Annotated in this window: 52 protein-coding genes and 2 pseudogenes (2 of these 54 running past the window's edge); 24 read left to right on the top strand and 30 right to left on the bottom strand. The window is 66.6% G+C overall.

The genetic code is table 11. The features are described from left to right. Positions 1-1,063 carry the 5' portion of a phosphotransferase gene (locus AC5RTT_RS01475; protein WP_494143710.1) on the bottom strand. 125 nt of this gene lie to the left of the window's left edge, so only the first 1,063 of its 1,188 coding nucleotides appear in the window; it begins with the start codon at positions 1,061-1,063; its stop codon lies beyond the left edge, outside the window. Positions 1,064-1,189: 126 nt separating this feature from the next. Here AC5RTT_RS01475 and AC5RTT_RS01470 point away from each other — a divergent pair, with 126 nt between their 5' ends. Beyond that, the gene (locus AC5RTT_RS01470) at positions 1,190-1,864 is read left to right on the top strand and encodes a haloacid dehalogenase type II (protein ID WP_494143709.1); all 675 of its coding nucleotides are present in this window, start codon (positions 1,190-1,192) and stop codon (positions 1,862-1,864) included. A gap of 59 nt (positions 1,865-1,923) precedes the next feature. Here AC5RTT_RS01470 and AC5RTT_RS01465 read toward each other — a convergent pair whose 3' ends face one another. After that, the gene (locus AC5RTT_RS01465; protein WP_494143708.1) at positions 1,924-2,598 is read right to left on the bottom strand and encodes a GntR family transcriptional regulator; all 675 of its coding nucleotides are present in this window, start codon (positions 2,596-2,598) and stop codon (positions 1,924-1,926) included. A 170-nt stretch (positions 2,599-2,768) separates the two neighbouring features. After that, on the bottom strand, positions 2,769-3,695 hold the full coding sequence (locus tag AC5RTT_RS01460; protein WP_494143707.1) for an ABC transporter substrate-binding protein: 927 nt from the start codon (positions 3,693-3,695) through the stop codon (positions 2,769-2,771). Between the two features lie 364 nt (positions 3,696-4,059). Here AC5RTT_RS01460 and AC5RTT_RS01455 point away from each other — a divergent pair, with 364 nt between their 5' ends. The 3 genes and pseudogenes from AC5RTT_RS01455 to kilB all read left to right on the top strand — a co-directional run bounded on the left by AC5RTT_RS01455 (position 4,060) and on the right by kilB (position 5,258). Then, entirely contained in the window at positions 4,060-4,284 is a 225-nt protein-coding gene (locus tag AC5RTT_RS01455) for a cupin domain-containing protein (RefSeq protein ID WP_494143706.1), read from the top strand. Positions 4,285-4,362: 78 nt separating this feature from the next. Next, positions 4,363-4,586 (top strand): annotated as a pseudogene (locus AC5RTT_RS01450) (ATP-binding cassette domain-containing protein); the annotation flags it as partial. 216 nt (positions 4,587-4,802) lie between these two features. Continuing rightward, positions 4,803-5,258: a plasmid transfer protein KilB gene (gene kilB, locus AC5RTT_RS01445; RefSeq protein WP_494143705.1), complete on the top strand. Its 456-nt coding sequence runs from the start codon at positions 4,803-4,805 to the stop codon at positions 5,256-5,258. Between the two features lie 93 nt (positions 5,259-5,351). Here kilB and AC5RTT_RS01440 read toward each other — a convergent pair whose 3' ends face one another. Beyond that, positions 5,352-5,933, bottom strand: coding sequence for a hypothetical protein (locus AC5RTT_RS01440; RefSeq protein ID WP_494143704.1), 582 nt, complete (start codon positions 5,931-5,933; stop codon positions 5,352-5,354). A gap of 371 nt (positions 5,934-6,304) precedes the next feature. Here AC5RTT_RS01440 and metH point away from each other — a divergent pair, with 371 nt between their 5' ends. The 3 genes from metH to AC5RTT_RS01425 all read left to right on the top strand — a co-directional run bounded on the left by metH (position 6,305) and on the right by AC5RTT_RS01425 (position 12,511). Further along, positions 6,305-9,955: a methionine synthase gene (gene metH / locus AC5RTT_RS01435; RefSeq protein ID WP_494143703.1), complete on the top strand. Its 3,651-nt coding sequence runs from the start codon at positions 6,305-6,307 to the stop codon at positions 9,953-9,955. An 82-nt stretch (positions 9,956-10,037) separates the two neighbouring features. Then, the gene (locus AC5RTT_RS01430) at positions 10,038-11,270 is read left to right on the top strand and encodes a saccharopine dehydrogenase family protein (protein WP_494143702.1); all 1,233 of its coding nucleotides are present in this window, start codon (positions 10,038-10,040) and stop codon (positions 11,268-11,270) included. A gap of 77 nt (positions 11,271-11,347) precedes the next feature. Next, positions 11,348-12,511, top strand: a complete 1,164-nt coding sequence (locus tag AC5RTT_RS01425; RefSeq protein ID WP_494143701.1) for an alpha/beta fold hydrolase — start codon at positions 11,348-11,350, stop codon at positions 12,509-12,511. A gap of 46 nt (positions 12,512-12,557) precedes the next feature. Here AC5RTT_RS01425 and AC5RTT_RS01420 read toward each other — a convergent pair whose 3' ends face one another. Next, positions 12,558-15,434 (bottom strand): ATP-binding cassette domain-containing protein, encoded by a 2,877-nt coding sequence (locus tag AC5RTT_RS01420; RefSeq protein ID WP_494143700.1) that lies wholly within the window; start codon positions 15,432-15,434, stop codon positions 12,558-12,560. Continuing rightward, positions 15,431-15,988, bottom strand: a complete 558-nt coding sequence (locus AC5RTT_RS01415; RefSeq protein ID WP_494143699.1) for a hypothetical protein — start codon at positions 15,986-15,988, stop codon at positions 15,431-15,433. The genes AC5RTT_RS01420 and AC5RTT_RS01415 overlap by 4 nt, the downstream gene beginning before the upstream one ends. A gap of 174 nt (positions 15,989-16,162) precedes the next feature. On the opposite strand from AC5RTT_RS01415, the gene AC5RTT_RS01410 reads away from it, so the two are divergent. Together AC5RTT_RS01410 and AC5RTT_RS01405 are read left to right on the top strand one after the other, a co-directional pair. After that, positions 16,163-17,458 carry a wax ester/triacylglycerol synthase domain-containing protein gene (locus AC5RTT_RS01410; protein ID WP_494143698.1) on the top strand — a complete coding sequence of 432 codons (1,296 nt, stop codon included), beginning with the start codon at positions 16,163-16,165 and terminating at the stop codon, positions 17,456-17,458. A gap of 203 nt (positions 17,459-17,661) precedes the next feature. Beyond that, complete coding sequence (locus tag AC5RTT_RS01405; protein WP_494051813.1) at positions 17,662-18,135, top strand: SRPBCC family protein; 474 nt, start codon at positions 17,662-17,664, stop codon at positions 18,133-18,135. Between the two features lie 127 nt (positions 18,136-18,262). On the opposite strand, the gene AC5RTT_RS01400 is transcribed toward AC5RTT_RS01405, so the two are convergent. Continuing rightward, the gene (locus AC5RTT_RS01400) at positions 18,263-19,267 is read right to left on the bottom strand and encodes a matrixin family metalloprotease (RefSeq protein WP_494143697.1); all 1,005 of its coding nucleotides are present in this window, start codon (positions 19,265-19,267) and stop codon (positions 18,263-18,265) included. Positions 19,268-19,507: 240 nt separating this feature from the next. Here AC5RTT_RS01400 and AC5RTT_RS01395 point away from each other — a divergent pair, with 240 nt between their 5' ends. Next, the gene (locus tag AC5RTT_RS01395) at positions 19,508-20,632 is read left to right on the top strand and encodes a response regulator (RefSeq protein WP_494143696.1); all 1,125 of its coding nucleotides are present in this window, start codon (positions 19,508-19,510) and stop codon (positions 20,630-20,632) included. A 74-nt stretch (positions 20,633-20,706) separates the two neighbouring features. Here AC5RTT_RS01395 and AC5RTT_RS01390 read toward each other — a convergent pair whose 3' ends face one another. The 4 genes from AC5RTT_RS01390 to AC5RTT_RS01375 all read right to left on the bottom strand — a co-directional run bounded on the left by AC5RTT_RS01390 (position 20,707) and on the right by AC5RTT_RS01375 (position 25,086). Further along, on the bottom strand, positions 20,707-22,587 hold the full coding sequence (locus AC5RTT_RS01390; RefSeq protein WP_494143695.1) for a pectinesterase family protein: 1,881 nt from the start codon (positions 22,585-22,587) through the stop codon (positions 20,707-20,709). Continuing rightward, complete coding sequence (locus AC5RTT_RS01385; protein ID WP_494143694.1) at positions 22,587-23,930, bottom strand: pectate lyase family protein; 1,344 nt, start codon at positions 23,928-23,930, stop codon at positions 22,587-22,589. The genes AC5RTT_RS01390 and AC5RTT_RS01385 overlap by 1 nt, the downstream gene beginning before the upstream one ends. A gap of 290 nt (positions 23,931-24,220) precedes the next feature. Continuing rightward, the gene (locus tag AC5RTT_RS01380) at positions 24,221-24,694 is read right to left on the bottom strand and encodes a GNAT family N-acetyltransferase (RefSeq protein ID WP_494143693.1); all 474 of its coding nucleotides are present in this window, start codon (positions 24,692-24,694) and stop codon (positions 24,221-24,223) included. A gap of 32 nt (positions 24,695-24,726) precedes the next feature. Then, a complete protein-coding gene (locus AC5RTT_RS01375) occupies positions 24,727-25,086 on the bottom strand; it encodes a VOC family protein (protein WP_494143692.1) in 360 nt (119 codons plus the stop codon). 77 nt (positions 25,087-25,163) lie between these two features. Here AC5RTT_RS01375 and AC5RTT_RS01370 point away from each other — a divergent pair, with 77 nt between their 5' ends. Then, positions 25,164-25,907 carry a GOLPH3/VPS74 family protein gene (locus AC5RTT_RS01370; RefSeq protein ID WP_494143691.1) on the top strand — a complete coding sequence of 248 codons (744 nt, stop codon included), beginning with the start codon at positions 25,164-25,166 and terminating at the stop codon, positions 25,905-25,907. A 3-nt stretch (positions 25,908-25,910) separates the two neighbouring features. Here the strand turns inward: AC5RTT_RS01370 and AC5RTT_RS01365 are convergent, their stop codons facing one another. From AC5RTT_RS01365 to AC5RTT_RS01350, 4 genes are all read right to left on the bottom strand, one after another. After that, positions 25,911-27,596 (bottom strand): DUF5671 domain-containing protein, encoded by a 1,686-nt coding sequence (locus tag AC5RTT_RS01365; RefSeq protein ID WP_494143690.1) that lies wholly within the window; start codon positions 27,594-27,596, stop codon positions 25,911-25,913. Continuing rightward, entirely contained in the window at positions 27,593-28,060 is a 468-nt protein-coding gene (locus tag AC5RTT_RS01360; RefSeq protein ID WP_494143689.1) for an LpqB family beta-propeller domain-containing protein, read from the bottom strand. The genes AC5RTT_RS01365 and AC5RTT_RS01360 overlap by 4 nt, the downstream gene beginning before the upstream one ends. A gap of 168 nt (positions 28,061-28,228) precedes the next feature. Beyond that, the gene (surE, locus tag AC5RTT_RS01355; protein WP_494143688.1) at positions 28,229-29,014 is read right to left on the bottom strand and encodes a 5'/3'-nucleotidase SurE; all 786 of its coding nucleotides are present in this window, start codon (positions 29,012-29,014) and stop codon (positions 28,229-28,231) included. Then, a complete protein-coding gene (locus AC5RTT_RS01350) occupies positions 29,011-29,997 on the bottom strand; it encodes a 1-phosphofructokinase family hexose kinase (RefSeq protein WP_494143687.1) in 987 nt (328 codons plus the stop codon). The genes surE and AC5RTT_RS01350 overlap by 4 nt, the downstream gene beginning before the upstream one ends. Positions 29,998-30,390: 393 nt before the next feature. Between AC5RTT_RS01350 and AC5RTT_RS01345 the strand changes: the two genes are divergently transcribed. The 3 genes from AC5RTT_RS01345 to AC5RTT_RS01335 all read left to right on the top strand — a co-directional run bounded on the left by AC5RTT_RS01345 (position 30,391) and on the right by AC5RTT_RS01335 (position 33,960). Continuing rightward, complete coding sequence (locus tag AC5RTT_RS01345) at positions 30,391-31,746, top strand: MFS transporter (RefSeq protein WP_494143686.1); 1,356 nt, start codon at positions 30,391-30,393, stop codon at positions 31,744-31,746. A gap of 51 nt (positions 31,747-31,797) precedes the next feature. Next, positions 31,798-33,051 (top strand): M24 family metallopeptidase, encoded by a 1,254-nt coding sequence (locus AC5RTT_RS01340; protein WP_494143685.1) that lies wholly within the window; start codon positions 31,798-31,800, stop codon positions 33,049-33,051. Between the two features lie 72 nt (positions 33,052-33,123). After that, complete coding sequence (locus tag AC5RTT_RS01335) at positions 33,124-33,960, top strand: IclR family transcriptional regulator (RefSeq protein WP_494143684.1); 837 nt, start codon at positions 33,124-33,126, stop codon at positions 33,958-33,960. 9 nt (positions 33,961-33,969) lie between these two features. Here AC5RTT_RS01335 and AC5RTT_RS01330 read toward each other — a convergent pair whose 3' ends face one another. Next, positions 33,970-34,890: a PucR family transcriptional regulator gene (locus AC5RTT_RS01330; RefSeq protein WP_494143683.1), complete on the bottom strand. Its 921-nt coding sequence runs from the start codon at positions 34,888-34,890 to the stop codon at positions 33,970-33,972. Between the two features lie 77 nt (positions 34,891-34,967). On the opposite strand from AC5RTT_RS01330, the pseudogene AC5RTT_RS01325 reads away from it, so the two are divergent. The 4 genes and pseudogenes from AC5RTT_RS01325 to AC5RTT_RS01310 all read left to right on the top strand — a co-directional run. Beyond that, a pseudogene (locus AC5RTT_RS01325) lies at positions 34,968-35,984 on the top strand (purine-cytosine permease family protein); the annotation flags it as partial. A gap of 56 nt (positions 35,985-36,040) precedes the next feature. Next, positions 36,041-36,988 (top strand): polysaccharide deacetylase family protein, encoded by a 948-nt coding sequence (locus AC5RTT_RS01320; protein ID WP_494143682.1) that lies wholly within the window; start codon positions 36,041-36,043, stop codon positions 36,986-36,988. A gap of 13 nt (positions 36,989-37,001) precedes the next feature. Next, positions 37,002-37,280 (top strand): hypothetical protein, encoded by a 279-nt coding sequence (locus tag AC5RTT_RS01315; RefSeq protein ID WP_494143681.1) that lies wholly within the window; start codon positions 37,002-37,004, stop codon positions 37,278-37,280. Then, a complete protein-coding gene (locus tag AC5RTT_RS01310) occupies positions 37,277-37,486 on the top strand; it encodes a hypothetical protein (protein WP_494143680.1) in 210 nt (69 codons plus the stop codon). Before AC5RTT_RS01315 ends, AC5RTT_RS01310 begins: the two co-directional genes overlap by 4 nt. A gap of 205 nt (positions 37,487-37,691) precedes the next feature. On the opposite strand, the gene AC5RTT_RS01305 is transcribed toward AC5RTT_RS01310, so the two are convergent. Both AC5RTT_RS01305 and AC5RTT_RS01300 read right to left on the bottom strand, forming a co-directional pair. Further along, positions 37,692-38,114 carry a universal stress protein gene (locus tag AC5RTT_RS01305; RefSeq protein ID WP_494143679.1) on the bottom strand — a complete coding sequence of 141 codons (423 nt, stop codon included), beginning with the start codon at positions 38,112-38,114 and terminating at the stop codon, positions 37,692-37,694. Positions 38,115-38,229: 115 nt separating this feature from the next. Further along, positions 38,230-39,552 (bottom strand): HNH endonuclease, encoded by a 1,323-nt coding sequence (locus tag AC5RTT_RS01300; RefSeq protein ID WP_494143752.1) that lies wholly within the window; start codon positions 39,550-39,552, stop codon positions 38,230-38,232. 322 nt (positions 39,553-39,874) lie between these two features. Here AC5RTT_RS01300 and AC5RTT_RS01295 point away from each other — a divergent pair, with 322 nt between their 5' ends. Both AC5RTT_RS01295 and AC5RTT_RS01290 read left to right on the top strand, forming a co-directional pair. After that, a complete protein-coding gene (locus AC5RTT_RS01295; protein WP_494143678.1) occupies positions 39,875-40,693 on the top strand; it encodes an oxygenase MpaB family protein in 819 nt (272 codons plus the stop codon). Beyond that, positions 40,686-41,585 (top strand): DUF817 domain-containing protein, encoded by a 900-nt coding sequence (locus tag AC5RTT_RS01290; RefSeq protein ID WP_494143677.1) that lies wholly within the window; start codon positions 40,686-40,688, stop codon positions 41,583-41,585. Before AC5RTT_RS01295 ends, AC5RTT_RS01290 begins: the two co-directional genes overlap by 8 nt. Positions 41,586-41,753: 168 nt before the next feature. On the opposite strand, the gene AC5RTT_RS01285 is transcribed toward AC5RTT_RS01290, so the two are convergent. Beyond that, complete coding sequence (locus AC5RTT_RS01285; RefSeq protein ID WP_494143676.1) at positions 41,754-43,133, bottom strand: LLM class flavin-dependent oxidoreductase; 1,380 nt, start codon at positions 43,131-43,133, stop codon at positions 41,754-41,756. A 317-nt stretch (positions 43,134-43,450) separates the two neighbouring features. On the opposite strand from AC5RTT_RS01285, the gene AC5RTT_RS01280 reads away from it, so the two are divergent. Next, complete coding sequence (locus AC5RTT_RS01280) at positions 43,451-44,614, top strand: PQQ-dependent sugar dehydrogenase (RefSeq protein ID WP_494143675.1); 1,164 nt, start codon at positions 43,451-43,453, stop codon at positions 44,612-44,614. A gap of 22 nt (positions 44,615-44,636) precedes the next feature. Here the strand turns inward: AC5RTT_RS01280 and AC5RTT_RS01275 are convergent, their stop codons facing one another. Next, entirely contained in the window at positions 44,637-45,515 is an 879-nt protein-coding gene (locus AC5RTT_RS01275) for a helix-turn-helix transcriptional regulator (RefSeq protein WP_494143674.1), read from the bottom strand. Positions 45,516-45,666: 151 nt separating this feature from the next. Between AC5RTT_RS01275 and AC5RTT_RS01270 the strand changes: the two genes are divergently transcribed. The 3 genes from AC5RTT_RS01270 (at position 45,667) to AC5RTT_RS01260 (ending at position 47,888) form a co-directional block, all read left to right on the top strand. Further along, complete coding sequence (locus AC5RTT_RS01270) at positions 45,667-46,707, top strand: NAD(P)-dependent alcohol dehydrogenase (protein ID WP_494143673.1); 1,041 nt, start codon at positions 45,667-45,669, stop codon at positions 46,705-46,707. A gap of 180 nt (positions 46,708-46,887) precedes the next feature. Further along, positions 46,888-47,655 carry a hypothetical protein gene (locus AC5RTT_RS01265; RefSeq protein ID WP_494143672.1) on the top strand — a complete coding sequence of 256 codons (768 nt, stop codon included), beginning with the start codon at positions 46,888-46,890 and terminating at the stop codon, positions 47,653-47,655. 53 nt (positions 47,656-47,708) lie between these two features. Further along, positions 47,709-47,888, top strand: coding sequence for a hypothetical protein (locus AC5RTT_RS01260; RefSeq protein WP_035753009.1), 180 nt, complete (start codon positions 47,709-47,711; stop codon positions 47,886-47,888). A gap of 11 nt (positions 47,889-47,899) precedes the next feature. Here the strand turns inward: AC5RTT_RS01260 and AC5RTT_RS01255 are convergent, their stop codons facing one another. The 10 genes from AC5RTT_RS01255 to AC5RTT_RS01210 all read right to left on the bottom strand — a co-directional run. Further along, on the bottom strand, positions 47,900-48,496 hold the full coding sequence (locus AC5RTT_RS01255) for a GNAT family N-acetyltransferase (protein WP_494143671.1): 597 nt from the start codon (positions 48,494-48,496) through the stop codon (positions 47,900-47,902). Further along, entirely contained in the window at positions 48,493-50,583 is a 2,091-nt protein-coding gene (locus tag AC5RTT_RS01250; RefSeq protein WP_494143670.1) for a penicillin acylase family protein, read from the bottom strand. The genes AC5RTT_RS01255 and AC5RTT_RS01250 overlap by 4 nt, the downstream gene beginning before the upstream one ends. A 125-nt stretch (positions 50,584-50,708) precedes the next feature. Beyond that, a complete protein-coding gene (locus AC5RTT_RS01245) occupies positions 50,709-51,737 on the bottom strand; it encodes a nitronate monooxygenase (protein WP_494143669.1) in 1,029 nt (342 codons plus the stop codon). A gap of 148 nt (positions 51,738-51,885) precedes the next feature. Then, on the bottom strand, positions 51,886-52,146 hold the full coding sequence (locus AC5RTT_RS01240) for a carboxymuconolactone decarboxylase family protein (protein WP_494143668.1): 261 nt from the start codon (positions 52,144-52,146) through the stop codon (positions 51,886-51,888). Positions 52,147-52,257: 111 nt separating this feature from the next. After that, positions 52,258-53,103, bottom strand: coding sequence for a CPBP family intramembrane glutamic endopeptidase (locus AC5RTT_RS01235; protein WP_494143667.1), 846 nt, complete (start codon positions 53,101-53,103; stop codon positions 52,258-52,260). 82 nt (positions 53,104-53,185) lie between these two features. After that, positions 53,186-54,130 (bottom strand): tetratricopeptide repeat protein, encoded by a 945-nt coding sequence (locus tag AC5RTT_RS01230; RefSeq protein ID WP_494143666.1) that lies wholly within the window; start codon positions 54,128-54,130, stop codon positions 53,186-53,188. A gap of 142 nt (positions 54,131-54,272) precedes the next feature. After that, a complete protein-coding gene (locus tag AC5RTT_RS01225) occupies positions 54,273-54,470 on the bottom strand; it encodes a hypothetical protein (RefSeq protein ID WP_494009519.1) in 198 nt (65 codons plus the stop codon). Positions 54,471-54,530: 60 nt separating this feature from the next. After that, positions 54,531-54,710, bottom strand: a complete 180-nt coding sequence (locus AC5RTT_RS01220; protein ID WP_494009518.1) for a hypothetical protein — start codon at positions 54,708-54,710, stop codon at positions 54,531-54,533. A 216-nt stretch (positions 54,711-54,926) separates the two neighbouring features. Beyond that, positions 54,927-55,742: an ABC transporter ATP-binding protein gene (locus AC5RTT_RS01215; protein WP_494143665.1), complete on the bottom strand. Its 816-nt coding sequence runs from the start codon at positions 55,740-55,742 to the stop codon at positions 54,927-54,929. Positions 55,743-55,744: 2 nt separating this feature from the next. After that, a protein-coding gene (locus AC5RTT_RS01210) for a FecCD family ABC transporter permease (protein ID WP_494143664.1) crosses the window boundary here: on the bottom strand, positions 55,745-55,941 show its 3' end. It continues 907 nt past the right edge of the window; 197 of the gene's 1,104 nt are visible here — the last part of the coding sequence; its start codon lies beyond the right edge, outside the window; it ends in the stop codon at positions 55,745-55,747.

Genomic DNA, 55,941 nt, shown 5'->3' with positions numbered 1-55,941 from the left:
TAATCAGTGCCCGCAGCAGGAGGCGGGCCTGGGCCGAGACCACCAGGGCTTCAAACTCCTGTCCCGGCAGCGGGTTGACGCTTTGGTATCCGTCCAGGACGGACAGGGCGCGCTCCCAGGGGCTTTCGGGGTTCGCTCCCAACAAATTGGCCATGGTCACGCTGATGTCGAAGATCACGGGAGTTCGGACCACGTCGCCGAAATCGATAATCCCCGTCACGTAGGCCGGGCTATTGGGGTTGACGAGGACATTAAACGGACTGAAATCCCCATGGACAACCTGCGAGGGAAGGGTATCCAGTAGTGGAACTACTTTTGCATCGAACTGGTCGAAAATGCCCTCGGCCAGGGAGCGCTTTTCCTTGTCATCAACGTAGCCAAGTAGCGACCGCACCCTATGAAAGTGCTTGAGGTCCCAAAGGAGCAGACGGTCCGCCCGCGGATGGTCGAAGTCCTGCAAGGCGAGGCCAACGCTTGCCAGGCTTGAGCCAACCAGCTGAAGATGGCCAGCGGACGCGTCGTGCTTGGCCAGCAACTCTCCCGGCATGAAGCGCATCACCCGAAGCACCCTGTCGAAGGGGCCAGTAGGCGCCGGGATGAGGACTTCCGCGGCTCCGCCAAGGCTCCTGACAAGGCGCTGGACCGGCAACCCGGGAGCGGTCCGCTCCAGGTGAACCATGCACGCCGTCTGCAGTTGGACAATCCCTGGATCCTCTTCAGGTGAGGAAACCTTCACCAGAAAGGCCTCTTCTCCGCCTTGAAGGCGGAACGTCTCGTCCTTTTCCGTGGGAATCCGTACCAGCTTCCCCTGCAGGCCGTAGAAACGCTCAAGGAGTCGCTTCACAGTCGAGTCAGTGAGCTGCGACTGCTCTGTCAGGAGCCCGCTTTCTGCAACCACGGCATTAAAAAAATCGGAGTCGGTTCGGACGTCCATGGCTCTGGGCTCCTGTCGCTTGGTGAATAGATTCGACATGCTCGGTGCTCTGCTGTTCAACAGTTCTACAAAGTATGACACCGCGCGCCCCGCCTGCGCAATGAAATGCCCGGCAGGTCTACTGTTCAACTGTTGACAATTTTGCTTGTGGAGTTTTAAAGTCGTTCTATGAGCGGACTCCCTTGGAGGACCGTATTGATCACCCATTCATCCGCCCTGTGCAGGGCCGCCTACACCTCAACGAACGGACAAACCATGGCTGACAACAACTCCCGGCCGAAGTACATCTCCTTTGATATCTACGGCACGCTGATCAACTGGGACACGGATTCCACTACCCGCCGCCTGCTCGCGGGCAGGCTGCCGGAAGAGCAGTGGCCGGCGTTCAAGAAGGTTTTCCGCGGATACCGCTTCGACGAGGTCCTCGGCGACTACCAGCCCTACGAGGAGATCCTCCAGAATTCCTTTGACCGCGTTTGCAGGTTCTTTGGCATTGGCCCCACTCCCGGCGCCGGCGCGGAGTTCGCCGAGACCGTCCGCGGCTTTGGTGCCCATGATGACGTACCGGCTCCATTGAAGCTCATGGGCGACAACTACAAGCTGGTGGCCCTGTCCAATGCGGACGACAGCTTCCTGGACATCAGCATCCCCAAGCTGGGCGCTAACTTCCACGCGGTGCTGACTGCTGAGCAGGCGCAGGCGTACAAGCCGCGCTACCAGGCCTTCGAATACATGCTGGACACCTTGAACGCAAAGCCGGAGGACTTCCTGCACATCGCCTCGCACACCCGCTACGACATGCATCCGATGCACGACATGGGCTTCCGCAACCTCTGGGTGCTGGACCGTGGCTACGACCCCATTACCGGCGGTTACGACTACAATACGGTCAAGTCCCTGGACGAGATCAACCAGCATCTCGGCCTGTAGTTCCAGTCGACCGGAACATAAAAATAAAGACCGCGGCCTTGAGGCCGCGGTCTTTATTTTTATGTTGTCGAATGCCTCTTGGCGATAACGTCACGGATCGATTCGCGGTACTGGATGATCGTGTCCGAGATGACCTTCTCCGCCAGGGCGGGGTCACGCGAGTCGAGGGCGTCCACGATGTTCTGGTGCTCGGCTTCGAGTGAGTCCGGGTCCTCGTACTCGTGGTGCTCAATCGAAAGCACAAACATGAAGTACCGCAGTTCGGTCACCAGTTGCTGGTAGAACGTCCTCAGCTTCTGGCTTCCGAGGATTCCGACGATGGCGCTGTGGACCGCAAGGTCCTTTTCGACAATTTTGAACGGGTCTCCAGTTTTCAGCACGGCACGGAACTCCTCCATGGCGGCGTGAACCTCATCGAGGTTGGTGCTATCTGAGATGCTGCGCGCGGCGGTGGTCTCCAGATGAAAGCGCGCGTTGTATACGTCCATAATTTCCGCGTCGGTGGGGTCCCAGACGATGGCACCCTGGTTTGCGCGGTGGCGGATAAGACCGCCTGCCTGGACGATGCGGACCGCCTCGCGGACCGTATTCCTGGAGAGGCCGAGGTTCTCCGCCAGGAGGCTCTCGCGGAGGCGTTCACCGGGCTTGAGCCCTCCGCTGAGGATCATGGCTGTGAGCCCGTCCGCAACCTGCTGCACGGTGGACGAGTGCACTATCTTGATCTGCTCAACCATGCGTCTCATCGTACAGGCGTGGTCAACTGTAGGGCAGTGGACCACCTTCCAATAGTTTCTCTGGTCGTTGCCCCGCCAGGGCCTGCCCCGCACGCGCGAACGGGTCCGGAGCCAAAGCCGTGGCTTCAACTCCGGACCCGTCCCGCTCAGGGCGTAACTAGGGCCAGCCCCTAGCGGATCGCGGCTTCAGAGATGGCGGATTCGCCCAGGCCCCAGTACTCGAGGGATTCCTTGTACTCCGGGCTCTCGAGAACCGACTGGATGGCTGCCTGCAGGGCCGGCGTCAACGGCGACCCCTTCTTCAGCCCCATGGCAACGTTGGTATTCGTCCGAGTATCCATCCTGGGCTCCAGGATGGAGAAATGGTCGGGCTGCTGAGCGTCCGCCCAGGCCAGGCCGCTGGCGTCGTAGAAGACGCCGTCGATCCGCTTGGAGTCCAGCTGTGTCAGAGCCTCCTGGACGTTGGGCAGGGTGATTGCGTTGATTGCAGGCTGCCCCTTTTCCTCGCAGGTCCACTTGGAGACGTTGGGCAGGTGCTTGAGTTGCTGTGTGGAACCCTTGGTCACGCCGATGTTCCTGCCGCAGAGGGTGTCGTTGGTCAGATTAAGCGGGTTGCCCTTCGTTACCGCTACGGCCGAGCCGCCCTTGAGGTAGTTGATCATGTCCATGACCTTCAGCCGCTCTTCTGTGGCGGACATGGTGGTCGCCGTGAAGTCGAACCGGCCGCCGTCGATGCCGGGGACGATCGTGTCGAAGGCCGTGTTTTCGAATTTCAGCTTCAGCCCCAACTTTTTTGCCACCAGTCGGGCCAGATCCGGGTTCACGCCTATGGGCGTTGAATTGTCCTCAGCGAGGAACGTCATGGGCGGGGAACTCAGATCCATCGCGACCGTAAGCTCGCCCTTGGCCTTGTAGGACTCGGGCAGCAGGGCAACCGCCTCCGCATCCGGTTGGACACCTTCTGAGATGTCCCGGGTGTTCTGCGTCTTGGGAATGTCCGTTGTCGCCTCGGTGCCGGTGGCAGCGCCGCCACAAGCGCTCAGGGCCAACAGGACCGCGAGTCCGGCGGCCACCGTCTGGATCTTTTTTCTGACCATAATGTGCTTCCCTTCAGTGGGCTCAGCGGCAAGTGCGGCTGAGAATGCAGTTCTATCCATGCCTGCCGCTCGGGGTATCGGTGCGGCACCACGAGGGCTGCTAACCGTCTGCGCTTCAGCGCCGGTGTGATTCAGCTCTCGTTCCAAACACCATAAAACTCCGCTCTCTCGAAATTGTCAACAGTAGAACAGTTGAGCCGTCGAACGTTTCGTCGTCGTATGTCTCTGGTTTTAGCTGCTGCGGGCGTCCGGAAGACCATCCCCAAATTTGATAAGAGCGGTATAAGAGACTTCAACGACTACCCGGCCAGACGGAAGTTTCCCACCAGTTGTGGGCCAGGGAGGATCTCAGGACGGGGATCTGATGGTTACTCCGGGCGAATTCAAGAGCACCCGGCCTGGCTACGACGAGATTTGCCAGATCCTCAGCGGGAGCGGAACCATCACTGAATCGGACGGCAGCAGCTTTGAGATCGGGCCCGGTACCCTCTTCGTGACTTCCGCCGGCTGGGAGGGTCACTGGACCATCCGCGAGACAGTTCGCAAGATGTGGGTTGTCAAGAACGTCCCGGCAGACGCCGAGCAGTAGGCACTAAGGCTGAGAAAGGAGGGCATGGGCAGCCGTTGCTGCCCATGGCCTCCTTTCTGTTTCTCGTTCAACGCGGATTCACCAGACCAGTCGCCGATCTCCGGGCTTTCTTTGGTGGCGGAGCCGGGGCAGACGGTGGCGATCGTGGGTCCCACCGGGCAGGCAAAACCACGCTGGTGAACCTGATGATGCGCTTCTACGAGCTGGACGCGGGGAGGATAACGCTCGACGGCATGGACGTCACCTCGGTCCCGCGGCGCGAGCTGCGCTCACGGATGGGGATGGTGCTGCAGGATAGGTGGCCGCCCACTTCGCGGCGCCTGATGCGAGGGTACGAGCCTCATCCATGCCCTCGTCGGAGACGACGCCCTCTGCAGCCCTCCACAGTCGCTGAAAGACTTGTGCCGCAGTGGTGGCTCCATTCGAATCAGTTGTTTGCACTTACTCAAGGTTGCGCGTCGATCGATTCGATCTCCTCCAGCCTTTTCCACTCGAGATTCTGTTGCTAGTTTGACGGGATGGACCCTGCCACTATCGGCCTCGTTGGGGGCCTAGCCGGTGTGCTACTTGGTGCCTTCCTGACTTATGTTCTTGATCGGAGAAAGGCCGTGTCTGTGCGGCTTCATGAGTCGCGAATTGAGGCTTACAAGCTCTTTGCTGCCAGTGCGATGGAGTATCGTCGGGCCGTCATGGATCAGTGGTTTGAAGACCATCAACTGGAAGAGCGGACAAATGACGATGAAGTCCACCGGACGCGCAGTTCAGCATGGTCTGCCTACTATGGCGTTCGCCTTCTGACGGGAGATAAGCGACTGGGGGAGTCGGGGCGGCAAATTTTGGACAAAATCACCGAGCTGAAGGACGTCGGAAACCGGGAGGAACTGAACCGTCTGGGCGAGGACTGCCGTGATGAGGTGGACGACTTCGTTGAATTGGCCCGCGCAGATGTAGAAGTGGCTTCGAAGACTATGTGACGCACACTTTGCACTGGCCCCTTAGCAAAATTGAAGGTCGGCCTGGAAACCATTTGCTGGTCTTGAGCCTCTTTACGAGGCAGGAAGGGTGCCCTACTTTACGGTTTGCAAATCTCCTGGGAAGAGGAAGACCAGATGGAAGGCCTCGTTTTCGTCCCAATAGGTGCGTACTCGTTCCCGAACGCCCCAATGGCGCGACAAGGTGAAATGTGTTGGTGCGATAGGGCGTTCGAGCCCCTTCCGCACCATGGCCGCCAGCTTCACCACCGAGGAATAGCTGCAGGCATTAGAGTCAATTCGGATGGCAGGAGCGGTCATTCGTTCACTGTTTCCCGTAACAAGAAAGGTGAGTTCCATGCCGGGATGCTTTTCATCGATATGCCTACAAAGGTCCGGAAGCATCGAAAGCGTTTCAATCAGTGTGGAAACGGACGTTCGCTGACGGACGTCGATGGCAGGCCACATTTCTAAGTGAATGCCAATGCTCGGCCTGAACGGGCGCATCTTCTTCTTTTTGTAGTCCGCGATGCGCTTTTTAAGAACTCGAACCGTAGTAGTGGTCGCAAGGATCAGCTTTCCGGCAGCGGGCAGAAATTTAGCTACTTGCGCAATCCATCCGGTCGGGCCGCCGGAGGTCGTGCCGATCCCTGGCCTGAAGCCTGCAGCTGTTGCCACTCCGCGGGCGTGAAAAAACTCTTCGGTACTAGCCCGTATTGAGTCACGGGATTTATCGATGTCATATATTCCTCGCGCTCCTGGTGTATGGACATCTAACACGAGTCCAGAGAAGTCTTCTCCTGAATTCTGTGGGATTAGTACCAAGCGAAGCTCCTTGAATGGCTCGTAATATCCACTCCACCCTATTAGACCCAGCCTCATTCTTTTTGCTGTCTTCGGTATCCATCCTCTAGATGGCAAGCGACTTGTAGATGAGCTGCCCACTTCCGGAGTAAGCACAAGGGGCACCTGATGACGACCGACACCTGCCGTCGTAGTACACGGACATACGAAGCAATGTTCCGGCGTGTCGCCCGTAACCTGTTTAGATGCCTCGTTTTGCGCTCGACATCGAATCCGTGCCCCGCCCTGCCCGCGCGCAGAAACTCCTGGACGCCGTGAACCACAGCGTGGTCATCGCCGACGGCGCCATGGGCACCATGCTGCAGGGCCGGGACCTGTCCCTCGAAACAGACTTCCAGAACCTGGAAGGCTGCAACGAGATCCTCAACGACACGCGCCCGGATGTCATCGCCGACATCCACGACGCCTACTTCGCCACAGGCATCGACGCTGTCGAAACCAACACCTTCGGCGCCAACTGGTCCAACCTCTCCGACTACGGCATCGACGACCGGATCGAGGAACTGGCGCGAAAGGGCGCCAAGATCGCGCGCGAGCGTGCCGAAGCGGCCGAAGCCACAGACGGCCGGATGCGCTGGGTCCTCGGCTCCATGGGCCCGGGCACCAAGCTCCCCAGCCTCGGCCACACCAGCTATGACTACCTCAAGCAGACCTTCGCCCTGCAGGCCGAGGGCCTCATCGACGGCGGCGCGGACGCGTTCCTCATCGAAACCAGCCAGGACCTCCTGCAGACCAAGGCCGCGGTCAACGGCTGCAAGCAGGCCATCGTCTCCAAGGGAGTCCGCCTCCCCATCTTCGTCGAGGTAACTGTCGAGACCACCGGCACCATGCTCATGGGCTCCGAAATCGGCGCCGCGCTCACCGCCCTGGAACCGCTCGGCGTCGACGCCATCGGCCTGAACTGCGCCACCGGCCCGGACGAGATGAGCGAGCACCTCCGCCACCTCTCCAAACAGTCCTCCGTCGCCATCGCCTGCATGCCCAACGCCGGCCTGCCCGTCCTCGGCGCCAACGGTGCGCACTACCCGCTCTCACCCACCGAGCTCGCCACCGCGCACGAGCAGTTCGTCCGCGAATTTGGCCTGGGCCTGGTGGGCGGCTGCTGCGGTACGACGCCGGAGCACATGGCCGCCGTCGTCGAACGTCTTGCCCCCTTCCGCACCAAAGCCGTGCCCGCCACCGCGGACGGCAAGACACAGCCCGCCCGCGTCCCCACCGAGCGCGAAGCGGGCATCGCCTCCCTCTACCAGCACGTGAACTTCGACCAGGAGTCCGCCTACCTGGCCATCGGTGAGCGCACCAATGCCAACGGCTCCAAGGCCTTCCGCCAGGCCATGCTCGAAGAGCGCTGGGACGACTGCGTGGACATCGCCCGCGAGCAGATCCGCGTCGGCGCGCACCTGCTCGATGTGTGCGTGGACTACGTGGGGCGCGACGGCGTCGCCGACGTCAAGGAGATCGTCTCCCGTTTCGCGTCGGCCTCCACCCTGCCGCTGGTCATCGACTCCACCGAACCGCCTGTCCTGCAGGCCGGCCTGGAACTCATCGGCGGCCGTCCGGTGGTCAACTCCGTCAACTACGAGGACGGCGACGGCCCCAACAGCCGCTTCGCCCGCATCATGCCGCTGGTCAAGGAACACGGCACCGCCGTCATCGCGCTGACCATCGACGAGCAGGGCCAGGCCCGCACCACCGAGGGCAAGGTGGCCATCGCCTCCCGCCTCGTCGACGCCCTGGTGGGCGAATGGGGCATGCGAGTCGAGGACATCATCGTTGACGCGCTGACCTTCCCCGTTGCCACCGGCCAGGAAGAAACCCGCCGGGACGGCATCGAAACCATCGAGGCCATCCGCCAGATCACCGCCAAGTACCCCGGCATCAACACCACCCTGGGCGTCTCCAACGTCTCCTTCGGCCTGAACCCGGCCGCGCGCATCGTCCTGAACTCGGTCTTCCTCCACGAGGCCACCGAAGCGGGCCTGACCAGCGGCATCATCGACGCCGCCAAGATCGTTCCGCTCGCGTCGATCCCGGAAGACCAGCGCAAGGTGGCCCTGGACCTGGTCTGGGACCGCCGTGAATACGACGCCGACGGCAACACCACCTACGATCCGCTCGCCATCATGCTGGACATGTTTGCCGGCGTCGACACCGCGGCGCTCAAGGACCAGCGCGCCGCCGAACTCGCGGCGCTGCCCACGGGCGCCCGCTTGGAACGGCGCATCATCGACGGCGAAGGCAAGGGCCTCGAGGAGGACCTGGACCTGGCCCGCAGCGAGGGCCTGACCCCGCTCGGCATCATCAACGACCACCTGCTCGAGGGCATGAAGGTGGTGGGTGAGCGCTTCGGTGCCGGCGAGATGCAGCTGCCGTTCGTGCTGCAGTCCGCCGAGGTGATGAAGAACGCCGTCGCCCTGCTCGAGCCGCACATGGAGAAGTCCGACTCGTCCGGCAAGGGCACCATGGTGATCGCCACCGTGCGCGGCGACGTGCACGATATCGGCAAGAACCTGGTGGACATCATCCTCACCAACAACGGCTACAAGGTTGTCAACATCGGCATCAAGCAGGGCATCGCCGAGATCATCGCCGCGGCCGAGGAACACGACGCCGACGTGATCGGCATGTCCGGGCTGCTGGTGAAGTCCACCGTGGTGATGAAGGAAAACCTCGCCGAGCTGCAGTCCCGCGGCTTGGCCAAGAAGTGGCCGGTGATCCTGGGCGGCGCCGCCCTGACCCGCGCCTACGTGGAGCAGGACCTCGCGGAGCAGTTTGACGGTACCGTCCGGTACGCCAAGGACGCCTTCGAGGGCCTTTCCCTCATGGAGCCGCTGGTGCGCGTGGCCCGCGGCGAGTCCCCGGACGACGTCGGCCTGCCGCCGCTGAAGAAGCGCATCCACAAGGGCGGCGCGAAGTTCACGGTGACCGAGCCGGAGGCCATGCCCGGCCGGTCCGACGTCGCGGACGACAACCCCGTGCCCGCCCCGCCGTTCTGGGGCACCCGCATCGTGCGCGGCGTCGCGCTCCACGACTTCGCCGCGTTCCTGGACGAACGCGCCACCTTCATGGGCCAGTGGGGCCTCAAGCCCGGCCGCGGCGAGGACGGCGCCTCCTACGAGGAACTGGTGGAACGCGAGGGCCGGCCGCGCCTGCGCTACTGGCTGGACCGCATCCTCGCCGAAGGCATGCTGGACGCCTCCGTCGCCTACGGCTACTTCCCCGTCGTTTCCGAAGGGGAACAGGTGGTGGTGCTCCACCACGGTGAGGACCGCGACGGCGTCCTGGGCACCGCGGGCCTGCTCGCCCCCGACGGCGGTTCAGGCGGCCCGATCGGCACCGACCGGCTGCGCTTCGACTTCCCGCGCCAGCGCCGCGACCGGCACCTGTGCCTGGCCGACTTCGTGAAGTCCCGCGAATCCGGGCAGATCGACGTGCTGCCCGTGCAGCTGGTTACGGCCGGCTCGAAGATCGACGAGTTCACCGCCGAGATGTTCGCCGGAAACCACTACCGCGACTACTACGAGCTCAACGGCCTGGTCATGCAGCTCACCGAGGCGCTGGCCGAATTCTGGCACGCCCGTATTCGCAAGGAACTGGGCTTCGCCGCCGAGGAACCGAAGGACACGGCCGGGTATTTCAAGCTTGACTACCGCGGTGCCCGTTTCTCGCTCGGCTACCCCGCGTGCCCGGACATGGAGGACCGCCGCAAGGTGACCGAGCTCCTGAAGCCCGAGCGGATGGGCGTGGTCCTCAGCGACGAGCTGATGCTGCACCCCGAGCAGTCCACCGACGCGTTCGTGTTCCACCACCCGGAGGCGAAGTACTTCAAGGTGTGAGCTGGTGCCGGTCTGCGGTTGGCGTGGCAAGGCGGAGGAGCCGTGTGTCGGCGTGGAGATGCCGCTGTGAGAGGCTGCAGTTATGGACACCTCATCTCGGGAACATGACCTTGTTCTTTACGGAGCGACGGGTTTCGTTGGCCGACTGATCGCCGGCTACCTCGCGGAGCATGCACCGGCCGGTGTGCGAGTCGGACTCGCGGGCCGGTCGAGGTCCAGGCTCGGGGCGGTTCGGTCGGAGTTGCCGGTCGCGGCGCACGGATGGGCCCTTATCGAAGCCGACTCGGAGGACGCGGACTCGATCGCCGCCCTGGCCGCGGGCACACGGGTGCTCTTCACAACCGTCGGTCCATACGCGAAACATGGGCTACCTGTCGTCGGCGCCTGCGCACGGGCCGGTACCCACTACGCCGACCTCGCCGGTGAGGTGTCCTTCATCCGGGAGGCGATCGATCGCTATGACGCTGTGGCCAGGACGAGCGGGGCACGGGTAGTGCACTCCTGCGGCTACGACTCCGTGCCGTCCGACCTCGCCTTGCTGCTGCTTCATCAGGCGGCAGAAGCAGATGACGCTGGCGGCCTGGTCGAGGTCCAACTCGTTGCTACGGCCAAGGCTGGCATCAGCGGAGGCACGCTCGAATCGATGCGCGGGCAGCTCGACGCGATGAGAACGAGCACCGCCCTGAGGTCATTAGCCGCGGACCCCTACGCTCTGAGCCCGGACCGCTCACGGGAGCCGACGACACCACAGCCTCCTGACGCCGGTCCTGTGCGCCGTTCCGCTGACGGCACCTGGACCGCGCCTTTCATCATGGCCCCGGTCAACACCCGGATTGTGCGCCGCAGCAACGCATTGCAGGGCTGGGCCTACGGCCGCTCCCTTCAGTACGGCGAGGTGATGGGGGTGGCCCCCGGACCGGCAGGAGCAGTCATCGCCAGGGCAATCGCCCTCGGGCTCCGGGCATTCACGGGCGCGATGGTGTTCCCGCCCACCCGGCGGGTGCTCGACCGCTGTCTGCCGGCACCAGGTACGGGTCCGAGCACCAGCACGCAGCGCGCGGGCTGGTTCCACTCCCAGGTGACCGCCCGCACCGAGGACGGGCACCGATACCAGGCGATTGCTGCCGGCCCCGGTGATCCCGGCTATGCCGCCACCGCCGTAATGGCAGGTGAGACTGCACTCGCTCTTGCCCTCGACGGTGACCGGCTGCCGACCGCCAAAGGGTCACTGACACCGGCCACCGCACTCGGCAACGTGCTCATACAGCGACTCCGTGCGGCCGGCCACACGTACCAGGTAACCAAACTCGACTGAACCGAGGTCCCTCAAGTCACCCGGTAACGGGGCAATCACACGGCTGCGCCACGCCATCCCAGGAGTACGCTGGCGATATGGGCGCTCCCGAGCTTGTAGCTTTGCCAGTGGGGTTCGAACAGTTCCATCGACGGGACTTCGTCAACTACCAACTCAATCGGGCCCATGCGCTGGGTTTCGCCGACCGCCATGAGCTTGTCGACGCCGCGGCACGCATACGGTCGATGGACGACTGTGTCACAGAGTTCGAAGCCTTATCGAGCCGGGCTGCCGCCGGGGCCCGGCGGCGGCATGCGGCGGGTTATGCGAGGATCGCGGAATTCTTCACGCCGCCGCAGTCGGCGGAGAAAACCAATCGCTACCGCCGCTATCTGAAGCTCTTCGATAGCGCATTCGGGGAGGCCGCGATCGTCCGTTACCAGATCCCCTATGCCAATGCTTCGCTGCCGGCCTATTCGCTTCCGGCGGCCGGGACACCAACTGGTCAGACTGTGCTGTTGCACGGCGGGTTCGACTCCTTGATCGAGGAGTTCTTCCCCATCTGCCAGCGTCTCGCTGCCGCCGGTTTCGACGTGATCGCCTTCGAGGGGCCGGGACAAGGTGGTGCCCGGACGTTGAACGGGCTCACCTTCGACCATGACTGGGAGAAACCGGTAGGGGCCGTGTTGGACCACTTCCGTCTCGACCGGGCCGCACTCGTCGGCATCTCGATGGGCGGGTACTGGGCATTGCGTGCCGCAGGACGTGAGCCTCGCATCCACAGTGTGGTGGCTTGGCCACCGGTATACGACTGGCTGTACCGGGTCCCACCCGTCTTGCGAAGACCGGTCCGTACGATGTTGCGGCACCGGCGCTTCATGCGCTGGAGCGTGCGCACCCGTGCCCGGCTGTTGCCGACCCTTCGCGTGGTGGTGAATCAGGTCCTGTACATGCTCGACAGCGACGATCCGGCCGCCGTTGTCGACTGGTTCATGGGAATGAACGCCGAGCACCTGGACAGCGGACGGGTGAACCAGGATGTACTGCTGATGTGTGGCGAGCATGACGCCTTCCAACCACCGGCGCTGACCCAAGCGCAGGCAAAAGCGCTCACGGGAGCCAGAAGCGTCACGACACGTTTGTTTACCCGGGCGGAGCAGGCCGACCAGCACTGCCAAATGGGAAACCTCGAGCTCGCCTGCGAGGTTCTCACCGCCTGGTTGCGGGCTGCAGGCCACCCTGGCATTGAGGTTCGGGAGTAGCGCCTCGAGTTTCGCGCACCGTGCGGGTGGGTTTCCAGCGGTGTAATCAGGCCCTGAATTGAAGCCTGTCCCTGTCTTGGTTTGACCGAGGCTGCGGGGCTAGGCCTCCCAATCTTGGGCCCGCGCTGGAGACCGGCTTCACCCGCCGGAACGCGGCGAGCACGGCCCGTCCGATCACCGTTATGCCGATGATCGTGGTGACCGCGCGCAGGGTGTCCCAGCCCGCCGTCGACGTGACCAGCGAGTACAGCAGGAAGCTGGACAGGTTGGTGCTGAGCGGCGCCCCCGGCTGGTACGAGATGCCCGTGCCGGCGCCGACGGCGAAGGGCCAGAACCACAGGTTGGTCAGCAGGCCGAACAAGTAGGACGCCACCGCGCCGTAGCCGCACAGCATCCACAGCTCCGCCTTACCGCGCACCCGCCGGGGGAGCAGGCCGGCCCCGGCACCCACCCACGCGCAGGCGAAGATCTGGAACGGCGTCCACGGCCCGATCCCGCCCCACAGCACGCTGGAGACGGCGATGGTGGCGGCGCCCAGCAGGAGGCCGAAGCGGGCACCGAACGCGCGGCCGGCCAGGATCAGCAGGATAAAGACCGCCTCCACGCCCCCGACGCCGGTACTCGCCACCCGTACCGCCGAACCGACGGCTGCCAGGACGCCGAGCAGCGCCACCATGTGTGCCGAGCGGACGGACCCGTCGAGGGACAGGACGACGGCGATGGCGGCCAGGGGTGCGATGGCCAGCGCTGCGTATGGGACGGCTGCGGCGGCATCCTGCGGGAGGGCCGTGGCGAGCAGCGGCCAGCAGAACGCACCAAGCGCCAGCAGGTTCGCGGCCGCGAGGACCGGAAGCTCGACGGCGCGCGGCAGCTGGATGCGGCGCGGTTTCACGGCACCGGGAAGCTCCGTCCGCCGGTCCGTGAACTGCGGTGTCGCGATGCGTGCTGGGGCGGCGCTGGCTGCCGCGGCACTGGACGGGGCTGCTTCGACGGTAGGTGCAGGCGCGACGCCGTCACGCATCGGCAGGATCCGGGCGCCGAGACGCTGCGCGAAATCGAGGTCGTGGGTGGCGATCAGGACGGCCGCGCCCGCGTCCGCCGCAGCCCGCAGTGTTGCGGCTACTGCCGTGCGGGCCGCCGGATCAAGCCCGCGGGTGGGTTCATCGATCAGGAGAACCTGCGGATCGTCCATGGTCTGCAGCGCGATGGCCAGGATCCGGCGCTCGCCAGCTGAAAGATCCCGGGGATGCTCGTGCCCGATTGGGATTGCCACGTCTCCCCGCAGCCGGGCAAGGTGGGACGCCGCAAAGCCGGAGGCGGGCTGGCCGCCGTCCTTTCGGCGTGCAAGGCGGCGCTCAGCAGCGCGGAGCTCGCCGGCAACGGTGTCCCGGGTAAAAAGGTCGTCCGAGGCGTCCGGCACCAGGGCCACCCGGCCGCCGTCGGAGGAGATGTTCCCGCTGATACCGTCACCGGCCTTACCCTCGCGGAGGGCGAGCGCCACCAGAAGGGACGACTTTCCGGCGCCGTTTGGCCCCACCAGGGCCACCACTTCGCCGCGGTGCAGGGTGAGGGACGCGTCGCGCACCAGCGGCTGGCCCTTGCGGTGCACCGCGAGGTTCGCCGCCGCCAAAACAGGTTCGTCCTGCGGCTGCTCGGCCGGGGACGGGCGGACGTCAGCAGGCCGCGGAGAGGCGGACGGCGTGGCACCCTGGACCCCTGCAGTTGGGATCAATGTGCCGTCGTCGATGGTCCACCAGGAGTCGGCGACGGGCACGAGCGGCTCCGCGCGATGCTCCGCGACGATGACGCAGACACCTGCGTCGTGGGCGAGGGCGTGCAGCACGGCGGTGACGCGTGTGCGGGCTGCGGTGTCGAGGTCGGCCAGGGGCTCGTCCACCAGGAGCAGGGCGGGATGTTCGACGACGGCGGCAGCGATGGCCACAAGCGTAGCTTCACCTGCCGAGAGGGTACTGAGGTTGCGGTCCAGCAGCGCGGTCACCCCGACGCTCTCCGCGACCTCCAGCACCCGTGCCTTCGACGCTTCGGACGGCACGCCGCGCAGCTCAAGAGCGAGGGAGATTTCGTCCCGGACCCTGGTGCTGGCAAAGGCGGCGCGGGGGTTCTGCAGGACGACGCCGACCAGGCGTGCGGTATCGCGCGGGGGAGTGGCGGCGCGGTCTGCTCCGGCCACGCGCACCGTGCCGGCGATCTCGCCGCCGTCGGCATGGGAAAGGAGCCCGGCGATGCCGCGGAGGATGGTGGACTTCCCGGAACCCGTGGGCCCGGTGATGACAGTGATGGACCCGGGTGGCGGCGCGAATTCGGAGACATACACCTGCGCCTCACCGATGCGGAAGTGCGCGTCCCGGATCAGGACCGCTTCTGGGGCGCCGCGTGCGGGCTGGTGGGACACCCGGCTGCCAAACCCGCGGAGCTCCAGGGCGGCGGCAACCCGGCCGGCGTGCTCGAGGGTCCGCTCGAGCACGGGAACAAGGGCGCGGGGCCCGAAGCGTTCGCCCCGTAGCCGGAAGGCCAGGCGCACCGAGTGCACGGCGTCCGCAAGGGCCGGCAGCGCAGCCCACGCCACCACCAGCATCCGGGCGATCCCCTGCATGGGGCCGCCGCGGGCCAGGTGGACGAAGCCGCGGGCCACGTCCACGAAGGAGTTGAGGATGCCGAAGCCCAGGATGATGCCGGCAATCGGCAGGGCGGACAGGACCGCCTCCCACAGGCCGGATCCCGTGACCGCGCCGAAGAGCACTACATGCGCGTACGGCGCGGGCAGCCGCACCGGCGGCAGGTCGAGCAGGACCGGGGTGCCCCTGCTGGCGCCGTTGAAGAGGACGCGGTAGATGACCCGCGCCGCGATGAAGATGGCGGCCAGGGCCACCCCAGCACGTAGCGGCGCGGGTCGGAAGGTCATGCCTTGGGTGCGGCCGGTTCGCCGTCCACCGTGTAGAGCAGTTCCAGGCTCTCGCCGGGGCTCACCTTCAGGGTGGCGAGGCCTTCCTGGGCGTAGGCCCACTCACCGTCGGCCGGCTTGACCCAGAGGGACCAGTACGCGAAAGCGGCGGGCATGCCCTTGCATTCTTCGCGGTACGTGCCGGCCTTGTGGGTGATGTCGAGGTCCGCGGCGGGCACGCCGTTCACCCGGCAGACCAGCTCGGTGGGGTACTGCTCGGTGCCCTCGGTTTTGATGTCCGCCTCGGCGAGAATTTCAGATGCCACGGTGGGCTCGGTGGCGGACACGCACGTGGAGGTGTCGGCGGCATCCTGCTTCAGGGCGCCGGAATCCACGATGACCTGCACGCCGTCGCAGTCCCCGGAGGCTGCGGCGGACGACGCCGCGGCGGTGGTGGCCGGTGCGGAGGCGGCGGGCTGGGTGGCGGCCGGTGCTGAACAGGCGGCGAGGGAAAACAGGAGACCTGCGGCGGCGAGGGAGCTCGCGGCGGCGGTGCGGATGTTAGTCAAAGTCACCTGATAAGGGTAGGGCGTGGCAAGTCAGGATCGGGATGCCGCCACGTTGTGTGACGCCGGCTTGAACGAGCCGGAGGTCCCTAATTCCCAGGTGACGGTAGCGACCCGAGGACTGCCGCGGCCGGTCACGGATCCTGGACTGACAAGCCGGTCTGTCACGGCTACTGTCAAAGAATGCGCTCAGCGACGCAAAAACTGGCCCCTGCTGATGAGGCGAACCTGGTGCTCGACCACGCCGGGCAGGTCAACGTGTTCCTCGTCGCCTGCGTACTCGGGCCGGGTGGTTTCCTGGCTCCGGACGGCACAGTGGACAGGGCAGGGCTGCGGGCGGCTCTCCGCGGGCGGATTGCTCAGTTGCCGGCGCTCAACCGAAGGGCAACCCAGATGGGGCGCCAACATTACTGGAGCGAATCAGTGCCCGACCTCGAACATCACATCCGTGTGGTGGAGCCTGTCGATGGTCTTGCGGGATTTCAGGACAAATGTGCCGATCTGATGAGCCAGCCGCTCCCCTGGGACCGTCCATTGTGGGAGATCCTGGTGGTACCTGGCGCGGGCGCGACGGGACTTGGTGTGGTGCTGCGCATCCACCATGCGGTGGCGGACGGGATGACAGCGGCGGTGATTGCGCAGCGGCTCTTTGATCCGGGCGAGCCGGGGCCGGCGAACGAGACGACTCCACACCGGCCAGCAAAGGTACCGCAGTACCATCCCACGAACGATCCACGCCGCGCCCTGGGTCGGCTTACAATCGGGCTGCGCCGCATCCGAAAGACCCTATGGGGCCGTGGTGTGGGCGGCACGGTGCTGCTCGGTGAGCGCAGCGCGCACCGCGGCGTCGCTTTTCTGCAGGCAGAAATCGAAGCCCTGGAGACGGCGGTACGTCCGCGGGCTGCCACGGTAAATGACGCACTGCTTGCAGCGTCCGCATCCGGCTTCCGAGCGGCCTTGATGGCTGCCGGCGAACCGATTCCCGCCTGGCTGCCTGTGTCAGAGCCGGTGGCGCTGCGCCGCCGCGGGTCTGCAGGGAACCAAGTGGGAGTCATGCTTGTGCGGCTTCCGCTCGGCGAGCCCGATCCCGACGAACGCTTGCGGCTTATCGCCGCCCAGACCCGGGAGGAGAAGCTGCGCGCAAGGGACCAAGGAACCCTGGAGTTTATGCGCGGTCCGATCGGCGCGCGCGTCATGGACCGCCTCGCCCGGCGGCAGCATCTGGTTGCCGGGTTCGTCACCAATGTGCCTGGTCCGGAAGGAACTTTCCGCCTCGCGGGAGCCCCGGTTGCCGCTCTCTGGCCCGTTGCAGTTCTCGCCGGCAACGTGCGTCTCGGCGTTGCGGCGGTCTCATATGGCGGCAATCTGTGTTGCGGAATCCACTTCGACGCATCCAACGTGCCGGGCGACGTTTTTGCGTCTGCCATGGGCGAGGAGATGGCGCGTCTTGGCAAGATACCGCCAGCCCCTCGTTGTTGAACCGCCCGTCCTGGGAGAAGGTCCCCTTCAGCTGCTAGGGACCGAAGCTGAGCGGCCGACGGCGGGTGCCCACCCGCCGTCGTTCGGGGTCTGGACACGGGCAGCGGCCGGATTTATGGTGCAAATGTGGCGGCTGCCTGACTGGCAGGAAGGCAAATGCTGCCAGTCCGCTGTTGCTGCCGCCCGTCAGAAGGAGGAAGCAGATGGAACACGTCGAAGAGACCGTGGAAGTCGATGTCCCGGTGCGGACCGCGTACAACCAGTGGACCCAGTTCGAATCCTTTCCGCAGTTCATGTCCGGTGTGGAATCCGTAACCCAGCTGACCGACCGGACGAACCACTGGGTCACCAAGGTGGGTGGTGTCAAACGCGAATTCGATACCGAAATCGTGGACCAGGAACCTGACGACCGGATCGCCTGGCGCAGCACCGACGGCAAGTCCCACGCCGGCATCATCAGGTTCACGCCGGTGGATGCCAACCACACCAAGGTCAGGGTCCACTTCGAATGGGCCCCGGAGACCGTCACCGAAAAAGCCGGCGCGGCACTGAAGATCGACGAGATGCAGGTGAAGGCCGACATGCGCAAGTTCAAGGCCTTCATTGAGTCGCGCGGCACCGAAACCGGTGGCTGGCGCGGCGAAGTCAAGGACACCGGCCCCACCGGGCAGTTCTAGGAGTGCCGGCGGGACCAGTTGGGGAAGCAATGCCCCACAAACAGGAAGCGGACGACGGCGGGTGCCCACCCGCCGTCGTCCGTTTTTCTTTTGTCCTGGTTGCCTTCGAGGCAATTCCAGCCACAGGTTACAGCTGCGGGACGCACTCTCCGGTCCCCAGCAAGGCCAGTCCCGCCCGGTCGCCTGCGCCGAAGTCCAGCTGCCCGGAGTTCTCTGCGTACATCAGCTGGGTGGGGTCGTCCACGTGGTCCAGCCCGATCACGTGCCCCAACTCGTGCATGATGACCGCCCTTACCAGGGCGGGGCCGTCCGGGTATGCCAGTGTTTCTGCCAGGCCGGGCGCGTCGAGATGCACCTGGCCCGTGACGTAGACGTAGGGCTCGCCTTCGACCTGTATGGCTGAGCTGCCGCCGGTTCCCGCAATTTTTCCCGCCAGCCCGGGTGTTTCTTCCGGTGTGGACCACGCGATCAGGATCGGGGCCCACTTCTTGCCGTAGCGGTCGGGCTGGTAGGTATCGCGGGTATCCGAGGGCGCCTCATCGGTGGATCCGTCGAACACGAACTGCAACCCCGTGGCAGCGGACACGGAGGCCACAGACTCATGAATGAGCTGCTCCGATCCCGGCAGCGCGAAGTCCTGCCGGACCACGTAGTGGAGGGGCCGGCACGGGTCGTAGGCGACAAAGGGCTGGCCGGGGTCCGGCGACTCCTGCAGGACATAGGCCGATGAGCCGGTGGTGGCAGCAGGGACACCCAGTGGAGAGGATGCGGCTTCAAACCCCGGCGGAGGGACCTCGGAGCCGGGCAGATGGGGCAGCGCTGCCGAGAGGACGAACCTGTTGAACAGCGTGGGAGTGAAGTAGAGGCCCACCACGAGCGCGAGGCCCAGGACGGTGGCTGTCCTTGAGCTCCACCTGCGGGTGCGCGCCGGTCTTGTTCTACGGAAACCGCGGCGTTTTCCGGTGCCTGCTGCGGGAGGTGTCCGCCAGGGATCAGGCGAATCAAGCTTTCCGAGGGCCTCGTCAATTGCCCACTGGGGGATGCGTCCGCTCGGGGACCGCCGTACCCCAGGGGTTCCGCCCGGGTTGCCGCGCCCCCCGGAAGAATTGCTCCCGCCAAAACCTGCTGCCACCAGCGCCCCCTTGTTCCCCCAAACCATCTCCTTCGATGGTCCGCTCAGCATAGTGGCCCTTCGTCACAGCCGCGAGGAAAGTGTCATGATGCCAAACGCACCGTTGCCGTCCCGGCAGGGCCTTTTCCGTGGGACGATAGCACCAGCGGGCCGCTGGGTGGCCGTGCGTGACGATGAATGGCCGGGGGCATCATGGCACTTGATTCGAACTGGACTGCGACGGGAAGGCCTGCGCTTGACATGGCAGCCGTAAAGGCTCCCGGCGTGCCGGACGATCCCCAGGCATCAATGACGGTGCTGGTGGCCGACGATGACGCGGGATCGCTGCTGGTGGCCAAGGCCGCCGTCGAGAAGTACGGGCACCAATGCATCGTGGCCGCGGATGGCGCGACGGCGTGGCAGCTGTTCCAGGAGTGGCGCCCGCAGGTGGTGGTCAGCGACCTGGTGATGCCGGGGCTCAACGGGTTTGACCTCTGCCGCGCCATCCGGGCCTCGGAAGCAAGTTCCTACACGTACGTGGTGCTGCTGACCTCCCATGGCGCGCAGGAGGACGTGCTGGAAGGAATGCGGGCCGGAGCGGACGACTACATCAGCAAGCCGCTGGACCCCTTCGTCCTTCACACGCGCCTGCTGGCCGCCCGGCGTGTGACAGCAGTCCACCACGCCCTGGCCGACGCGCTGGATGAGGCCAAGGATAGCAATGAACGGCTCGCTGAATTCACCGGGCGGGTCAGCCATGACCTTCGAAATCCGCTCACGTCCATCCTGGGCTATGTCGAGCTGGGTGCCACGGACGCAGAATCCGGCCACACCGAGGAGGCGGCCGAGTACCTGGAAATCGTGGGTGGCAGCGCGCGTCGGATGCTGTCCATGGTCGAGGAGCTGCTGGCATTCGCTTCCATCGGCGGTTCGCTGTCCAGGGCCCGGCTTTCGCTGGCCAACCTCGTGGAGGAAGTCACCCAGGACCTGCGGCTGGGCCTGCGGGAAGCCGATGCCGTGGTGCACTGTGAGGATTTCGCTTTCGACGCTGACGAAAGCCAGCTGCGCGTGGCCCTGCAGAACCTGATCCAGAACGCCGTGGCCTACCGCCGTCCCGAAGTTCCCCCGGTCATCACCGTCACGGGCCACGCCGCTGGAGCGGGCGTCGCAGTGCGGGTACAGGACAACGGCAAGGGCATCGACGCCGGGGATCGGCGCAAGGTGGTTGAACCGCTGGTCCGCCTGCACCGCGACGGCGATCCGGCCGGCACGGGGCTGGGCCTGGCCACCTGCGCCCGGATCGCTGCCGCCCACGGGGGAAGGCTGGAGATTTCTCCCAGCCCCATCGGCGGGACCACCGTCAGCATCTACCTCGGATCGCCGTAGGGCGCACCTTTCCACCCGCCAGCGATAAAGGGGAACGGACGACGGCGGGAGGTCCCGCCGTCGTCCGCCCCGGCTTAGGCGCCTGCGGCCACTGGCACCAAGCTGCTGTCCGCCGCGGTGCCGGCGAGCTGCGGCGCCCAGCCGTCCGTACTTTGCAGATAGCTCCGGACCGTGTAGTTGCCCGCCTCGCCTGCGGGCAACTGCGGGCGGTCGGCGGTCACCTGCGCGCCGGGGCCGTTGTTGTTGTATTCGTGGAACCGCGCCTCCCGCCAGGAGAAGCCGCTCATGTCCGTCCACGGCGTCCCCGAAATGTGGGCGCCGAGCCAGGAGTCCCTGACCAGGACCTGGGCTACCGCGCGGGGATCGCCGCCGGGGTGCCACGGCCTGCCCAGGTGGACGCTGTTGGCTCCAGCATCCGAGACCAGCCGGCACTGGTCAAAGAGGTAGCCGTACTTGATGGACAGGTCCTGGCTTCCCGCCGTGACGTACCCGTTGTTCGTCGCCGAACCGCGGTCCAAAGACTTGATCTCGCAGCCGCTGAAAACGGCAGTGCCGCGCCCGAAGATGAAGTCCACGTCCCCTTCCACATAGCACTTGTCGAAGTAGAAGCGGGCCGGGACCCCCGTGCCCGGCGAATTGACCAGCAGGGTGTCCTGGTTGCCCAGCATCCTGACGTTGGACAGCACGGACCGGTCGGCCGTGATGTGCAGCGCCACCGCTTGCCGGTCCTTCATGCCCATGTTGGCGGCCTCGTCGAAATCGTTGCTGATGGTCAGGTTCCGGGCCTCGAAGTCGGGGCCATCGATCCGGACCGAGGCACTGCCGGAGGTGCCGTAATTTCCCGTGCCGTCCGGCTTGGGTGTGCCGGAGGCGTTGTTGAAGACCAGCACCACGTCCTCCGGTCTGCCGCCCTGCCCGATGAACGAGATCCGCGGCTTGCTGCTGGGCACCCGGATCATCTCCCGGTAGGTGCCGGGATGGATTCGGATCACGGTCCGCTGGGTGCTGTTGGACGGAACGGAGTCGACGGCGGCCTGCACGGTCGCGAAGGTCCGGCCCGGTCCGACGTCGAGTGTCACCGGGAGGTCGACCGGGCGTTCAGCAGGCCAGTACATGCCGAGCAGGGGGTCCGTGCCGGCGTCGATGTTCAGGAAGTAGCCCGGCGGGACGATCTGCTTGGCCTGGAGTTCGCGGGCTACCAGCTTGGCAACGGCCAGGGCGCCGGCGGCCTGGAAGTGCGTGTTGTCCTCCGAGCCTTGCGGATACTGCGGGTGCTTGCCCGGAGCCAGGAAGAGGAAGTGTTCCTTGGTGCCCTCCGGTCCCAGCTGCTGCCACAGCTGCTTGGAGGAAGCCGTCAGGTCCACCAGCGGGGTACCGGTGGAGGCAGCGAGTTCCCGCACGGCTTGCGGGTAGGCGCCGTGCGAATCCTGGGCGGTTCCAAAGGAATCGAAACGGCGGCGTTCCACGCTGGTGACCAGCACGGGCTTGCCCCCGCGGGCCCTGGCACCGTCGATGTACCGGCTCAGATACTCCTTGTAGGAGGTGTCCGGGAGCGTGCCCCGCGCCGGGTCCGCCACCTTTTCGTCGTTGTGGCCGAAGGAGATCAGCAGATAGTCGCCCGGCTGCATCAGCGCCAGCACCCGGTCCAGCAGGCCGGCGTCCGCAAAGCTCTTCGAGGAGGCGCCGGACCAGGCGTAGTCGAAGACGGTGGCCTGCGGCCCCAGCAGGAGCGGCAGCGCCTGCCCCCATCCGGCGCGGGGCCGCTCGGACTGCTGGTACGCCGACGACGTCGAGTCCCCGACCACGAAGATCACCGGCCTGGTGCGGGGTTTGGTTGGATCCGTGTTCGCTTTGGCGATTGCGCCGGCCACGCCCGTGCCGGAGAGGGCCATAACCCCTGCGGTCAGCCCCAGGGAGGTGAGGACAGCCCGCCGGGTGGGCAGAATCGCGGCCATCAGTGTCCCCCTCCTGCGGTGAAGACCGGTCCGGTGTTGTTCTGGAGCAGGGCCGGGACGGCCTGCGCCGGGTGGACCTGCGTACGCAGAGTCGGGGTCCAGGATGTGTCTTCCGCCAGCTGGTCCGCGGGCGCGGCAGCGGCGTTGTAGGCGGCGCGAAGGTCGGTGATCTTCCCGTTGACGGCGTTGCCTACTGTAGTGATCGCGGTTCCCTTGAAGCGGGTGATGAGGTCCGCTGTCTCCACGCCGGCCGGCAACGTGAACGCGTTGGCCTCCGCGTACAGGTGGGAATCGAACCCGGCGCCGAAGGTGTAACCGTAGGGGACGGTGCTGTCCGCGTTCACCTTGAAGTGGTTGTTGTAGACGTCCACCTGGCCGAAGCGGACCCGCGGGGCGCGCTGGCCCACATTTTCGAAGACGTTGTGGTGGATGGTGACCCGCAGCTTGCCCGGGTCGCCGCGTCCGGGTGAATCGGTGGAGCCGATCAGGAGCAGCTTGTCATGGTCCGCGAAACGGTTGTAGGACATGGTCACCAGGTCCGAGCCGTTGGTGACGTCCACCGCGCCGTCATGCACCTGGTAGGGGCGGCCGAAGTAGAGCGGCTGGGAGCTGTCCAGGTTGGGGGCGTCGGTGAATTCGGAGTGGTCGATCCAGACATTGGTGGCTCTGTTGACCACTTGGAGCATGTCGTATTCGCTGTTCCAGTTGCCTTCGGCGCCGTCGGTCGGATCCCAGGACGGGAAGCAGTCGTGGGCATCCCTTACCGTGAGGTTGCGGACGATCACGTTGCTGGCGCCGTTGATCCGCAGTGCTGCGCCGGTGATGGTGCTCTCCGGGGTGGCGCCGACGATGGTGGTGTTGCTGGGAATGTCGATGCGGATGTTCAGGGCCTGCTTAGTGGCGGCTGCCTTCCGGGCGGTTTCCTGCGCGCCGACGGGACCCTGGCTGCGCCCGTAAGTGGCGGGGTCGTAATCCTGAAGGTACTGCTGCAGGCTGTAGCCGGTGCCTTCGGCGTAGTTCTCACAGGTCATGGCGGAACCGTCGGGTGCCGTGTTGGCATCAATAGTTCCGTGGACCCGCACGATTTTCGGGGCGGTTCCGGTGGCCGCGAGTACGGCCTGAAGCTCTGCTTTGGTGGAGACGTCATAGACGTTGGCGTCCGTTGCCGCGGAACCTCCGGTGGTGCCAGTTCCGGCAGATGCCCAGCCGTTCCCCTCGGCGAGAACCTGGCGCTCCAGCGGCGTCTGGGCCGTCTGGGCTGCGGGGTCGGACGCCGGGTTGGGCGACGCTCCTGCCGGAGCCGAGACCATCAGTGCTGCAGCTACTGCCACGGCTGCGGACATGGATAAGGTGCTGCTTTTTCGCATGTTCTCTCTTCCGTCATTGGAATGAACTCGCGCCCCTGCCGGCGGCTGCTATGACGCCGGTCACGTACGGGCCCTGATAGGGAGACTATCGAGAAACCGGTTTCTCAGCAAGCGTTTTCCCGAATGTAGGGACAGTTCAGGGAAGTCACCCGCGGTCATGCCGCCAGTGCACTCCACCGCCTGGCTTGGGCCATCGAGCCGGACACGAACTGCATGTCCTGACCGGACCGCCGTCGAGCAGGACCTCGACCTGTCATCCGGCTCGGTTAGAGCCGGAGCTCCATGAACACGCTGTTGGGATCCAGCGAGTAGTCCGCAAACGGCGGGCATTCGGTGAAGCCGTGCCGCGCATACAGGCGCCGCGCGGGGGCGAAGTAGTCCTCGGTTCCGGTCTCGAGGCAGACGTGTTCAAGGTTCCGCGCGCGGGCGTCGTCGAGGATATGCCGGAGCATCAGGGTGGCAACGCCCCGTCCGCGTGCGCCCGCCGCGGTGCGCATGGACTTGATCTCGCCGTCCCGGGCCGCGCCGGGCGCCCGTCCCAGGAGCTTGAGGGCGCCGCACTCCAGCAGCGCTGCGTTCTCGCGGGCGGTCCAAAACGTGATGGAGGGTGCGGACAACGCGGAGTGGTCCAGTGCGTGGACGCTCTCTGCCGGCGAGGTGGCGAACATGTCCGCCAGGTGCTCGCTCAGGAGCTGGCGGACGTCAGCGCGTGCGGGATCGTCCCGGTCAATCGAAATCATCGCCTCCAATGTACCGGCAGCGGCCCGGGCAGCTACCCCGCGCTCTTGTCGATCACGCAGAAGCGGTTCCCGTCGGGGTCCTCGAGGACAAGGAAGTCCGGGTCCTCCGGGTACAGGTCCCAGTCCACCCGCCGGGCTCCGAGCGAGACCAGCCGCTCCACCTCCGCCGCCTGGTCATCCGCGTACAGGTCCAGGTGGACGCGCGGGCGCTCCTGGACCGGCGTCTCGCTGCGCATCAGCGAGAGCTGGGCTCCCGGGCCCGACGCCGGAACAAGGGTTACCCAGGTGTCATCACCGGGTTCGCGGGGGACATAGCCGAGGGCAGCGTGCCAGAAGTCGGTGGCGCGGGCGACGTCATTGACGCCGAGGACAAGGGTGCCGATGGTCAACATTTGCCCAGCCTAAACCGGCCGGGCAGAACCTGTCTGCGGGCATTGTGGGAGCGGCCGGCCGGGCGCACCATGGTCATATGGACGCCCAAACATCCGGAGCCGTAGAGCTGAACCTGCCCCAGGCCTTCCTCCTGCTGGCCACGAACGATCAAGACGGAAAACTCGAAGTGCCGGTGTTCGCGCTGCGGACCACCCTGGCCGGGGCGATCCTCGCCGAGCTGGACATGATCGGCGCCATCCGCCTGCAGGGGAAGCACGTCCGGGCCACGGGCACCACCCCCGCCACGGATTTCCAGCACGAACTGGACCTCATCCGCCATAAGTCACGGCCGCACACACCCAAGGCCTGGGTTTCCATGTTGGAGGGCCGGGCGGAAGTGCAGCGGGTCTACGAGGGAATGGTGTCCCGGGGCATCGTGGAGCATGTGGGGGAGAAGCACCTTGGGGTCTTCCAGACCGTGCGCTACCCGGAAAAGGACCACGCTCCGGAAGCGGCTTTGTTGAAAAAGCTCGAAGCCGCATTCAGCGATACGTCGGCACCTCCCCAGGTGCCGGACTCCATGGAAGCAGTCAACGCTGCCTCTGCCGCCGGAGTTCCTGACGCTGCCCCTGCCTCTGCGAAGCCTGCAGCCAAGGCACACGAACCCAGGACCCTGGCCCTGATCGCGCTGATCGAGGCGGCCGGGCTGCTTCCCAAGCTCTTCCCGGCGGCGGACAGGGTATGGGCGGACGAGCTTGCCAAGGACTACTGGCCGGCCCGCGCTGTGGAGGACGAGCTGCGCATGATCAGGCTCGCGGAGGAAGAAGCCGCAACCCTGTAGCCGCTACACGCCCCTTCCCTCCAGCGGGATCACCTCCACGCGGGTATCGGTGCCGAGGATCACCAGGACGTGCCGGGCTGTGATGCCCTCGAGGGCTTGTTCCAGTCGGCCCACGCTCCCGCCGGTGACAGGAAAGGTGCCCGGCTCCGGCGGGGCCGTCCCGCTGTCGTCGGCCCGCTGCCACACCGTGACCCTCGCACCTCCGGTGATCTCAATGAGGGCCTTTTCCATTGTCTCGGAACCGGAACCGGCCACCAGGGTGACCTGGTCGATCACCCGCTTGCGGACGGGACCGGCTGCGGCGAGAAGGGCGCGGTCACGCCGCCACAGCGCGAAGTGGTACCCAGCCACCAGCCCGGCGGCCACCAGGAGCCCGAGCGGTCCGCGGATCCGGTCAACCACGCTGCCGCCCAACACCCCGCCCAGCAGGAACTCGAAGATCCGGTACGCAATCACCAGCAGGGCGATCAGTGCCACCACCGCGCTCACGCCGAAGAACGCGATGAGGTAGATCCGCCTCCCCGGCGGAATCGCATCCGCGCTCCGCGGCTGCTTGTCCGGTTTCCACGCCAGCCACCAGGCCGGGCCACCTACCACCAGCGAGCTGATGCCGCCCAGGAGCAGGGTCCGCTCCGTGCCGCCGGCCAGCGGCGATACCGCTGCGGCCAGAAGAGAATTGATGATTACGCCAATCCCGGAGGCTGCCGCGGCCAGGGCAACAGCCGAGGTGACCAGGAGGCTCGCGCGCCGGTTTTCAACGGAACGGTCAACAGCCACCGCGCGGTGGTAGCGCCACACCACCGCCCCGACCAGGCCTGCAGCCAGGGCGATAGCCAGGGGCTCCAGGATGTCACCGGTCGGATCGGTGGGGTCAAAGGCCAGCCTCAGGAGGACAAACAGCACCACAGCGCTTCCACCCAGCGCGGTAATCCCGGCCGCGAAGATTCCGACGGCGATGGTGCTGACGTCAACGAGCCCGGTCCGAAGCCGGCGTCCGTCCTCGTGGATCCAGTGCCACCACCAGACCGCACCTCCACCGGCCGCCCACACAACAGACCGGAGCACGGCATGCCACCACGGAGCCGCTCCCGTCAGCGAAAGACTGCCGCGGATGGCGGCGTCGAAGAGCCCGCCCAGCGCGTAAATCGCTGCGATGATACCAACCACGAGGCCGAAAACCGTTCCGATGGTGGTGCGGATGTCCGCAAGGTGGGCGGCCCCTTTGTCCGGGTGCTGCCACATCCAGCGGTGCCAGACCCAGACGACGGTCCAGACCAGGCCAGTGGCCAACGGGGACGCCCAGTGGGCCCGTGACGTGCCGATCCAGGAGGCCGCAAATTCCAGCAGCGACGTGGTGGCGATGATCAGCGAGACCGCGTACATCCCGGCCAGGTACAGGCCCCAGCCGGTTGCCGTGCGCTCCGCCTCGTCCAGCCTGCGCCACAGAAACCACCACAGGAGCAGGGCCAGCGGCCCGCCGATCAGGGTGAAGGAAAGTCCGCCGGCGAGCCCCTGCGCATCGGTGGTGGCGAGTACGGACGCGGACTCGAACAGGAGTTCCAGCAGCCCGCTGACGCCGGAGGCTGCAATCGCCACCAGGGCAAACAGGAGGGCGTACTGGATCAGCCGGCGCAGTGTCATCTGGGCGTGGGACAGTGACGAGGTTCCCGGCTGCAGCTGGAGGCTCATGGCCTTGCTGCTGTTCCGGTGCAGGAAAGCAGGGTGTACGGGGCCGCGGCGATCTTCCACGCTCCGCCGTCTTTCACGAGCGAAAAGGAGTCCTCTGATTCAAACTCGGACGGGCCGAAGGGGCCACCGCCGGAAGACTCGACGATAGAGACCGTCACCGTGGCCGAATCCGCCCGTTCGTTGGTGTCCACCAGGACCACCCGGTCGGGACGGGGCATGCCGATGTATTTTCCCTCGGCGCACTGGGCCCGGGCTTCTTCTGTCAGATAGGCGCTGCCCGCTGCGGTGTCCCCGTCGATAACTGCCGCGCTGTACCGCTGGACCACGCCGGCGGGGCTGTTCTCGTCCAGCGGCTTCGGGTCACCCCGCAGGAACACCACGGCCAGCGCAACGGCCACCAGCACGCCAATGACACCGAGCAGAACCGCGAGGATCCGGTCGGGTTTTCCCGCTGCACCATCCATGCCGCAAGTATGGGCTATGGAACGCACATCGGCTGCAGGCTTTCGGGAGCGATTTGGTCACCTTTTTAACGCCGGCGGAACGCCTTTGGAAGGCGGGCACGGCAAGCGTACGACGGCGAGAAGCGCCGCCGTCGTACGCCTCCTCCGGGTGCCCGCCCGGTTGGCCGGTTACCTCCCAGCCGCGGCGCGGGGCAGTGCGTCAAGGGACGGCAGCGCCGTCCCGGTAACCGACTGGAGGGCCGTCACCGTGGCGAAGCCTGCTGCCAGCAGTGCCGCATCGCTGTCCGGGTCAGGCGTCTCTGCCGTGTCCGCGATGGCCAGGCGCACGTGCTGCTGGCCGCGTTCGGCAAGCGTGGTCTGCACGATGCCGAACCTCGTCAGCGTGGCCGTGCGGTACTCGGGCAGCTCAGGGCCGGCGCTGTTGGGGACGTTGAGGTTCAGGACGCTGCCCGGGTCCTGGTCCATCAGGAACGGCAGCAGGCCGGTGGCCAGCTGCGCGGCCGTGTCCCAGTGGATCGTGTCGGGGTTGAGGCCGGTGTCCAGGGAGACCGCCAGGCCACGGCCGTCATTGATGCCGGCTGTGAGCGCAGCCCCCACGGTTCCGGAGTGCAGGATGGCCCGCCCCACGTTGGCCCCGCGGTTCACCCCGGACAGGACAATGTCCGGCGGGGGGCCGAAAGCGCCGTGGGTGGCGATCATGGTGATGAACGCCGGGGCGCCGTGGACGGCGAAGGCTTCAACGCCGTCCAGGTCCTCCAGTTGCCGCTCTTCGATGGAAATCTTCCCGTCCTCTTCCGCTGCGGTGATGGAGGAGCTGCTGCCGCTGGCCTCGGCGGCCGGTGCTGCCACCACCACGCTCAGGCCCGCGCGCACTGCCGCGGCAGCCAGGGCGTGCAGGCCGGGGGAGCCGATGCCGTCGTCGTTGGTGATGAGGACGCGCGTGGGCTGGTTCATGATGTCCTGACCTTTCGTGCCAGCTCGTCGGGGCTAACCTGCTGCGCCGGTTCGTCCCCGCCGCTGTCCTCCAAGGGAACGATCCGGACAAGCTTGGCCACTTCGTGGATGGCTCCCGCCTCGCCCGATCCCAAGCCGTGGCGGGTGACGTTCTGGGCGCCCGCTGCGGTTCCGAGCACAACGGCGTCGTGCAGGTTTCCGCCGTCGGCGAGGACGGCGGCCACGCCGGCGGTGAGGGAATCACCGGCACCACTGGTTTCCACGGTCTCGAACTGTGGAGCGTGAATCTCGCTGACTTCGCCGTCATGGAGGAGGAGCGAGGGCTGTTTGGCGCGGGTGATAATGACAGTTTCGGCGCCCTCGTCGGCCAGCGTGTGCATGGCCTTGATGAGCTGGTCTGTCTCGGCTGCCTCGGCGCGGCCGCTGTCCACCACTTCGGAATCGGACATCTTGATGACTGCCGGTTTGCCGGCCAGGACACCCTTGAGCCTTTCACCGGCAAGGTCAGCGATGACCGTGCATCCGGCGGTGCGGAGGTCTGCGGTCAGCCTCCGGTACAGATCCGGTGGAACCGAATCCTCCCGGCCGGTGCCGCTAAGGATCACGGTCCCGGCCTCCATCCCTGCCTGCAGCGCCACCCCGTACAGCTCATCCAGCTCATGGCGCGTCAGGCGGTGTCCGGGCGATTCCGCCACGACATCCCGCTCGCCGCCGCGGCGGTCATGCACGTAGGCGCCACTGTTGCCTTCACCGGATACGGCAAGGACCCGGACCCCTTCGTCGTCGATGAGGTGCCGCAAGATACGTCCGGTTTCCCCGGAAAAGACGGCACACATGGTGACGGTGGCGCCGAGCGCCTTCAGCATGCGGGCCTGCCACACGCCCTGGCCGCCCGCATGGACGTGGATGTCAGCGGTGTCCTCGACTTCCTCCACCGTGACGGTGAGGACCGGGGACGGCGCAAAGATCACTACGGAACCCATGCGTCCCCCTGCCCCCTTGGTGCTGCAACTGGAACCGATGCCATGGTTGCCCCTTTCCCGGAGTCATCCGGTTGTCGTCGGAAAGACACGCCCTTTAATACTAAGCATCCTTAGTAGTTGCCTTGCCAGAGCGTATCGCGGAAGAGGGTACCGGTGCGCCCTCCCGGAACGGGATCTCGGTCCGTCCTTCTGATGCCCAATAGCGAATATTGGGAACGCTGTTGCACTGCTAGCAACAGATGAAACAGTGCGGGATTCAAGCCGGGTTGGCGATATCCCCGGATTAACTGATGAAGGACTTTCCCTTGAGCTCTTGACTGTGCCGCACATCACGATCTAACTTAGAGCAACAAGGTTGCAAACAGTGCAACTCCAAATTTTCTTGGTGGTCACATGAGTAACGAATCAACCCCGGCCGGGGCAGAGGTGCTTGCCAACGATGCCAACACCGCTCCCCTGAACCCTGCACCGACGGCGAACAAGGACGTTCGCCGCCGGGTGGTCACAGCCAGCTTCATTGGCAACTTCGTGGAATGGTTTGACTACGCGGTCTACGGCTACCTCGCCGTCACGATCGCGACGGTCTTTTTTCCCGAATCGGATCCCCAGACCGGGCTCCTGCTGACGTTCGCCCTCTTCGCGATTTCATTCCTGGTCCGCCCGCTGGGCGGGTTCGTGTGGGGACACATCGGAGACAAGGTGGGGCGGCGGACAGCCCTCTCGCTGTCCATCCTGATCATGTCCGGAGCCACTTTCTGCATAGCGCTGATCCCCGGCTACGACACGATTGGTATCTGGGCGCCTGTCCTGCTCCTGATCATCAGGGTTGTCCAAGGCTTTTCCGCGTCCGGTGAATACGCCGGGGCGTCAGCCTTCCTGGTGGAGTACGCCCCTGCGGGCAAACGTGGCCTCTACGCTGCGGTAGTACCGGCCAGCACCGCCGCCGGCCTGCTCCTCGGTTCACTGATCGCCGGCCTGCTCACAACCCTGTTGTCCGCCGAAGCATTGCACAGCTGGGGTTGGCGGCTTCCGTTCCTCTTGGCAGCCCCGATGGGCCTCATAGGCCGGTATATCCGGAACAAGCTCGAAGACACCCCGGTATTCCGCGAACTGGCCGCCGAAGACCATGCTGACAAGGCGCCCGTGTCCAGCCTGTTCCGGAACCACTGGCGGCAGCTGCTGCAGGCCGTCGGTGCGGTGCTGCTCAACGCCGTCGGCTTCTACGTGATCCTCAGCTACATGCCCACGTACCTGTCCTCCGAGCTGGGCCTGGGCGAAACCGAATCATTCCTGGCCACAACCATCGCGCTGGTCACCTACATCGGCTTCATCTTCCTTACGGGCATGCTCTCGGACCGGTACGGGCGCAAGAAGGTGCTCATCAGCGCGTCCATCGCCTTCATCGTCCTGACTGTCCCTGCCTTCGCGCTGCTGGGGACCGGAAACTTCCTGGTCATCGTCCTGGTTCAGGTCCTCCTCGGCGCCATGCTCACCCTCAACGACGGCACCCTGCCCAGCTTCCTGGCGGAAATGTTCCCAACCCGCGTCCGCTACAGCGGCTTCGCCGTGAGCTTCAACTTGTCCAATGCCCTCTTCGGTGGCACGGCTCCGTTCATGGCAACGCTGCTCATTGCGGCCACCGCCAGCGACCTGGCTCCGGCCTGGTACCTCGTAGCTGCCGCCGTCGTCTCCCTGGTGGCCGTGGCTCTCTCCAGGGAAACCGGCAAAGAGCCCCTGCGCCACCAATAGCTTCCTTCCAAACCAACACGCATTAAACGCACGATAGAAAGGCAACACCCCATGACCACCACCGTCGACAACGCTTCCTCCATCGCCGAACTCGAGCGCCTCAAGGTCCTCCACAACGGCACCAAGGGCAAGCTCACGTTCTCTGATGCAGAGTTCGAGCGCCGCCTGGGCGGCCTCCGCCAGATCATGGCCGCCAAGGACCTGGACGCGGTCATCCTCACCAGCTACCACGGCATCAAGTACTACTCCGATTTCCTGTACACCACGTTCGGCCGCAACTACGCCCTGGTGGTCACCGCCAACGACTCGGTCACGGTCACCGCCAACATCGACGCCGGCATGCCGTGGCGCACCTCGTACGGCGAGAACATCGTGTACACGGACTGGCGCCGCGACAACTTCTACTTCGGCCTGCAGGAGGCCCTGCGCCAGCGCGGCGTCAAGGCGAACCGGCTCGGCGTCGAGGACGACTTCCTGCCGGGCCTGACCCGCGAGAAGATCGCCGCCGCCTTCCCGGGCGCTGAACTCCTGGACGTCTCCCAGGACGCCATGCGCCAGCGCATGTTCAAGTCTGCCGAGGAAATCGAAGTCATCAAGCACGGCGCCCGCATCGGCGACCTCGGCGGCGAGGCCATCCGCGCCGCGATCCGCGAGGGCATCACCGAGTACGAGGTGGCCCTGATCGGCACCGAGGCCATGGTGCACGAGATCGCCAGGACCTTCCCGGACCGGGAAGTCCGCGACACCTGGGTGTGGTTCCAGTCCGGCATTAACACCGACGGCGCCCACAACTGGGCCACCACCCGGAAGCTGCAGCAGGGCGACATCCTGTCCCTGAACTGCTTCCCGATGACCTCCGGCTACTACACGGCCCTGGAGCGCACGCTCTTCCTCGGCCAGCCGGACGAGCGCTCCCTGGAGCTGTGGAACATCAACGTTGAGGTCCACAAGCGTGGCCTGGAACTCATCAAGCCCGGCGCCGTGTGCAAGGACATCGCCGCCGAACTGAACGAGATCTACATCAGCCACGGCCTGCTCGCCAACCGCACCTTCGGCTACGGCCACTCCTTCGGCGTCCTCAGCCACTACTACGGCCGCGAAGCCGGACTCGAGCTCCGCGAGGACATCGACACCGTCCTGGAGCCCGGCATGGTCGTTTCCATGGAACCGATGATCACGGTCCAGGACGGCCAGCCCGGCGCCGGCGGCTACCGCGAGCACGACATCCTGGTGGTGGGCGAGGACAGCGTGGAGAACATCACCAAGTTCCCGTTCGGCCCCGAGCACAACATCATCGGCGCGTAAGCGCCCAACACCCAGGCGGCGCCGCGCTCCACGCGGCGCCGCTTTCGGCGTCTCCGACGAAGATAAGGAAAGATGATGCCTACCATGACTCCAGCAGCAACCAAAGAAACCGACGTCAACGGCACCAACGGAAGTGCGGACACGAAAGGCGCCTCCGTCGTCGTCAATGCCATCGCCGTGCTGCGCACCTTCACCGCCGACGAGCCGCTGCTTGGCGTCACCGAAATCGCCAACCGCGTGGGCATGCATAAGAGTTCCGTCTCCCGGATTTTGGCCACCCTCGAGCAGGAAAACCTGGTGGAACGCGACCCGGAAACCCGCCGCTTCCGCCTGGGCCTTGGGTTGATCGCCGTGGCCGGGCCGCTGCTGGCCGAGATGGAGGAACGCCGCGTGGCCTACCCGGTCCTCCGCCGGCTCACCGAGCAGACCGGCGAAACCAGCGCGCTCATGCTCTGGAACGGCGATGAAGCCATCTGCGTGGAACAAATCGCCAGCCACCACCAGATCAAGCACACCACGCCCCTCGGCGCCCGCTACCGGGACGCGATGAGCGCCTCCGTGCAGGTCTTCCTCTCAACCCTGCCCGCCGAACGCGTCCGCGAACTGCTCCGCAGCGGCACCATTACCTTCCCCGGAATGGACGACGCCGGCCTGGCCGCCTACGAGGCCCGGCTAAAGGAAGTTGCGGGCCGTGGTTGGGCGGAAAACTACGGCGAGTCCTCCATGGACGAGGTGGGGGTTGCCGCGCCCGTCTTTGACCACCGCGGGGACGTTGTAGCCGTCGTACTCATACCCGCGCCGCGTTTCCGCGTCTCCCGGGAGCGGCTGGAAAACCTGGCCGAGGCCTGCGTCGCTGCGGCGGCGCAGGTGACCACCCGCCTGGGCGGACGCGCGGTCGCCGCCAGTTAGGCCTGTGCCCTAAGGCAGGCCCGCCATCCGCACCGCCAGGTGCAGCGCCGCCAGCCTGCCCGTGCCGCGGGGATCGCCGCCGCACAGCTCGAAGATCCGCTGCAGCCGGTGGTGCATCGACTGCCGTTCCAGGTGCAGTTCCCGCGCGGACTGCGCTGTGTTGCACCCGGAGTCCAGCCACACCTGAAGGGTCTCCAGCAGCTGCGACTGGCGCTGTGCATCATGGTCCAGGATGGCCCGCAGCTGCCGGTTCACGAACGCGTCCCGGGCCGATGCGTTGATCCCCTTCAACGCAAGGCTCTCCACGGCGGTGTCCTCGGCATCCAGCACCACCAGCCCATGGGACGGGTGCCGCCTCCGCGCTGACGCGTTCCTGCGCCGGATCTGGCGGACATCCAGGGCGCGGCGTGCTTCCGCCAGCGACCAGGCAGCCTCCGCCACCGTGCCTGCCGGCGGCCCCAGGGCGATCGTGGCATCGTGGTCGCCGTCTAGCCCCTGCAGGGACTCCAGGAGCTTCCGCCGTCCGGCGGAGGTATCGGTCCCGGAGAGGGCCATCATCACCACGAGCTCCGCGTCGTCCTGGTACGCGGCACTGGGAATCCGGCTGGAGCTCAGGAACGATTCGATGGCGCGGCGGAGTTTCTGCGGCCCCGCCGCGTGAATGGCGGCCACTACGGCAGGGGATTCCGGCGGGAACCCCGCGGCCGGAGCCAGCTGCTCCAGCCGCCAGGCAGGCGCGGCCGTCAGCACTGCCCGCATGAGTTCCGCGCCGGCCTGGGCATGGAGCCCGGGTGGAGTGTGCTGCAGGAGTGCCAAACCCAGGATGTCGACGGCGCGGTCACCGGCCACGCGGGCCAGGCCGGCGTCCACGCCGGTTGGGATCTCGATCTCCAGCCGGCCCATCAGCACGCCGCGCACGGGGATGTCCACGTTGATTGCCGTCCGGGTGGCCGTGTCCGTAATGTGCTCCGGCCCGCCCGGGCTGCTGCCGTCGTCGTCCTTTTCCTGCCAGCCAGGTGGCCATCGCCTGGTTCGGCTACAAGGCCATCGCCGCCTTCGAAAAGTGGACCGTCCCACCCACCATCGTTATCCTGGCCGTCATGTCCGCCGTGGCCTGGTTCGGCATGGAGATCGACTGGGGCTACGCCGGGCCTGCCGGCAACATCCTTGAAGGCTCGGAACGAATTGCGGCGATGAGCGCCGTGATGACGGCGATCGGCATCGGCTGGGGCATCACCTGGTTCACATACGCCGCGGACTACTCCCGCTTTGTCAGCACCGAAGTTCCCAAGAAAAAGGTCTACCTGGCCTCCGTCCTGGGCCAGTTCATCCCGGTGGTCTGGCTGGGCGTCCTGGGCGCCAGCCTGGCAACGAACAGCGGCGAGGTTGATCCCGGCAAGCTCATTGTGCAGAACTTCGGCGTCCTGGCACTGCCGGTGCTGCTGATGGTGCTCCACGGACCCATCGCCACAAACATCCTGAACATCTACACCTTCTCCGTGGCCACGCAGGCGCTGGACATCTCCATCAGCCGGCGCAAGCTGAACCTGTTCGTCGGCGTCTTCTCGCTCATCGCCGTCGTCTTCTTCATCTTCCAGGAGGACTTCGCAGCGGTCCTGGACGCCTGGCTGATCGGCCTGGTGGCCTGGGTTGCCGCCTGGGGCGGGGTCATGCTGGTGCACTACTTCTGGCTGGACAAGCGCTGGCCGGGTGACCCCGAGCGGCTGTTCGACGGCGTAGGCACCCACCGGCTTCCCGGCGTCAACTGGGCGGGCGTCACCTCCCTCCTGGCCGGCATCTTCGCCACCTGGCTGTTCATGTACGGCCTCATCCCCGTCATGCAGGGCCCGATCGCAGTGGCCCTGGGCGGCTGGGACCTGTCCTGGCTGGCAGGCGGCCTGACCAGCGCCGGCGTCTACGCGGTCCTCGGCCCCCGGGCACACGTCCGCTACATCGGCCTCAAGAGCCCCGCCGCTTCCAAGTCCGAGGGCAGCGGCACCGCCGCGGTCCTTCCCGTCCCCTAACTTCCTCCGCTACTCCCGGGCGGGCGCGCCTTCCGCGCCCGCCGAAAGGATCCATCGTGAACCAGCCCGCCATCGCGGACCTCCTGCATCCCATGACCTGGCCTGAGGGCTTCAAGGCTGCAGCGTCCTTCACCTTCGACGTGGACGCCGAGTCCTGCACCATTGCCCACGACCCCGCCAGCACCCGGCGGATGTCGCTGATGACCCACCAGTCCTACGGGCCCAAGGTAGCGGTGCCGCGGCTCCTGAAGATGCTGGAGCGGCACGACATCCGGGCAACGTTCTTCATCCCCGGCTTCACCGCCGAGTCCTACCCGGATGTGGTCCGCGAGATTGTGGACGGCGGGCACGAGGTGGCACACCACGGTTACCTCCACGAGCCCATGCAGGGGATTGACGCCGCCACCGAGGCCCGCTACCTGGACCGGGGCCTGGAGGCGCTTGCCAAGGTGGCGGGGATCCGTCCGGTGGGGTACCGGGCGCCGTGGTGGGAGCTGAACTGGCACTCGCCCGGGCTGCTGGCGGATCGCGGCTTCCTCTACGATTCCAGCCTGCTGGACGGCGATGCCCCCTACCGCATGGCCGTCGCCGCCGATGATCCCCGGGACATTGTGGAGATCCCCGTGGACTGGGCCCTGGATGACTGGGAGCAGTACGCCTTCTATCCCGGGGTGACCGGCAGCGGCGTGATCGAAAGCCCGGCCAAGGTGCTGGAGATGTGGACGCTCGAGGCCGAGGCGCATCATTCCCAGGGTAGCTGCTTCGTCCTGACCAACCACCCGTTCATCTCCGGCCGGCCGTCCAAGGCCGTGGCCCTGGAGCAGCTGATCGAGCGGGTCAAGGGCATGGAGGGCATGTGGGTTACCACCATGGAGGAGATCGCGCTTCACACCAAGGCAACCGCTGACGCGGTCCACACGCACGGCCGGATCGACGTGCCCACCTACCCGGGCGCCGGCGCCCGCCTGGAACCCGCGACCGTGCGGGAGGGCGCGCTGACGTAGGACCGCAGAGAAGGTGGGCAAACGACGGCGGGCATGCACCGGCGTCGTCCGCCTCCTGCGCCTTCCCGCCGCCCCTGCCCGGTGGGACGATGTCACTATGCAAGAGAAAAAGACTGGCGGCCCGAACGACGCAGGCCCCCACCTGCATGCGCATACGGCACCCACCACGGACCAGATACGTACAGTGGGCCAGCGCCGCCGTGAGGCGGAGGAAAAGCTGGAACAGCACCTCCAGGAGGCGCGCCACAAGAATCAGCAGCACGAGGACGAGTCGGAAGGGGACCCCCAGTGAATGACGACGAAAACCAGCCTGAAAGCTCCCACATCGCCACTCCGGAAACCATCGCGGAGGAGATCAAGGACGAGATCCACCTGGGTCATGTGCAGGACGACGTCAGCCACGTCCTTGAGGAACGTCTCGAGGAGGAGGGCATCGACATGCGCCCCGAAGACGTGGACGAGCTCGCCGAGGAAATCGAACGGGACGCGTCAACCTGAGTACGCCTGCCTAGTATTTAAGGGCGGGCACGAAACGGCAGGGAACAACCTGGACTAGTGCGCTGGCCGTGTTGGGCGCATGGCTCCGCCAGGAGTCATACCGGTGGTCCAGGTGGCCCGCGCCCCGCAATAGAAGGGGATGCGGACGGCGGCGGGAGCCCCGCCGCCGTTCGCATCCCTAAAGCGATGCGCTTGCGGCAGGCGCCTAATCTTCGTAGGTGTTGGCGATGTAGACGTCGCACGGGGCGTTGTGCGCCACGCTGTTGGCCACGCTGCCCAGGAGCCGGCCGATGCCGCGCATCCTCCGGTTGCCCACCACGATCAGCTTCGCGTCCAGGCGCATGGCTTCCTTGATCAGGGCGTCTGCGGGCTTGCCCCGGGCCGCGAAGTGGGTCACCTGCACGCCCGGACGGGACCTGGACAGTTCCTGTGCCACGATTTCGGCGCTGTCTGCCTTCGAGATCCGGACCTGGTCGGACCCGGCGCCGAATGTCTCAGCCTTGTCGACATCGAAGGCGGTCACCACGTGCAGCGAGGCTTTCAGCGATTCGGCCAGATCCAGGGCCATTTCCGCTGCTTTCCTCGCGGACGCGCTGGCATCCACCCCTACAACCACTACTCCACTCATGATGTTGCCCCTTTGCTCGTTGGTGTTCCTGGCGTCCTTCCCCGTGCCCGACCTTACTAGAGGACACACTGCAATCAACGGACCACGGAGGCCTGGCCTGCCCCCTGCAGGTTAGTCAGGGCCCTCCGCTTGGTTCAAATAAGGGCGCAACTTTGCGTTGCCGGCTGGAGGATGCACCTGCAGCGCGCCATGGAGTCCCGGGGAGCGGGGGTGCCGTTGATCGGTAGAGATGCCCGGTGGGTGTTCGGGTCTGGACTGTGTGCCGGAGGCCCGGTGTCAGTAGCGGTTTTGCTGTCCAGCCGGGGGCTTCTTTGGTGTGGTTGCAGGCTTCGCAGAGCCCTTGGCCATTCTTCGCGGTGGTGGTTCCGCCGTTGTGCCAGGCGGTGATGTGGTCGTGGTGGCGGATGGGCGCGTCGCAGTACGGTGTGCGGCAGGTGTCGTCCCGGACCTGGAGGAAGCGTTTGAGCCCTGCCGGGAAGAGCCTGGCCCGGGAGTCCATCGCGACGAGCTCGCCTGTGCCGGGTGTGGTGTAGAGCCGGCGGACCCAGAGGGCCAGGTCTTGCTTGTCATGCGTTTCTGAGCCGGTGCCGGTGCCGGTGCTGGTTTCGGTGTCGGCTGCAGCCGCGTTTGTCCTGCCAGTTTTCCTTGCGCTGAGGAGGAGGGTGCGGGCGGTTTCGGCGGGGATGATGCCGTAGCCGGGGATTTTGGCCGGTTCGCTGTCGCCCTGGAACAGGGCCCGGTCGGTCATCACGACTTGAAGGTCGATGCCGGTGATCCCGCCCCGGGTGCCGGTGACGCGTTCGACCAGGGTGTCGGCCATGACCTGGCCCCGGGACCGCTCATCCCCTGCGGAGCGGGCGGCGTCGGCCTCCTGTGTCAGGGCGGTGTAGGCGGCCACCCCCTCGTGGACGGAGAGCATTGCGGTCAGGTACGTCATGGTGTCCGGCGCCGGGCGCAACGATACTGTCCGCTCGGTCATGGCGTGGGCTGCCCGTCTCGTGACAGAGCGGGGGTCGCGTCGGTAGGCCGCGGTGCGGACGGCGTTGATGATGGCCCGGTCCCCGGCCCCGTCCAGTGTGCCGGTGTCGGCGGCGAGTTCCTCGTCCACCGCTGCCCGGTCCTCGGTGGTCAGGCAGGCGGTTTCCTTCACCACCAGGGTGGTCCGCCACTCGTTCAGCCGCCCGGACCGGAACGCTGTCAGCGTCCGCGGCATCCCCGTCAGCGCTTTCGCCATCCCGAGGAGCCGTCCGCCGCGGGCTGGGGATTCCCGCCGCGCCAGCGCGATCTGGGCGGCAACGCCTGCGCCCTGCTCCTCGGCGGGGACACCGGCCGCGGCCTGCTCCCGCCGCTGGGACAGGTCAAAGGCAACAGCGATATCGGTCTGCCGGGCGGCGGCCAGGGACTTCAGATCCTCCAGCTGCCGCAGCTGGTCAATCATCCCCGCACCATCAGAGGCGACCGGCACAGCAGCCAGGATCGCCAGGGCATCAGCGAACGTGGCGACACCACAATGCCCCGCCACCGTACCGTTCTTCGGCCTTGCCGCTGCCCCAACTGCTTTCATGAATAGAGTCTTCCAGCGACCCCTGACAATCCGGTTCAGGCAAGAACGCTATGTGGAAAACCGCGGTCAACGGGATTAGAGGAGCTCCACGCTACAACCGATACCGTGAAATCAGCAGCCCCAGACGCCAAGGTGGGTTTCCACATGCCGGCCGCCCGGCATCGTCCGTTGAAGCCCCCTCCGGTAGCCTGTTGAAATGGTGCGAGGAATGGCCGACTACGGCGCAGAAACCATCCTGCTCGCGGGGGCGGGACGGGCGCTGCTGCTGCAGCTTGCAGACCCCGCCGTGGGGCGCGGCGTGGACGAGCACAGCACGTTTGTCGGCCGCCCGGTCAACAGGCTCAAGGGCACACTGACCTATGTCTACGCCATCGTCTACGGCACCGACGAGCAGGTGAAAGAGGTCCGGCGCAGGGTGAACCTCGCCCACGTGCCCGTCCACAAAGCCGACTCCGAGGCATCGCCTGGCTACAACGCCTTCGATCCGGAACTCCAGCTCTGGGTGGTTGCCACGCTCTATGACACCGCGGTGACCATCATCGAGAAGATCTACGGCCCGCTCGACGACGAATCAGCCGATGCGATGTACCAGGACTACGCACGGATCGGGACGGCCCTGCAGCTGCCCCGGGAGCTATGGCCGGCAGACCGGGACGCCTTCCGCCGCTACTGGGACGGGCGTATTTCCACGCTGCGGGCGGAGGCCGGCGGCGTGCGGGTGGGCCGCGGACTTCTCTATCCCAAGCACACAGCACTCTGGTACCGCGCCATCATCCCGTCCGCCAGGTTCCTCACCGCCGGGCTCCTGCCGGAGCGGCTCCGGGAAGACTTCGGCCTGCCTTGGAATGAGCGCCGGCAGCGCCGGTTCGAACGCACTATGAAAGTCCTGGCTGTGGTGTATCCCCGGCTTCCGCGGCGAATCAGGCACTGGTTCAAGGACTACTGCCTGGCCGAACTCGATAAAGACCTTCGCAAGAACCGCCAGCCCATACAGCGTCAGGGAGCCAGTGCGTAGTTCCACTTCAGTTGAGCAGCGGATCGATGAACGGGCCCGCCGCTTCCTGGCCACCGCCCCAGCCGGCGGCTATAGAGCGAAACTCACCGAGTTTGCGGTGTTCGGCCTCAAGCAGGGCTGGGCATGCATCTTCGGTGCCACGCTCCTCGCAGTCCTGATGGCCGCACGGCTCTGGTACCCGGACACCGCGGCCCTGGCCCGGAATGATTTCCTGACCCTCGCCGCCGTCGCCATCCAGGTCCTCATGGTGCTGTTCAAGCTGGAGACGCTCCGCGAACTGCGGGTGATCATCCTGTTCCACATCGTGGGCACCGTGATGGAGCTGTTCAAGACCGACGCCGGCTCCTGGTCCTACGAGGCCGAGGGATTCCTGCGCATCGGCGCGGTGCCCCTGTTCAGCGGCTTCATGTACGCCGCTGTGGGTTCCTACATGGTCCGGGTCTACCGGCTGTTCGACCTCCGCTTCGCGGCGTACCCCCGGCGCTGGATCACAGCGGTCCCGGGCGCGGCCATCTACGCGAATTTCTTTACCCACCACTACATCTGGGACCTGCGCTGGCTGTTGCTGGCCGCCGTCGTCATCATTTATGGGCGGTGCGTGATGCACTTCCGGGTGTTCCGCAGGCTGTTCCGCATGCCGCTGGTGGCCGCGTTCCTGCTGGTGGCGCTGTTCATCTGGATCGCCGAGAACATCGCCACCTGGTCCGGTGCCTGGCTGTACCCGAGCCAGCTGGCCGGCTGGCACCCTGTGGGGCTGGAAAAGCTCGTGGCGTGGTTCCTGCTGATGATTATCTCGGTGGTGCTGGTGGCATGGGTCTACAAACCCCAGCCGCCGGAGGACGAAGACGGACGACGGCGGGAAGTCCCGGCGGCAGCAAAGGTGCGGCAGTAAGGGGTTCCGCCATAACCCGTTTCAGCGGGGCCCTCGCTGGAACTTTGGCCCGGGGTTTGATGAAGGCTATGGACCCCACTACATCCGTCATCAGCAGCAAGAAGGCCCCGGCATCGGACCTCCGCGAACATCACCCGGCGCACTGGGGCGGCGTCTTACGGTGGGATTTCAGAATGCCGCGCCGATTGAGGCCAGCTGCGCAGCCGCGGCGTCGGCGTACTGGTTCCCGGGCCGTGCCAGGCCGTAGTGCTCGCGAAGCGTTCGGCCGGTGTAGTCGGTGCGGAACAGCCCGCGCTCCTGGAGGATGGGTACCACCCGGTCCACGAAGGCGTCCAACCCGGAGGGCAGCACCGGCGGCATGATGTTGAAGCCGTCGGCCGCCCCGCCGTCGAACCATTCCTGGATGGCGTCCGCCACCTGCGCCGGGGTGCCCGCGAAGGTGCGGTGCCCGCGCCCGCCCCCCAGCCGGCCGATCAGCTGCCGCACCGTGAGCTGCTCGCGGCGGGCCAGCTGCACAATCAGGGTGTAGCGGCTCTTGGCGCCCTCGATCTCGTCCTCGCTGGGCAAGTCGGCCGGCAGCTGGCGGTCCAGCGGCAGGTCCTCGGGATTGACGCGGAGGGTCTTGGCCAGCTGGATCCGGGCGTACTCGGGCTTGATCAGCCGGTCCAGTTCGCGCTCGATCTCCAGGGCTTCCTTCTCGGTCGCACCGACCACGGGCACGATGCCGGGCAGGATCTTGATGCTTTCAGGGTCCCGGCCGGCTGCCGCGGTGCGGGCCTTAAGGTCCCGGTAGAACTCCTGCGCGTCGGAGAGGGTCTGGTGGGCGGTGAACACCGCATCCGCGTACCGGGCGGCCAGATCCTTGCCGTCTTCGGACGAGCCGGCCTGGACGATCAGCGGGTGCCCCTGCGGGGAGCGGGGGACGTTGAGCGGGCCGCGGACCCTGAAGTGCCGGCCTTCATGGTCAATGGTGCGGATCTTTCCGGCATCGCCCCAGACGCCGTCGGCCTTGTCCGCGAGGATGGCGTCATCCTGCCAGCTGTCCCAGAGCTTCCGGGCCACCTCGATGAACTCGGCCGCCCGCTCGTACCGTACGGCGTGGGCGGGCTGGTCGTCGACGCCGAAGTTCCGGGCCGCGTCGGGCCCGGCCGTGGTCACCACATTCCAGCCGGCGCGGCCACCGCTCACCCAGTCTACGGACGCGAACCGGCGGGCCAGGTTGAACGGCTCGTTGTAGGTGGTGGACGCGGTGGCGATGAGTCCGATCCTCTCGGTGGCGCCGGCGATGGCGGTGAGCAGGACGGTGGGTTCCAGCTTGCCGGCCGGCCGGCGACCCACTTCGCCGAACAGGACGGGGGAGTCGGCGAAGAAGATGGAGTCCAGCTTGCCCCGTTCGGCGGTGCGGGCCAGCTGCAGGTAGTGCTCCACACGGCTGCCGGCGTGGGGGTCGCTCTCCGGGAGCCGCCACGAGGCCTCGTGGTGTCCGGTGCTCATGAGGAAGGCGTTGAGGTGCAGCCGGCGCTGCGGGGACGGGTTCTGGGAAGCCATGCGGGTACTCCTTCGGAAGTGGGAAGAGGGGTCAGTGGGCGGCAGGTACGACGCCGGACGCCGGCCAGGAGGGACGGCGCGGGAAGGCGCGGAAAGGGATGAACGTGAGCGCCGGCGTCGGACGATTGTGCCCGACGCGCCGGGTGTTGAAACACCTAAACACGGCCGCTGCTGCCTTGGCCAGCACCGTGAAACGGGAGGAAATGGCGCTACTTATTGCGCCATTCCGGGGTCAAAGCAGGCAATGCGGCGCCATGATCCGCAACGCGGGTTAATGTGGCTGGAAGGGTTGGGATATGGGTCGATGGGAGAAGCGCATGCGTCATCGGGTCCTTGCTGCGGCAGCCGCCTTTGGCGCAGCAATTTTGCTGGCCGGCTGCACCGCCGCCCCGGCGCCCGCGCCGGTCACCACGTCCCCTGCACCGGTAACCACGCCTGCCCCCGAGACCTCCGCCGCGCCGCCGTCGGCTCCGGCTTCCTCCACTCCCGCCACCGAAGCTCCCACCGCAGCCGCCACCATCGCTGGCACGCCGCAGCAGGTGGCGGCGGACCTCAACACTCCCTGGTCGGTGGTCTTCCGGAACGGGACGCCGCTGGTCAGCGAGCGGAACAGCGGGCAGATCCTTGAACTCCGCCCGGACGGCTCCTCGCGGTCCATCGGAACGGTGGAGGGGGTGGCGGCCCGCGGCGAGTCCGGCCTGCTGGGCCTTGCCGTGGGCAGCCAGGGTGACCTTTACGTGTATTCGACGGCGGCGGACGGCAACCGGGTCCAGCGCTTCCCGGTCAGCGGCGCACCGGGGTCCCTCACGCTGGGCCGGCCGGACACGCTCCTTGACCGCATCCCGTCGGCGAGCATCCACGACGGCGGCCGGATCGCCTTCGGTCCCGACGGCATGCTGTACGTGACGGCGGGCGATGCGAGCCAGCGTGACAGCGCCCAGGACCGCGGCTCCCTGGCCGGCAAGATCCTGCGGATGACGCCCGACGGTGACGTTCCGGCGGACAATCCCTTTCCCGGTTCGCTGGTCTACAGCTACGGTCACCGGAACCCGCAGGGCATGGCCTGGGCGGACGATGGAACCATGTTCGCCACCGAATTCGGCCAGAACACGTGGGACGAACTGAACATCATCACGCCCGGCGCCAACTACGGCTGGCCTACGGTTGAGGGAATCGCTGGCCGGGAAGGCTTCGTGGATCCGGTCCAGCAGTGGCGGCCCGGCGCCGCAAGCCCCAGCGGCATGGCCCACGCCGGCGGCACCTTGTTCCTGGCCAACCTGCGCGGCCAGGTCTTGCGGTCGGTCCCCGTCTTGGATCCCGGCACGTCCACGGAGCATTTCAGCCGCGAATACGGCAGGATCCGGGACGTGACGGTGGCGCCGGACGGCCGGCTGTGGTTCCTGACCAACAACACCGACGGCCGTGGAGACCCCCAACCCGGGGATGACCGGATCCTCGCCGTCGACCTGGCGGACGGGTGAGCCGGCCGGCACCCCGTCAGTTTCACGCGCCGGCCTGCGCCAGTTCCACGATCTTCTCGGTGGCGGCCCAGGAGGCGAGCAGCTTGAGCGCCTCATCGGAGGGGCTGCCGGGGGTGGCCGGGTACACGGTGAGGGAGTGCCCGGGATCCTCCTCAAGGCCCAGCACCTGGTAATTCAGTTCCAGGAGTCCCACCACGGGATGCTGGAAGAACTTGGTTCCGGCGTAATGGCGGCGGACGTTGTGCGCAGCCCACAGCGTCCGGAATTCCTCGCTGCGCATGGACAGCTCACCAACCAATTCCGCGATGCCCTTGTCGTGCGGGTTCCGGCCCGCCTCGCGGCGGAGGATGGCAACGTTGGTGTGGGCGGCCCGCTCCCAGTCCGTGTAGAAATCATGGGACCGTGGGTCCAGGAAGATGAAGCGGGAGTGGTTTCCCGGCCTGGCGGTGCTGCGGTACATGTCGGAGTAGAGGGCATAGCCCAGGGTGTTGGCCGCCACGATGTCCATCCGGTTGTTGCCGATGAAGGCGGGCGCTTCGGTAATGGCATCCAGGAGGTACTGTAGCTCCGGGCGCACCCCGGATGGGACGGGAGCCGCAACCCGTTTCCGGCCCGAAGTGTTCGCAGCCCGGGCAAGATCGTAGAGGTGGTCGTGCTCGGCACGGTCCAGTTCGAGGGCCCGCGCAATCGCATCCAGCACGCTGTCAGAGACGCCCGATAGGTTTCCGCGTTCCAGCCGCGTGTAGTAGTCCACGCTGACCCCGGCCAGCCGGGCCACTTCCTCGCGCCGCAGCCCGGGCACGCGCCGGCGGCCCCCGTGCGGCTCCAGTCCCGCCTGCTCGGGCGTGATGCGTCCACGGCGGGTTGAAAGGAACTGCCGGACTTCGGCTCGGTTATCCATAGAGGACACGTTACGACGGATGCGGAAAGCCAAGGGTGGGTCTGCCAGAACCAGTTACAGCAGGACCCTCGTTACGGACCCCAACTGCCGGTTTGATGGTCCGGTAGCCCTGTAGCATTTCGACAACCCCCAAAGACATCACAGGAGATCCATGACTACCGTCAAGGCCTATGCCTCCCCGTCCTCCTCCGAGGACCTCATCCCCACCACCATCGAACGCCGCACGGTTGGTCCGCACGATGTCCTGATCGAGATCAAGTACGCGGGCATCTGCCACTCGGACATCCACACCGTCCGCGGGGACTGGGGCCCGCAGCAATACCCGCTGGTCCCCGGCCACGAGATTGCCGGCGTCGTCACCGAGGTGGGCTCGGCCGTGACCAGGCACCAGGTGGGCGACCGCGTGGGCGTCGGCTGCATGGTCAACTCGTGCCGTGAATGCGCCAACTGCCTGAACGGTGACGAGCAGTACTGCCTGAAGGGCATGGTGGGCACGTACGGCGCGGAGGACCGCGACGGCACCATCACCCAGGGCGGCTACTCCACCCACGTCGTGGTCACCGAGCACTTTGTGGTGGGCATTCCGGACGGCCTGGAGCTGGACGTCGCTGCCCCGCTGCTGTGCGCCGGCATCACCACCTACTCGCCGCTGCAGCGCTGGGGTGCCGGCCCCGGCAAGAAGGTGGCCGTGGTGGGCCTTGGCGGGCTGGGCCACATGGCCGTCAAGCTCGCCGCAGCCATGGGTGCCGAGGTCACCGTCCTGTCCCAGTCCCTGAAAAAGCAGGAGGACGGCCTGCGCCTGGGTGCAACCAGCTACTTCGCCACCAGCGATCCCGGCACCTTCGAGCAGCTGGCCGGCAGCTTTGACCTGATCATCAACACGGTCAGCGCGTCCATCGACATCAGCGCCTACCTGCAGCTGCTGACGCTCGACGGCGCCCTGGTCAACGTGGGTGCTCCCGCGGAGCCGCTCCCCGTCAACGCCTTCGCGCTGATCGGCGGCCGCCGGTCCTTCGCCGGATCGATGATCGGTGGCATCCCCGAGACCCAGGAGATGCTCAACTTCTGCGCCGAGCATGGCATCGGCGCCGACATCGAGGTCATCCCGGCGGGGAAGATCAATGATGCATACGAACGTGTCCTTGCCTCTGACGTCCGCTACCGCTTCGTGATCGACACCGCCACGCTGTAGCCGGGAACCGCGTAACGGCGGGCCGGCCCCGGAAGGTGCCGGCCCGCCGTCGTGCGTGGGGCGCTACGTCCTTTTGTTATGCCCCGCAACGGTTCTGCGGCAATCAGCCCGCTCGGGGGGCCGGATTCCAGCTCCAGTTCCACAATTGAAGGACCAGTTTTCCAAGCCCCGGAGGGTGTGATGAAAAGGTCCGGCGCGTTGCTTCCCGCGTTGATCCTGGTCGGTGCGGCGGTGGCCGGATGCGGCCCGCAGGCAGGACCCCCGGCGTCGTCGCCCACCACAACGGCAGCGTCCGCCTCCCCAACTCCCTCGGCGGCGACGTCACCGGCGGCCACGGCTCCCGTCACCGAAACCGCAACGGCCGCAAGTCCCGCGCCCGCCACCACCGCCACGAGGGGGTCCCTGAAGACCTTTACGACGGCGGACGGCCAGTTGGCGTTCGACCTCCCCGCCACGTGGAGCGTGCGCGATCCCGCCGGGGAACTTCCCGAGGGCGGCGGTGCCTTCGCGGAGGTGACCAACGAGGCCGGCAGGCCGATGGCCACGCTGCGGACCAACATGGCCACGGGCTCCACCTGCCTGGAGAAGTACCCCTATGAGGTCCTGGAGTCGCAGGAGCTGCCGGCCCTTGCGCAGGACGGTGAGGTGCCACGGTTCATCTATGAAACCCGGGGCAACGCAGCAACGCCCGGTCCCGCAGACACGCCGGCCGCCGCCTACGGCATCGTTTCCGTTCCCACCCCCACCGGTGACCTGGCCTGCCCCATGTTCCACTTCTTCACCTGGCCGCCCACCGCCGCCATGTTCGGTGCGTTCTACAACCCGGAGAACAACAGGACCCCGGGCGCCGAGTCCCTTCCGTACCTGGAACAGGCCCGCAGGTACATGGACACCACCGAGTACCAGAACATCCGCAGGATGATCACCTCGCTCCGGCCGGCGGGCTAGAAAACCCGCAGGAATCCCGCCATCCGTTCCCGCAACCACAACGAATTACTGCCATGAACTACTACACCCCAGCGGCGCAGGAAAGAGTCCGGGACGCCGCATATGACGCAGTGGAAAAAGTACTCGACGGCATGTTCTCGCCGTTGAACAGGCACGCGCTGAATGCGCGCTGGAACCAGGCCTGCGAAGCCATGGCAAAGTACCTGGAAGCCCAGGACACCGGCGAGGAGTAGTAGGGTCCGCCCTACTCCGCAGCCCGGAACTCGAATGCTTCCCGGCCCAGGAACACCAGCTGCGCTTCCTTTTCTGGCAGCTGGACCTTGGGCCCGGCTTCGAAGCCGAAGCTGGTGAAACGGCCAATGGCTTTGGCGTTCCGCGCATCAGGCTCGGCCACCACGCGGTCCTTCGCCGGATCGGAGAGCACGAACCGCACCAGCCCGGCCAGTAGGGTGGCCGTGAAGTTCGGGACCGGGCGTGCCGCCGGGGCCAGCAGCAGGTGGATGCCGACATCGCCGGCACGGGCCGGATACACCTCGCCCACGGGATCGTGCAGCGGCTCGTACGTCTGGAAGACGCCGGCGGGCTCGCCGGCAACGGTCATCAGGAACCCGTGGTGCGTGTCCAGGCTGTCCAGGAACGCGTAGACGTCCCGGACTTCGTCCCGGCTCCAGCCGTTCATGCCCCAGAACCGGGCGCGCTCCTCCCGCACCCAGCTGTGCACCAGGTCTGCGTCCTGTTCAGGCGCCAGGCGGAGCAGCCGGAGACGGCCCAGGCCCGGGAGGTCCTCCTCGTAGACGGCGTCCCGGATCGTGTGCGGAAGTGCGGACTCGATGCTTGTCATGTGGTCTCCTTGGTGAGCTGGTCCCAGTCGGTGGTGACGGGGATGAGTTCGCCGGCGGCCCAGAGCGGCAGCTGGCTGAGGAAGTTCGGGTCATCGGGTTGCCCGGACGCGCCGAACGGCACGACCCACCGGCTCTTCGAACGGTCGGAGAGGTCCCAGACATAGCGGGCCACGGGTCCGCGGAAGGACGCATCCGTTACACCTGGCAGGCTTTCCGTGCACAGCACGCAGCTGGTGTCCCCGGACAGGGCGATGGCCGGCACGGCGGGTGCGGCGGCGCCCGCGCCCGGGAAATCCGACACCGCGTGCAGCGGCAGGACCGTGTGGCTTTCGCCCCAGGCAGCGGACGACGGCGATGCTGCCGCCGCCTCCAGCGCCCGGCCCGCCGCGGCTGCCACGTCGAGGCCGTGCCCGGCGCCCTTGGCAATAATGGTTTCCAATGCGAAGCCAACCCGGGAGACCGGGTTCAGCCAGGGTGCGAACAGGGCCGAGTGCCCGGCGGGGGCCGCGAGCGGTGCCAGCAGGGGAGCGCCGGCCAGCGCGGCCACAAGTGCCGAGCGCCAGGCGGCGAAAGCTCCGGCGTCCGTGCTGGCGGCGTGCATGTCTCCGTCCCAGCCCAGCAGCCGGTCCCGCAGTTCCTCGGCAGGGGCGGAGAGGCGGACCCCATTCTCCCCGCCCAGTTCCGCCAGCAGGGCCCGCAGTGCGGGCCAGGACCCCAGCCGGCAGTCCATGTGGATCCGCTGCATGTCCTCCGGATCCAGGTTTTCCCCGGCTTCTTCCAGCAGTTGGCGGATCCGGCGTGCCCGGTGGGCGGGGGCGAACTCCAGCCCGGTCAGGCTGCCGCCGCCGGACTCACGGTCATTAGCGTTCACCGCCAGGGTGTCCACCCGTGACACCGGCAGATCCACCCATTGGCCCGTCCACCGGTGCTGCGGGGACTGGGCAGGGACGGGACGGACCCGGTTCGCCGGGTTCCGTACCGGAACCTTGCCCGCCACCAGTTGCCGGACGTCACCGCCGGCATCGGCTGCCAGCACGCAGTTAACGGGCTCCACCCAAGCCTCCAGGGCAGCCTCAATCTCGGCGGCGCTGCGGCTCCGCAGCAGCGGCAGGAGGGCCTCGAAACCCAGCCGCCCTCCGGCCCGTGACGGTGCCCGCAGGCTCAGCGCGCCGCCGTCGAACCCGCCCGAGATGACGGGGCCGCGGGCTGTCTCAACCACGTCCACCGTCTCCGTGGCGGCGCCGCGGACCAGAATCTTCTCCTGGTGGTCGGCAACCACCGGCTCCCAGCCGTCCGGGCCGAGCGCCTGGAGGGTGCCGCCGTCCCGCCTTAGCTGTTCACGGTAAAGGTCCTGGTAGTCGGCCATGGCATTTGTGACAGCCCACGCCGCCGTCCCCGTGTGGCCGAAGTGCGGCAGGCCGGGCACGCCGGGAAAAGCCAGCCCGACGACGTCGAACTCCGGGCAGGCAAGCCGCACCTGCTGGTAGACGCCGGGAAGTTCCAGGAGCCGGTGCGGGTCGCCGGCGAGGAGCGGTGCGCCGGAGCCGGTCAGGCCTCCCGCGGCGGCCCAGGCGTTGCTGCCCGCCCAGACCGGGGCCTCGATGCTGAAAAGCTCCACGGCGTCCGGGCCAAGGGTCCGGGCCACGTGGTCCCGCCACAGCTTGTTGGGAAAGGTGCTGAACAGGATGTGGTGGACCAGGAAAACGCCGAGCGGAGTCCACGGCTCCCAGCGGGCAGGCGCCGTGGCGGTGTCCCCGAACTCCCGCGCATCCCGCCGGCCCGCTTCCAGGGCGTGGTTTACGCCATCCCTGTAGGCCCCGCACCAGTGCTGCGTGGCCGGATCCAGGTTGTGGAAGCAGCGGCGGGCGGTGTCCTCGATCCGCGCCTGCCGGGCAAACCGGTCCCACACCACGCCGTCCGGCCCCAGGTGTTCCGCTGTCCTGCCCTCCGAGCGCCAGCGCTCCACCTCGATCTGCCAGGAGCGGTCGGTCGCGGCGTTCGCACCCTGCAGGAAGGCAAGCTCCGTGGCCGACCCGGCACGCAGGTGGGGGATGCCCCACGGGTCGCGGAATGTCTCAGCGGCCATGGGTTGGACTTGCGGCAGTGGTGGGCACGGGTCTTTTCCTTCTCTTAGGTAAGCCAAACCTAAGTAAGGGTAAGGGGACGTGCGGGCCATCCCCAAAACCCGTGGCGCAACAAACGCCCCGCAGCCTACGGTGTGAGCGCGGCGAGGATCGCGGCGGCGGGTCCCTCCACGGCGTGCCGGAACCCGGTGCCCGCCCAGAGGTTCAGCCAGTCCGGATCCCCAGCCGCGGCGGCCGCTGCGCGCAGGGGAGTGGTCAGGTGGTGGATCTCCGGGTAGCCATAGGGTGCCTCAGCGTCGTGCCGGCGCATGAATTCGTTGGTGAGGCCGCGGGCATTCCTGCCGGAAAAGGACCGGGTCACGGCGGTGGCGGTGAAGCTCCCGGTAGCCAGCGCCTTCCGGTGCGCGGCCTTGGTCCCGGCCTCGTCCGCGCACAGGAACGCCGTGCCCGCCTGGACTGCTGCCGCACCCAGGGCCAGGGCCGCGCGGACATCCGCTGCGGTGGCAATCCCTCCGGCGGCGAACAGCGGCAGCGGAAGGTCCGCGAGCCCGCGCAGCGGGGTGTGCAGGGGCTGTGTTTCATCGGCGGCGGGATCGAAGGTGCCGCGGTGACCTCCGGCTTCCTGCCCCTGCACGGCGAGCGCGTCCACGCGGGCGTCGAGCGCCTGCAGGGCTTCGGCGCGCGAGGTGACGGTGGCGACGACGGCGATCCCCCTCTGCTGAAACGCCTCGATGACAGCGCTGTCCGGCAGATCGAAGGTGAAGGAGACGACGGCGGGCGCCAGCTCCAGCAGGACGTCCACCTTGTTGTCCCAGTCGTCATCGTCGTGCCGGGGATCCCCCAGCCGGATGCCGAAGCGCTCCGCGTCCGGTGCCAGGGCATCGGCATAGGCGCGCAGCGCTTCGGGGTTGCTGAACGGGGGCTGGGGAACGAACAGGTTAACGCCGAATGGCCGGCCCGTGAGGCTGCGGGTGGTCGCAATCTCCGCCCGCATGGCATCCGCCGTCTTGTAGCCCGCGGCCAGGAAACCAAGTCCGCCGGCTTCGCTCACCGCGGCCGCCAGCCGCGGCGTGGACGGTCCGCCCGCCATGGGCGCCTGGATGACGGGCACCGGCAGGGAAGCGGGATCGAATCGGGACATGGGCTGGTTACTCATGGATTCCTTGTGGTGCCTTGGCGACCCCGGTGGACGCCGCCTGTATGCCAAGCTGCTTGAGGAGTCCCACGATACCCAGGATGGCGGTAGCGGAGCACCCCCAAACACCCGGAAGCCTTCTGGCGCTGGGGGATACGCCCTAGTCCTGTCAGTGCTGGCCGCGGGGTGCCACCTTGTAGGAGCCGCTGATGGCCACGCGGTTAAAAGTGTTGATGGCCATGGCCACCCAGGTGATGGCTGACACCTGCCCCGGCGTCAGGACCGCCACGGCGCTTTCATACTGGCCAACCTTGGAGTGCGAGACGGTCTGGTGTGAAACTCCGGCCAGCGCCGCGACGTCGTAAATAGTGGGCGCCTCGATCGTCCCGCGCCAACTGTTTCCTGCACCATCTTCCTGGCGTCCCTTCACATGCCGTTCCCGCGCAGGCGGGAGGCATCCGGCTCCCAGCCTAAACCCTCCCGGAACACTGGCCCGAGCTCTGGCCGGAGCCGGACTGCCGGAGCCAGGCCAGGGGCGGGTTCAGTAGAGGAAGATGTCGATCCATTCCCGGTTGTGGGCGTGGATCAGCACCAGGAACAGCACGAAGTCGAACAGCAGGTGCACGCTCACGATGTAGGAGAGGGACTTTGTCACCGTGAAGAGCCGGGCCTGGAGCAGCGCGAACGGGAAGATGAAGAACGGCGCCCAGGCGTGGAAGCCGAGCTCCCAAAGGAAGGACGTGAAAAGGACGGCCTGGAGCAGGTTGGCCTGCCAGTCGGGGAGGTGCCGCCGCAGCAGGGTGAAAGCTGTACAGATGAAGAACAGTTCATCCCAGATCCCCAACACATTGGTGCCCAGGAACAGCCGGGCGATGCCATCCACGTCGCTGACGGCCGGCCAGTTGTTGTAGACGCCGGTGCGGATCATGTACACGGGCATCAGCGCGTACCCGATCAGCAGGACGGCGGGCAGGTACCACTTCTCCGCGCGCGTCCACGGCTGTCCCGTCCTGACGGGGAACCGGATGGCATGGTCCTTGGTGATGAACCGGGAGACGGCGTAGGGGATGCCCACCGCCAGGATCATTGCGGTTCCCATCACCGCCATATGTTCGGTGCTGATATCCGTGGTGATGGGCACCAGGCTCATGGCGGTCAGCCCCACGGCGATCAGCGCCAGGTCGATCAGGAGCCGCCGGCTGATGATGCCGGCGAGGACCAGTGCGGCGGCCAGGAGGAGGAAGCCGAAGAGCCTGTCCTCCCGGGCGAACAGCAGGAAGCCCGACGCCGAGACGAGGGCCGCGGGGACCACCGCCAGTGTAGTGCGGGCGGGCTTTCGTGTTTCCGCGCCCTGGAGATCGGCTTGCGCCTGTGATTGCTGCCTCATCACGTCCCTATGCTTCAGTGGCGCTTCCGGTGGATGCTCAAAATTCTACTTGCCGGCCGGGCGCGGGACGAGGTGCGGCGGTTCACCACAGCAGCGTCAGCTCCAGGTCCACGGCGGGCCGGGAGTCCAGCCAGGCGTCAAGCACCGGGCTCAGCCGGGCTTCGGCGCCGGCCAGCCCCAGCCGCGTCGCGTCGGACGATGCCGGCACGTGGTGGTGCCCGTCGTCGGGAGTTCCATGGGAGCATTCCGAGCACAGGAGGCGCATCCCGGACCAGTCATCGGCGCCCATGCCGTGCTGCTCCAGGAGGTCGGAGAGTTCCTGGAGGTCGTCCGGTGTTGCCCCGGCCACCTGGGCCTGCCACGTGGGCAGGCCCGAGTCCTCCAGCCGCAGGAGCTGGTCGAATACCGCCACGTCCTGCCCGCCCAGCCTGCGGAACCCCTTCGGTTCGCCGTCGTGCAGGACGACGTCCCTGAACCGGTGCCCGGATTCGGGCAGCGGGACACTCGCGATGACGGCGTGGGCGGGGCTCCTGCGCCAGCACCAGACCACTTCAGTGGCGCCGGCGGAGGGCAGCACCTGATGGGGAAGGCTTGGCTGGTCCGGATTCAGCCGGACCGGCGCCAGGCCGAAATTGGAGTCGATGGGATCGTAGCCGGTTCCCATGCCCTTAATGCCGTAGGCAGCCCAGGCCCGACGGGCGGTTGCCCAGTCGCCCAAGGCCGTGGAGGCAATTCCCAGGTTCCAGGCGGCGGGGTTGACGCCGTCGAAGTCCGCCGCCTCCACGGGCGTGAAGAGCTCAACGGCCCGGGCGTTGCGTTCCAGGCTTTCAGCCCACTTGCCCAGCGCCTTCGACAGCAGTCCGGCATGGAACCAGGCGTAGAAAGAGTCCGGCGCGAGGCGCAGCATTTCGCCCGCCAGCGCCCTTGCCTTGTCCGTTTCGCCGGCGTCGTCCGCGGCTGTCCAGTCGGACCACACATCCCGGGGCGCACGCTGCTCCCCATGGCCCTGCCATTTGCGAACCGTCACCCGTCCAGTATGCAGGGGCCGCCGGGTGCGCACCATGGCCTTCCGGCCCCCTGTCCGGATAAGGCAACCCGGATTAAGGCAAAGCGTACGACGGCGGGCGGGGGCCGACGTCGTACGCTTTGCCTTCGAAGCGGGTTGCCGCTTAGGCGCCCACCAGGGCGTTGTCCTCGCCGCGCACGCTGAGCGTGAAGGTGTTGGGGCCGCTGCAGGTCACCGCAACCCGGCATGTGGTGGTGTTGTGCCGTGCCGAAAGGTCGCTGATCGCGGAGTCCAGGGTGTGGTGGAGGGAGGCTTTGTCCCAGATCTTCAGGGTCACGGAATCAGTGGCATCGAACGTCATTATTCAACTTCCATTTCTTTGCGGGTGTGGCGGAAGGCGGGAAAGCCCGCCCGGCTGCGGCTAGAGGGCCGGATTCAGGCTGAGGGTGAAGGTGTTCGGGCCGCTGCAGGTCACGGCGATGCTGCCCTTGTCAGTGTTGTGGCGGGCGGAGAGGTCCTCCACAAGCGTGTCCAGCGTGGCGTGGACGGCGGAGCGGTCCCAGATTTTGAGGGTCACGGATTCGGCAGTTTCAAACGTCATTGTTCAGTACTTCCTTGCATTGGTCCGGCCGGTAAAGCCGGAAAGTCGGCCTGCTCGCGCCGTGGGGCGTTCGGCCGCCCGCTGGGCATGCCGGCGCGCCTCATTGCGTCACCAGGATGGGTAAGGGCCGGAACATCATCCTGCCCTGCCCTTCCATGGTGCCGAAAGCGAAAGGGTGCTCTCAACCAAATCGCCGTTTATTGCAAGTGAATCTCATCACGTAGGGACGGGCGCCGCCCCCACTGTTCCCAGCGGGATAACGTGCGGACGGCCTTCGGTGGGTTCGGCCACCACGTGGGCGTCCAGGCCGAACACCTCCAGCAGGCACTCGGGGGTGATGACCTCGGACGGGCTGCCCTGCGCCACGACGGCGCCGTCCTTCATGGCGATGATGTGGTCCGAGTAGCGGGCGGCCAGCGAGATGTCGTGGAGCACCATCACGATGGTCCGGTGGTGCTCGCGGTTCAGCCGGCGGACCAGTTCCAGCACATCCACCTGGTGGGCCAGATCCAGGTACGTGGTGGGCTCGTCCAGCAGCAGGATCCCTGTTTCCTGCGCCAGTGTCATGGAAATCCAGGCCCGTTGCCGCTGTCCGCCCGAAAGGTCCTCCAGGGGTGAATCCGCCAGTCCCAGGATGTCGGTGGCGTCCAAGGCAGCCTCCACCACCCCTTCATCGGCAGCGGAAAACTGCTGGTACCACTTCTGCCGCGGGTGCCTGCCCCGGGAGACGAGGTCCGCCACCGTCAGTCCGGACGGCGCAGTGGGGGCCTGTGGCAGCACGCTGATGCGGGTGGCGATGTGCCGGGTGGAGTGTTCCCGGAGCGGGATGCCGTCCAGCAGTACGTTGCCGGACCGGGGGTTCAGCAGCCTGCCGAGGCCCCTCAGCAAGGTGGACTTGCCGCAGCCGTTGGGCCCGATGATGGAGGTGACCCGGGCATCGGGGACGTCGAGGGTGAGGCCCCTGATGATGTCTGCGCCGTCGTAGCCGAGACTGAGGTCCCGGGCACGGAGGCCCTGTTGCCGGGTGGACATGTTCAACTCAGCCTCCGCTGGTATTTGAGGATCAGGTAGATCAGGAACGGTGCCCCCACCACGGCGGTGGCCACGCCCACCGGCAGCGGTGCGGCGAGGGCATTGGCGGACAGGGTGTCCGCCAGCAGCACGAAGATGGCGCCCACCAGGGCGGACACCCCCACCGAGGGAATCACGGTGGATGCCAGTGCCCGGGCAA

The sequence above is a fragment of the Arthrobacter sp. Y3221157 genome, assembly GCF_059089865.1.
Note: the sequence above shows the minus strand (reverse complement) of the source record. Positions and strands in the feature narration are given on the sequence as shown.

Excerpts from the sequence above, each read along its gene's own strand:
- AC5RTT_RS01295 (WP_494143678.1), top strand. The coding sequence starts at position 39,875 with ATGGTGCGAGGAATGGCCGACTACGGCGCAGAAACCATCCTGCTCGCG.
- AC5RTT_RS01380 (WP_494143693.1), bottom strand. The coding sequence starts at position 24,694 with ATGATTTCGATTGACCGGGACGATCCCGCACGCGCTGACGTCCGCCAG.
- AC5RTT_RS01360 (WP_494143689.1), bottom strand. The coding sequence starts at position 28,060 with ATGGATGGTGCAGCGGGAAAACCCGACCGGATCCTCGCGGTTCTGCTC.
- AC5RTT_RS01245 (WP_494143669.1), bottom strand. The coding sequence starts at position 51,737 with ATGAGTAACCAGCCCATGTCCCGATTCGATCCCGCTTCCCTGCCGGTG.
- AC5RTT_RS01220 (WP_494009518.1), bottom strand. The coding sequence starts at position 54,710 with ATGACGTTTGAAACTGCCGAATCCGTGACCCTCAAAATCTGGGACCGC.
- kilB (WP_494143705.1), top strand. The coding sequence starts at position 4,803 with ATGGACCCTGCCACTATCGGCCTCGTTGGGGGCCTAGCCGGTGTGCTA.
- AC5RTT_RS01285 (WP_494143676.1), bottom strand. The coding sequence starts at position 43,133 with ATGGCTTCCCAGAACCCGTCCCCGCAGCGCCGGCTGCACCTCAACGCC.
- AC5RTT_RS01420 (WP_494143700.1), bottom strand. The coding sequence starts at position 15,434 with ATGACCTTCCGACCCGCGCCGCTACGTGCTGGGGTGGCCCTGGCCGCC.
- AC5RTT_RS01215 (WP_494143665.1), bottom strand. The coding sequence starts at position 55,742 with ATGTCCACCCGGCAACAGGGCCTCCGTGCCCGGGACCTCAGTCTCGGC.
- AC5RTT_RS01365 (WP_494143690.1), bottom strand. The coding sequence starts at position 27,596 with ATGAGCCTCCAGCTGCAGCCGGGAACCTCGTCACTGTCCCACGCCCAG.
- AC5RTT_RS01425 (WP_494143701.1), top strand. The coding sequence starts at position 11,348 with ATGGGCGCTCCCGAGCTTGTAGCTTTGCCAGTGGGGTTCGAACAGTTC.
- AC5RTT_RS01270 (WP_494143673.1), top strand. The coding sequence starts at position 45,667 with ATGACTACCGTCAAGGCCTATGCCTCCCCGTCCTCCTCCGAGGACCTC.
- AC5RTT_RS01430 (WP_494143702.1), top strand. The coding sequence starts at position 10,038 with ATGGACACCTCATCTCGGGAACATGACCTTGTTCTTTACGGAGCGACG.
- AC5RTT_RS01410 (WP_494143698.1), top strand. The coding sequence starts at position 16,163 with ATGCGCTCAGCGACGCAAAAACTGGCCCCTGCTGATGAGGCGAACCTG.
- AC5RTT_RS01455 (WP_494143706.1), top strand. The coding sequence starts at position 4,060 with ATGGTTACTCCGGGCGAATTCAAGAGCACCCGGCCTGGCTACGACGAG.
- AC5RTT_RS01370 (WP_494143691.1), top strand. The coding sequence starts at position 25,164 with ATGGACGCCCAAACATCCGGAGCCGTAGAGCTGAACCTGCCCCAGGCC.
- AC5RTT_RS01465 (WP_494143708.1), bottom strand. The coding sequence starts at position 2,598 with ATGGTTGAGCAGATCAAGATAGTGCACTCGTCCACCGTGCAGCAGGTT.
- AC5RTT_RS01300 (WP_494143752.1), bottom strand. The coding sequence starts at position 39,552 with ATGATTGACCAGCTGCGGCAGCTGGAGGATCTGAAGTCCCTGGCCGCC.
- AC5RTT_RS01460 (WP_494143707.1), bottom strand. The coding sequence starts at position 3,695 with ATGGTCAGAAAAAAGATCCAGACGGTGGCCGCCGGACTCGCGGTCCTG.
- AC5RTT_RS01350 (WP_494143687.1), bottom strand. The coding sequence starts at position 29,997 with ATGGGTTCCGTAGTGATCTTTGCGCCGTCCCCGGTCCTCACCGTCACG.
- surE (WP_494143688.1), bottom strand. The coding sequence starts at position 29,014 with ATGAACCAGCCCACGCGCGTCCTCATCACCAACGACGACGGCATCGGC.
- AC5RTT_RS01335 (WP_494143684.1), top strand. The coding sequence starts at position 33,124 with ATGATGCCTACCATGACTCCAGCAGCAACCAAAGAAACCGACGTCAAC.
- AC5RTT_RS01375 (WP_494143692.1), bottom strand. The coding sequence starts at position 25,086 with ATGTTGACCATCGGCACCCTTGTCCTCGGCGTCAATGACGTCGCCCGC.
- AC5RTT_RS01265 (WP_494143672.1), top strand. The coding sequence starts at position 46,888 with ATGAAAAGGTCCGGCGCGTTGCTTCCCGCGTTGATCCTGGTCGGTGCG.
- AC5RTT_RS01395 (WP_494143696.1), top strand. The coding sequence starts at position 19,508 with ATGGCAGCCGTAAAGGCTCCCGGCGTGCCGGACGATCCCCAGGCATCA.
- AC5RTT_RS01255 (WP_494143671.1), bottom strand. The coding sequence starts at position 48,496 with ATGACAAGCATCGAGTCCGCACTTCCGCACACGATCCGGGACGCCGTC.
- AC5RTT_RS01235 (WP_494143667.1), bottom strand. The coding sequence starts at position 53,103 with ATGAGGCAGCAATCACAGGCGCAAGCCGATCTCCAGGGCGCGGAAACA.
- AC5RTT_RS01405 (WP_494051813.1), top strand. The coding sequence starts at position 17,662 with ATGGAACACGTCGAAGAGACCGTGGAAGTCGATGTCCCGGTGCGGACC.
- AC5RTT_RS01225 (WP_494009519.1), bottom strand. The coding sequence starts at position 54,470 with ATGACGTTCGATGCCACTGATTCCGTGACCCTGAAGATCTGGGACAAA.
- AC5RTT_RS01390 (WP_494143695.1), bottom strand. The coding sequence starts at position 22,587 with ATGGCCGCGATTCTGCCCACCCGGCGGGCTGTCCTCACCTCCCTGGGG.
- AC5RTT_RS01305 (WP_494143679.1), bottom strand. The coding sequence starts at position 38,114 with ATGAGTGGAGTAGTGGTTGTAGGGGTGGATGCCAGCGCGTCCGCGAGG.
- AC5RTT_RS01280 (WP_494143675.1), top strand. The coding sequence starts at position 43,451 with ATGCGTCATCGGGTCCTTGCTGCGGCAGCCGCCTTTGGCGCAGCAATT.
- AC5RTT_RS01340 (WP_494143685.1), top strand. The coding sequence starts at position 31,798 with ATGACCACCACCGTCGACAACGCTTCCTCCATCGCCGAACTCGAGCGC.
- metH (WP_494143703.1), top strand. The coding sequence starts at position 6,305 with ATGCCTCGTTTTGCGCTCGACATCGAATCCGTGCCCCGCCCTGCCCGC.
- AC5RTT_RS01470 (WP_494143709.1), top strand. The coding sequence starts at position 1,190 with ATGGCTGACAACAACTCCCGGCCGAAGTACATCTCCTTTGATATCTAC.
- AC5RTT_RS01385 (WP_494143694.1), bottom strand. The coding sequence starts at position 23,930 with ATGTCCGCAGCCGTGGCAGTAGCTGCAGCACTGATGGTCTCGGCTCCG.
- AC5RTT_RS01260 (WP_035753009.1), top strand. The coding sequence starts at position 47,709 with ATGAACTACTACACCCCAGCGGCGCAGGAAAGAGTCCGGGACGCCGCA.
- AC5RTT_RS01275 (WP_494143674.1), bottom strand. The coding sequence starts at position 45,515 with ATGGATAACCGAGCCGAAGTCCGGCAGTTCCTTTCAACCCGCCGTGGA.
- AC5RTT_RS01345 (WP_494143686.1), top strand. The coding sequence starts at position 30,391 with ATGAGTAACGAATCAACCCCGGCCGGGGCAGAGGTGCTTGCCAACGAT.
- AC5RTT_RS01250 (WP_494143670.1), bottom strand. The coding sequence starts at position 50,583 with ATGGCCGCTGAGACATTCCGCGACCCGTGGGGCATCCCCCACCTGCGT.